The organism is Mesorhizobium sp. B2-3-7, from assembly GCF_006442695.1.
Taxonomy (GTDB): domain Bacteria; phylum Pseudomonadota; class Alphaproteobacteria; order Rhizobiales; family Rhizobiaceae; genus Mesorhizobium.
The window spans coordinates 333,419-387,789 of sequence record NZ_VFVV01000001.1; the positions used below are offsets into that span (position 1 = coordinate 333,419).

Annotated in this window: 58 protein-coding genes (1 of these 58 cut by a window edge); 26 read left to right on the top strand and 32 right to left on the bottom strand. The window is 64.3% G+C overall.

Features of this window, described 5'->3' with window-relative positions; all coding sequences use genetic code 11:
• Positions 1–79 precede the first annotated feature (79 nt).
• Positions 80–688 (bottom strand): heme ABC exporter ATP-binding protein CcmA, encoded by a 609-nt coding sequence (gene ccmA / locus FJ940_RS01715; protein WP_140492258.1) that lies wholly within the window; start codon positions 686–688, stop codon positions 80–82.
• A gap of 284 nt (positions 689–972) precedes the next feature.
• Here ccmA and acnA point away from each other — a divergent pair, with 284 nt between their 5' ends.
• Entirely contained in the window at positions 973–3,663 is a 2,691-nt protein-coding gene (gene acnA / locus FJ940_RS01720; protein ID WP_140524606.1) for an aconitate hydratase AcnA, read from the top strand.
• Positions 3,664–3,701: 38 nt separating this feature from the next.
• Here acnA and FJ940_RS01725 read toward each other — a convergent pair whose 3' ends face one another.
• The gene (locus tag FJ940_RS01725; RefSeq protein ID WP_140559230.1) at positions 3,702–4,379 is read right to left on the bottom strand and encodes a ceramidase domain-containing protein; all 678 of its coding nucleotides are present in this window, start codon (positions 4,377–4,379) and stop codon (positions 3,702–3,704) included.
• A 179-nt stretch (positions 4,380–4,558) separates the two neighbouring features.
• On the opposite strand from FJ940_RS01725, the gene FJ940_RS01730 reads away from it, so the two are divergent.
• The gene (locus FJ940_RS01730) at positions 4,559–5,374 is read left to right on the top strand and encodes a thioredoxin family protein (protein WP_140524602.1); all 816 of its coding nucleotides are present in this window, start codon (positions 4,559–4,561) and stop codon (positions 5,372–5,374) included.
• A gap of 91 nt (positions 5,375–5,465) precedes the next feature.
• On the opposite strand, the gene FJ940_RS01735 is transcribed toward FJ940_RS01730, so the two are convergent.
• From FJ940_RS01735 to FJ940_RS01760, 6 genes are all read right to left on the bottom strand, one after another.
• Complete coding sequence (locus FJ940_RS01735) at positions 5,466–6,851, bottom strand: FAD-binding oxidoreductase (RefSeq protein WP_140524601.1); 1,386 nt, start codon at positions 6,849–6,851, stop codon at positions 5,466–5,468.
• A gap of 124 nt (positions 6,852–6,975) precedes the next feature.
• A complete protein-coding gene (locus tag FJ940_RS01740; protein ID WP_140492243.1) occupies positions 6,976–8,088 on the bottom strand; it encodes an ABC transporter ATP-binding protein in 1,113 nt (370 codons plus the stop codon).
• Entirely contained in the window at positions 8,085–8,882 is a 798-nt protein-coding gene (locus FJ940_RS01745) for an ABC transporter permease (RefSeq protein ID WP_140492241.1), read from the bottom strand. The genes FJ940_RS01740 and FJ940_RS01745 overlap by 4 nt, the downstream gene beginning before the upstream one ends.
• On the bottom strand, positions 8,882–9,745 hold the full coding sequence (locus tag FJ940_RS01750) for an ABC transporter permease (RefSeq protein WP_140492238.1): 864 nt from the start codon (positions 9,743–9,745) through the stop codon (positions 8,882–8,884). Before FJ940_RS01750 ends, FJ940_RS01745 begins: the two co-directional genes overlap by 1 nt.
• 23 nt (positions 9,746–9,768) lie before the next feature.
• Complete coding sequence (locus FJ940_RS01755; protein ID WP_181165196.1) at positions 9,769–10,839, bottom strand: extracellular solute-binding protein; 1,071 nt, start codon at positions 10,837–10,839, stop codon at positions 9,769–9,771.
• Positions 10,840–10,874: 35 nt separating this feature from the next.
• Positions 10,875–11,537: an XRE family transcriptional regulator gene (locus FJ940_RS01760; RefSeq protein WP_140492232.1), complete on the bottom strand. Its 663-nt coding sequence runs from the start codon at positions 11,535–11,537 to the stop codon at positions 10,875–10,877.
• A 535-nt stretch (positions 11,538–12,072) separates the two neighbouring features.
• Between FJ940_RS01760 and FJ940_RS01765 the strand changes: the two genes are divergently transcribed.
• Positions 12,073–12,459, top strand: coding sequence for a DUF2794 domain-containing protein (locus tag FJ940_RS01765; protein ID WP_140655002.1), 387 nt, complete (start codon positions 12,073–12,075; stop codon positions 12,457–12,459).
• A gap of 51 nt (positions 12,460–12,510) precedes the next feature.
• Here the strand turns inward: FJ940_RS01765 and FJ940_RS01770 are convergent, their stop codons facing one another.
• The 4 genes from FJ940_RS01770 to FJ940_RS01785 all read right to left on the bottom strand — a co-directional run bounded on the left by FJ940_RS01770 (position 12,511) and on the right by FJ940_RS01785 (position 17,462).
• Positions 12,511–13,080, bottom strand: coding sequence for a GNAT family N-acetyltransferase (locus tag FJ940_RS01770; RefSeq protein WP_140524595.1), 570 nt, complete (start codon positions 13,078–13,080; stop codon positions 12,511–12,513).
• A 123-nt stretch (positions 13,081–13,203) separates the two neighbouring features.
• Positions 13,204–13,977 carry a Bax inhibitor-1/YccA family protein gene (locus tag FJ940_RS01775; protein WP_140492223.1) on the bottom strand — a complete coding sequence of 258 codons (774 nt, stop codon included), beginning with the start codon at positions 13,975–13,977 and terminating at the stop codon, positions 13,204–13,206.
• A gap of 240 nt (positions 13,978–14,217) precedes the next feature.
• Complete coding sequence (locus FJ940_RS01780) at positions 14,218–16,767, bottom strand: ABC transporter permease (protein WP_140655005.1); 2,550 nt, start codon at positions 16,765–16,767, stop codon at positions 14,218–14,220.
• Positions 16,767–17,462, bottom strand: a complete 696-nt coding sequence (locus FJ940_RS01785) for an ABC transporter ATP-binding protein (RefSeq protein WP_140655007.1) — start codon at positions 17,460–17,462, stop codon at positions 16,767–16,769. The genes FJ940_RS01780 and FJ940_RS01785 overlap by 1 nt, the downstream gene beginning before the upstream one ends.
• 83 nt (positions 17,463–17,545) lie before the next feature.
• On the opposite strand from FJ940_RS01785, the gene FJ940_RS01790 reads away from it, so the two are divergent.
• Both FJ940_RS01790 and thpR read left to right on the top strand, forming a co-directional pair.
• A complete protein-coding gene (locus FJ940_RS01790; RefSeq protein ID WP_140655010.1) occupies positions 17,546–18,190 on the top strand; it encodes an arylesterase in 645 nt (214 codons plus the stop codon).
• 127 nt (positions 18,191–18,317) lie between these two features.
• Positions 18,318–18,914 carry an RNA 2',3'-cyclic phosphodiesterase gene (gene thpR / locus FJ940_RS01795; RefSeq protein WP_140559221.1) on the top strand — a complete coding sequence of 199 codons (597 nt, stop codon included), beginning with the start codon at positions 18,318–18,320 and terminating at the stop codon, positions 18,912–18,914.
• Here the strand turns inward: thpR and FJ940_RS01800 are convergent.
• Entirely contained in the window at positions 18,818–19,336 is a 519-nt protein-coding gene (locus FJ940_RS01800; protein ID WP_140492208.1) for a low molecular weight protein-tyrosine-phosphatase, read from the bottom strand. The genes thpR and FJ940_RS01800 overlap by 97 nt on opposite strands.
• Before the next feature lie 51 nt (positions 19,337–19,387).
• On the opposite strand from FJ940_RS01800, the gene FJ940_RS01805 reads away from it, so the two are divergent.
• The 3 genes from FJ940_RS01805 to FJ940_RS01815 all read left to right on the top strand — a co-directional run bounded on the left by FJ940_RS01805 (position 19,388) and on the right by FJ940_RS01815 (position 21,249).
• Entirely contained in the window at positions 19,388–19,681 is a 294-nt protein-coding gene (locus tag FJ940_RS01805) for a 4a-hydroxytetrahydrobiopterin dehydratase (protein WP_140554789.1), read from the top strand.
• A 426-nt stretch (positions 19,682–20,107) separates the two neighbouring features.
• On the top strand, positions 20,108–20,470 hold the full coding sequence (locus tag FJ940_RS01810) for a YkvA family protein (protein ID WP_140492202.1): 363 nt from the start codon (positions 20,108–20,110) through the stop codon (positions 20,468–20,470).
• 275 nt (positions 20,471–20,745) lie between these two features.
• On the top strand, positions 20,746–21,249 hold the full coding sequence (locus FJ940_RS01815; RefSeq protein WP_140492199.1) for an invasion associated locus B family protein: 504 nt from the start codon (positions 20,746–20,748) through the stop codon (positions 21,247–21,249).
• A 54-nt stretch (positions 21,250–21,303) separates the two neighbouring features.
• On the opposite strand, the gene FJ940_RS01820 is transcribed toward FJ940_RS01815, so the two are convergent.
• Positions 21,304–22,659, bottom strand: coding sequence for a chloride channel protein (locus tag FJ940_RS01820; protein WP_140492196.1), 1,356 nt, complete (start codon positions 22,657–22,659; stop codon positions 21,304–21,306).
• Positions 22,660–22,966: 307 nt separating this feature from the next.
• Positions 22,967–23,266 (bottom strand): hypothetical protein, encoded by a 300-nt coding sequence (locus FJ940_RS01825; RefSeq protein ID WP_140492193.1) that lies wholly within the window; start codon positions 23,264–23,266, stop codon positions 22,967–22,969.
• A gap of 266 nt (positions 23,267–23,532) precedes the next feature.
• On the opposite strand from FJ940_RS01825, the gene rlmN reads away from it, so the two are divergent.
• From rlmN to FJ940_RS01840, 3 genes are read left to right on the top strand one after another with little or no spacing between them, the layout of a single operon-like run.
• A complete protein-coding gene (gene rlmN, locus FJ940_RS01830) occupies positions 23,533–24,768 on the top strand; it encodes a 23S rRNA (adenine(2503)-C(2))-methyltransferase RlmN (RefSeq protein ID WP_140492190.1) in 1,236 nt (411 codons plus the stop codon).
• The gene (locus FJ940_RS01835) at positions 24,765–25,214 is read left to right on the top strand and encodes a hypothetical protein (protein WP_140580216.1); all 450 of its coding nucleotides are present in this window, start codon (positions 24,765–24,767) and stop codon (positions 25,212–25,214) included. The genes rlmN and FJ940_RS01835 overlap by 4 nt, the downstream gene beginning before the upstream one ends.
• Complete coding sequence (locus FJ940_RS01840) at positions 25,211–25,663, top strand: hypothetical protein (RefSeq protein ID WP_140580217.1); 453 nt, start codon at positions 25,211–25,213, stop codon at positions 25,661–25,663. The genes FJ940_RS01835 and FJ940_RS01840 overlap by 4 nt, the downstream gene beginning before the upstream one ends.
• 79 nt (positions 25,664–25,742) lie before the next feature.
• Here FJ940_RS01840 and FJ940_RS01845 read toward each other — a convergent pair whose 3' ends face one another.
• Positions 25,743–26,384 carry a LysE family translocator gene (locus FJ940_RS01845; RefSeq protein ID WP_140550602.1) on the bottom strand — a complete coding sequence of 214 codons (642 nt, stop codon included), beginning with the start codon at positions 26,382–26,384 and terminating at the stop codon, positions 25,743–25,745.
• A 192-nt stretch (positions 26,385–26,576) separates the two neighbouring features.
• Here FJ940_RS01845 and FJ940_RS01850 point away from each other — a divergent pair, with 192 nt between their 5' ends.
• Entirely contained in the window at positions 26,577–27,800 is a 1,224-nt protein-coding gene (locus FJ940_RS01850; protein WP_140492178.1) for an argininosuccinate synthase, read from the top strand.
• A gap of 185 nt (positions 27,801–27,985) precedes the next feature.
• Here the strand turns inward: FJ940_RS01850 and FJ940_RS01855 are convergent, their stop codons facing one another.
• Positions 27,986–28,786: a lytic transglycosylase domain-containing protein gene (locus tag FJ940_RS01855; protein WP_140559214.1), complete on the bottom strand. Its 801-nt coding sequence runs from the start codon at positions 28,784–28,786 to the stop codon at positions 27,986–27,988.
• 255 nt (positions 28,787–29,041) lie between these two features.
• Here FJ940_RS01855 and FJ940_RS01860 point away from each other — a divergent pair, with 255 nt between their 5' ends.
• The 6 genes from FJ940_RS01860 (at position 29,042) to rpsP (ending at position 34,602) form a co-directional block, all read left to right on the top strand.
• Positions 29,042–30,139 (top strand): putative zinc-binding metallopeptidase, encoded by a 1,098-nt coding sequence (locus tag FJ940_RS01860; protein WP_140524572.1) that lies wholly within the window; start codon positions 29,042–29,044, stop codon positions 30,137–30,139.
• A 62-nt stretch (positions 30,140–30,201) separates the two neighbouring features.
• Positions 30,202–30,798 carry a DUF1236 domain-containing protein gene (locus tag FJ940_RS01865; protein WP_140559212.1) on the top strand — a complete coding sequence of 199 codons (597 nt, stop codon included), beginning with the start codon at positions 30,202–30,204 and terminating at the stop codon, positions 30,796–30,798.
• A gap of 172 nt (positions 30,799–30,970) precedes the next feature.
• Positions 30,971–31,936 carry a type II CAAX endopeptidase family protein gene (locus FJ940_RS01870; protein WP_140655013.1) on the top strand — a complete coding sequence of 322 codons (966 nt, stop codon included), beginning with the start codon at positions 30,971–30,973 and terminating at the stop codon, positions 31,934–31,936.
• Between the two features lie 289 nt (positions 31,937–32,225).
• Positions 32,226–33,809, top strand: a complete 1,584-nt coding sequence (gene ffh, locus FJ940_RS01875) for a signal recognition particle protein (RefSeq protein WP_140655015.1) — start codon at positions 32,226–32,228, stop codon at positions 33,807–33,809.
• Between the two features lie 7 nt (positions 33,810–33,816).
• Positions 33,817–34,143, top strand: coding sequence for a chorismate mutase (locus FJ940_RS01880; protein ID WP_140492160.1), 327 nt, complete (start codon positions 33,817–33,819; stop codon positions 34,141–34,143).
• A gap of 57 nt (positions 34,144–34,200) precedes the next feature.
• Complete coding sequence (rpsP, locus tag FJ940_RS01885) at positions 34,201–34,602, top strand: 30S ribosomal protein S16 (protein ID WP_140628282.1); 402 nt, start codon at positions 34,201–34,203, stop codon at positions 34,600–34,602.
• An 84-nt stretch (positions 34,603–34,686) separates the two neighbouring features.
• Here rpsP and FJ940_RS01890 read toward each other — a convergent pair whose 3' ends face one another.
• Positions 34,687–34,950 carry a glycine zipper domain-containing protein gene (locus tag FJ940_RS01890; protein WP_140492153.1) on the bottom strand — a complete coding sequence of 88 codons (264 nt, stop codon included), beginning with the start codon at positions 34,948–34,950 and terminating at the stop codon, positions 34,687–34,689.
• 276 nt (positions 34,951–35,226) lie between these two features.
• On the opposite strand from FJ940_RS01890, the gene FJ940_RS01895 reads away from it, so the two are divergent.
• The gene (locus FJ940_RS01895) at positions 35,227–35,634 is read left to right on the top strand and encodes an ACT domain-containing protein (protein WP_140524566.1); all 408 of its coding nucleotides are present in this window, start codon (positions 35,227–35,229) and stop codon (positions 35,632–35,634) included.
• 176 nt (positions 35,635–35,810) lie between these two features.
• Here the strand turns inward: FJ940_RS01895 and FJ940_RS01900 are convergent, their stop codons facing one another.
• Positions 35,811–36,845: an aspartate-semialdehyde dehydrogenase gene (locus FJ940_RS01900; protein ID WP_140655018.1), complete on the bottom strand. Its 1,035-nt coding sequence runs from the start codon at positions 36,843–36,845 to the stop codon at positions 35,811–35,813.
• Between the two features lie 463 nt (positions 36,846–37,308).
• On the opposite strand from FJ940_RS01900, the gene FJ940_RS01910 reads away from it, so the two are divergent.
• The 3 genes from FJ940_RS01910 (at position 37,309) to FJ940_RS01920 (ending at position 40,745) form a co-directional block, all read left to right on the top strand.
• On the top strand, positions 37,309–39,171 hold the full coding sequence (locus FJ940_RS01910) for a DEAD/DEAH box helicase (RefSeq protein WP_140514040.1): 1,863 nt from the start codon (positions 37,309–37,311) through the stop codon (positions 39,169–39,171).
• A 116-nt stretch (positions 39,172–39,287) separates the two neighbouring features.
• Positions 39,288–40,001, top strand: a complete 714-nt coding sequence (locus FJ940_RS01915; RefSeq protein ID WP_140492138.1) for a DUF805 domain-containing protein — start codon at positions 39,288–39,290, stop codon at positions 39,999–40,001.
• 72 nt (positions 40,002–40,073) lie between these two features.
• The gene (locus FJ940_RS01920) at positions 40,074–40,745 is read left to right on the top strand and encodes a DUF805 domain-containing protein (protein ID WP_140514041.1); all 672 of its coding nucleotides are present in this window, start codon (positions 40,074–40,076) and stop codon (positions 40,743–40,745) included.
• On the opposite strand, the gene FJ940_RS01925 is transcribed toward FJ940_RS01920, so the two are convergent.
• The 5 genes from FJ940_RS01925 to FJ940_RS01945 form a co-directional block, all read right to left on the bottom strand.
• Complete coding sequence (locus FJ940_RS01925; protein ID WP_140514042.1) at positions 40,735–41,217, bottom strand: GNAT family N-acetyltransferase; 483 nt, start codon at positions 41,215–41,217, stop codon at positions 40,735–40,737. The genes FJ940_RS01920 and FJ940_RS01925 overlap by 11 nt on opposite strands.
• 4 nt (positions 41,218–41,221) lie before the next feature.
• On the bottom strand, positions 41,222–42,325 hold the full coding sequence (leuB, locus tag FJ940_RS01930) for a 3-isopropylmalate dehydrogenase (protein WP_140655021.1): 1,104 nt from the start codon (positions 42,323–42,325) through the stop codon (positions 41,222–41,224).
• A gap of 250 nt (positions 42,326–42,575) precedes the next feature.
• Complete coding sequence (locus FJ940_RS01935; RefSeq protein ID WP_140559208.1) at positions 42,576–42,926, bottom strand: VOC family protein; 351 nt, start codon at positions 42,924–42,926, stop codon at positions 42,576–42,578.
• A gap of 13 nt (positions 42,927–42,939) precedes the next feature.
• Complete coding sequence (locus FJ940_RS01940; protein WP_140524557.1) at positions 42,940–43,323, bottom strand: RidA family protein; 384 nt, start codon at positions 43,321–43,323, stop codon at positions 42,940–42,942.
• Positions 43,324–43,436: 113 nt separating this feature from the next.
• Positions 43,437–44,540 carry a saccharopine dehydrogenase family protein gene (locus tag FJ940_RS01945; protein ID WP_140524555.1) on the bottom strand — a complete coding sequence of 368 codons (1,104 nt, stop codon included), beginning with the start codon at positions 44,538–44,540 and terminating at the stop codon, positions 43,437–43,439.
• A gap of 126 nt (positions 44,541–44,666) precedes the next feature.
• On the opposite strand from FJ940_RS01945, the gene FJ940_RS01950 reads away from it, so the two are divergent.
• Entirely contained in the window at positions 44,667–45,095 is a 429-nt protein-coding gene (locus tag FJ940_RS01950; RefSeq protein WP_140492118.1) for an Lrp/AsnC family transcriptional regulator, read from the top strand.
• 45 nt (positions 45,096–45,140) lie between these two features.
• Here FJ940_RS01950 and FJ940_RS01955 read toward each other — a convergent pair whose 3' ends face one another.
• From FJ940_RS01955 to FJ940_RS01975, 5 genes are all read right to left on the bottom strand, one after another.
• Complete coding sequence (locus tag FJ940_RS01955; protein WP_140655024.1) at positions 45,141–45,440, bottom strand: DUF1344 domain-containing protein; 300 nt, start codon at positions 45,438–45,440, stop codon at positions 45,141–45,143.
• Positions 45,441–45,594: 154 nt separating this feature from the next.
• Positions 45,595–46,965, bottom strand: coding sequence for a HAMP domain-containing sensor histidine kinase (locus tag FJ940_RS01960; protein ID WP_140492112.1), 1,371 nt, complete (start codon positions 46,963–46,965; stop codon positions 45,595–45,597).
• The gene (locus FJ940_RS01965) at positions 46,962–47,645 is read right to left on the bottom strand and encodes a winged helix-turn-helix domain-containing protein (protein ID WP_140492109.1); all 684 of its coding nucleotides are present in this window, start codon (positions 47,643–47,645) and stop codon (positions 46,962–46,964) included. Before FJ940_RS01965 ends, FJ940_RS01960 begins: the two co-directional genes overlap by 4 nt.
• Before the next feature lie 103 nt (positions 47,646–47,748).
• Positions 47,749–48,546 carry a hypothetical protein gene (locus FJ940_RS01970; RefSeq protein ID WP_140492106.1) on the bottom strand — a complete coding sequence of 266 codons (798 nt, stop codon included), beginning with the start codon at positions 48,544–48,546 and terminating at the stop codon, positions 47,749–47,751.
• Between the two features lie 32 nt (positions 48,547–48,578).
• Positions 48,579–48,836 (bottom strand): hypothetical protein, encoded by a 258-nt coding sequence (locus FJ940_RS01975; RefSeq protein ID WP_140554773.1) that lies wholly within the window; start codon positions 48,834–48,836, stop codon positions 48,579–48,581.
• A 261-nt stretch (positions 48,837–49,097) separates the two neighbouring features.
• On the opposite strand from FJ940_RS01975, the gene FJ940_RS01980 reads away from it, so the two are divergent.
• Positions 49,098–49,733, top strand: a complete 636-nt coding sequence (locus tag FJ940_RS01980) for an isoprenylcysteine carboxylmethyltransferase family protein (protein WP_140492100.1) — start codon at positions 49,098–49,100, stop codon at positions 49,731–49,733.
• A 47-nt stretch (positions 49,734–49,780) separates the two neighbouring features.
• On the opposite strand, the gene FJ940_RS01985 is transcribed toward FJ940_RS01980, so the two are convergent.
• Positions 49,781–50,266, bottom strand: a complete 486-nt coding sequence (locus tag FJ940_RS01985; RefSeq protein WP_140492097.1) for a hypothetical protein — start codon at positions 50,264–50,266, stop codon at positions 49,781–49,783.
• Between the two features lie 212 nt (positions 50,267–50,478).
• On the opposite strand from FJ940_RS01985, the gene FJ940_RS01990 reads away from it, so the two are divergent.
• Positions 50,479–50,844 carry a RidA family protein gene (locus tag FJ940_RS01990; RefSeq protein WP_140524551.1) on the top strand — a complete coding sequence of 122 codons (366 nt, stop codon included), beginning with the start codon at positions 50,479–50,481 and terminating at the stop codon, positions 50,842–50,844.
• Positions 50,845–50,886: 42 nt separating this feature from the next.
• Positions 50,887–52,122 carry an amidohydrolase/deacetylase family metallohydrolase gene (locus tag FJ940_RS01995; protein ID WP_140655027.1) on the top strand — a complete coding sequence of 412 codons (1,236 nt, stop codon included), beginning with the start codon at positions 50,887–50,889 and terminating at the stop codon, positions 52,120–52,122.
• Between the two features lie 231 nt (positions 52,123–52,353).
• Here FJ940_RS01995 and FJ940_RS02005 read toward each other — a convergent pair whose 3' ends face one another.
• Positions 52,354–54,144, bottom strand: coding sequence for an NAD(P)/FAD-dependent oxidoreductase (locus tag FJ940_RS02005; protein ID WP_140563896.1), 1,791 nt, complete (start codon positions 54,142–54,144; stop codon positions 52,354–52,356).
• Between the two features lie 195 nt (positions 54,145–54,339).
• A protein-coding gene (locus FJ940_RS02010; protein ID WP_140563895.1) for a MurR/RpiR family transcriptional regulator crosses the window boundary here: on the bottom strand, positions 54,340–54,371 show its 3' end. Its footprint extends 913 nt past the window's final position; the window shows 32 of its 945 coding nt (coding positions 914–945); the start codon falls outside the window, past its right edge; its stop codon occupies positions 54,340–54,342.

Below are 54,371 nucleotides of genomic sequence, written 5' to 3' on the forward strand. Positions count from 1 at the left end.
AGGCGCCGAAGCTGCCAATCTCCCCCCTCGAGGGGGAGATGTCCGGCAGGACAGAGGGGGGCGCCGTAGAGTGCCGTCATCAAAAGGCCTGCCCCATCCTCAACGTCTGCGCTCCCTCGATCCCGAGCGGCAGATGCGTTGCCGCGACGACAATCCCACCATCCGCACAATGCCCCCTCATCAATCCCGCGAATCGCGCCTCCGAATCCTTGTCCAGACCCGCCGTCGGCTCGTCGAGCAGCCAGATCGGCCGTTGGCTGACCAGCAGTTTCGCGATCCCCGCGCGTCGTCTTTGCCCGGTCGAGAGATAGCCGAACGGCAGATGGCCGATGCCGCCCAGTCCGACCGTCTCCAGCGCCTCCTCGACGCCGACGGATCCACCGCCGTTGAAGTCGCGCCAGAAGCGCAGGTTTTCCGTCACGCTGAGCGCCGTTTTCATTGCGTTCTGATGGCCGAGATAGTGGCAGGCCGAAGCGATCGACGGAAATTCATCGCCGCCGCCCTCGATCAGCAAATTGCCTTCAGCCTTCGGCAGCAGTCCGGCGACGATCCTGAGCAAGGTCGATTTGCCTGATCCGTTCGGCCCGGTGACGACAAGCGCCTGGCCTTGATCGAGGTCAAAGCCAATGCCCGAAAACACCGTCTCGCCGCCGCGTTCGCCGCCCAGATTTTCGGCGATAAGCCGCATCCCTCGCCCGCCCTGAAACAATCCGCCTCGGCCCCTGCCGCATCGCACAAATTTGCTTTTTAACTGTCTAGAACTATTCCAGAAAATTCTCTATATGCGGTGCATCCGTGCCAGCGGTCGGCGCGGGAACAGAACTAGCGCCGAACCAGCGCACGCGCCGCCTTGAACGGCTCGGGTTGCTTGGGAGCGGACAGCGGAAATGGCCGTACCCGCACCTTTGCGCGTGATTGCATGCCATCGGCGTCCGTTCCCTTTCAGGCTGAACAGACAAGGACGGATCGCACGTGTCAAAATCCCTCGACAGTTTCAATTGCCGCCGCACGCTGAAAGCGGGCGACGCCGAATATACCTATTTCGACCTCGTCGAGGCCGAGAAGAACGGCCTCACCGGCATCGCCCAATTGCCTTATTCGATGAAGGTTCTGCTGGAGAACCTTCTGCGCAACGAGGACGGCCGCTCCGTCACCAAGGACTCGATCAAGGCCGTCGCCGGCTGGCTGACCGACAAGGGGACGGCCGGCGTCGAGATTGCCTATCGCCCTGCCCGCGTCCTCATGCAGGATTTCACCGGCGTTCCGGCGGTGGTCGACCTGGCGGCGATGCGCGACGCCATGGCCTCGCTCGGCGGCGACCCGCAAAAGATCAACCCGCTGGTGCCGGTCGACCTCGTCATCGACCATTCCGTCATTGTCGACGAGTTCGGCTCGCCGATGGCCTTCGCGCGCAATGTCGAGCTCGAATATGAGCGCAACGAGGAACGCTACAAGTTCCTGAAATGGGGCCAGCAGGCGTTCCGCAATTTCCGCGTCGTGCCGCCCGGCACCGGCATCTGCCATCAGGTCAACCTCGAATATCTCGGCCAGGTGGTGTGGACCAACACCGAGGACGGCGAAACATCAGCCTATCCCGACACCTGCGTCGGTACCGATTCGCACACCACCATGATCAACGGCCTCGGCGTGCTCGGCTGGGGCGTCGGCGGCATCGAAGCCGAGGCGGCCATGCTCGGCCAGCCCGTCTCCATGCTTTTGCCCGAGGTCATCGGCTTCCGCCTCACCGGCAAGCTGAAGGAGGGCGTCACCGCCACCGACCTCGTGCTCACCGTCACCCAGATGCTGCGCAAGAAGGGCGTCGTCGGCAAGTTCGTCGAATTCTTCGGCCCCGGTCTCTCCAATATGACGCTGGCCGACCGCGCCACCATCGGCAACATGGCGCCTGAATATGGCGCCACCTGCGGCTTCTTCCCGGTCGATTCGGAGACCATCCGCTACCTCACAATGTCGGGCCGCGAGGAAAGCCGCATCGCGCTGGTCGAAGCCTACTCCAAGGCGCAAGGCATGTGGCGTGACGCAGGCTCCGCCGACCCGGTCTTCACCGATTTGCTGGAGCTCGACCTCGGCGACGTCGTGCCGTCGATGGCTGGCCCCAAGCGCCCCGAGGGCCGCGTCGCGCTGGAAGGCATCCCGGCCGGCTTCGTCAAGGCGATGGACACCGAATACAAGAAGGCGGCGGAAATCTCGAAGCGCTATGCCGTCGAAGGCACCGGCCATGATCTCGGCCATGGCGATGTCGTCATCGCCGCCATCACCTCCTGCACCAACACCTCGAACCCGAGCGTGCTGATCGGCGCCGGCCTGCTCGCCCGCAACGCCAATCGCCTCGGCCTCAAGCAGAAGCCCTGGGTGAAGACCTCGCTGGCGCCAGGCAGCCAGGTGGTCGCCGAATACCTCGAGAAATCCGGCCTGCAGAAGGAGCTCGACCAGATCGGCTTCAACCTGGTCGGCTTCGGCTGCACCACCTGCATCGGCAATTCCGGCCCGCTGCCGGCGCCGATCTCCAAGACCATCAACGATAAGGGTTTGATTGCCGCCGCGGTGCTTTCCGGCAACCGCAACTTCGAGGGCCGCGTCTCGCCCGACGTGCAGGCCAACTATCTCGCCTCGCCGCCGCTGGTCGTGGCGCACGCGCTGGCCGGCACGGTGACGAAAGACTTGACCACCGAACCGCTCGGCGAGGACAGGAACGGCAAGCCGGTCTACCTCAAGGATATCTGGCCGAGCTCGGCGGAAATCCAGGAATTCATCGAGAAGAACGTGACGCGCGAGCTGTTCGCCCGCAAATATGCCGACGTCTTCAAGGGCGATGAGAACTGGCAGAACGTCAAGGCGCCGGAAGGCCAGACCTATGCCTGGGACGACAATTCCACCTATGTGCAGAACCCGCCCTATTTCGCCGGCATGACCACGGGCTTCGGCAAGATCGGCGACATCAAGGGCGCCCGCGTGCTGGGCTTGTTCGGCGACAAGATCACCACCGACCACATTTCGCCAGCGGGCTCGATCAAGGCCGCCTCGCCGGCCGGCAAATACCTTACCGAGCATGGCGTCGGCGTTGCCGACTTCAACCAGTACGGCACGCGCCGCGGCAACCATGAGGTGATGATGCGCGGCACCTTCGCCAACATCCGCATCCGCAACCACATGCTGGGCGAGAACGGCAGGGAAGGCGGCTACACCATCCATTACCCGTCGAAGGAAGAGGAATCGATCTACGACGCGGCGATGCAATACAAGAAGGAAGGCGTGCCGCTGGTCATCTTCGCCGGCGTCGAATACGGCAACGGCTCGTCGCGCGACTGGGCGGCCAAGGGAACGAACCTCCTTGGTGTCCGCGCGGTCATCGCCCAGTCCTTCGAGCGCATCCACCGCTCCAACCTGGTCGGCATGGGCGTCATCCCCTTCGTCTTCGAGGAAGGCACCTCATGGGCTTCGCTCAACCTGAAAGGGGATGAGCTGGTCGAGATCGACGGCCTGGACGCCCTCAAGCCGCGCCAGAAGATGGAAGCCAGGATCACCTATGGCGACGGCACGGTGAAGAAGGTGCCGATCATTTGCCGCATCGATACGCTTGACGAACTCGACTACTTCAAGAACGGCGGCATTTTGCAGTACGTGTTGCGCGATCTTGCCGCGTAGCGGCAAGGGAGTAGGGCTTAGGCAGTAGGAAATAGGACCTACTGCCTACTGCCTCGCTGTGGCGCGCCGTAGCGCGCCGCGGCGGCCAGCAGCACGCCCAGCATCAGCCCGTTGAGCAGGTGCCAGAGGAAGTGCGTGCCGAGCGGGAAGCTGGTGCAGACCAGCGGATCGACCATGCGGCAGATGACCGACAGCACGAAGATCGCCGATCCGGCCAGATTATACCAGCCGGCGCGATTGCCGCTGGCCGTCACCCAGACACCGAAGAAGGCGAGCGCCAGGAACGGCGGCAGGTAGCCTGTGGTGCCGTTCGACGCCTGGCGCAGCCAATCCGGCACGGCCAGAGTTATCGCTCCGACAACGGCATAGAAAACGACGAAGATCGCGATCGCCTTGCCCCATTCCAGGCGCAGGAAGCGGCGCAGGTTGAACAGCGTGTAGGCCAGCGTGAAGCCGGCGATCGGCACCACGTCGGCCCAGACCGTTCCCTTGGTGGCGAAGATGTGAAAAATCGTCGAGCCGACGCCGATCGCCACCACCCACCAGGCCAGGACCTCGGCGAAAATGCCGGTCCTGCATCGCCGCACTTCGCGGACGCCCCATAGTCCCGCGGCAATGAAAGCCAGGTTGGTCAAAGCATTCACCGGCTCGGCCCAAAGTTCAGGACCCGTTCGCTCGCAATAAAGATCGACTGGAGCCAGGAAACTTTGCCACATGATGATGATCCCGCCCCCGAATCGAACCGCCGGTTGAAATGCAGTGGCTTCTCCTATTGCCGCCCTACCCAGGCTTGCAATGGCAAAATTTCACCGCAACGTGACTTCCCGTTGACTTCCGGTTCTGCCACATATTTCAGCCAATCAAAACAAAGCCGGCATCACCGGCGGGAATTGGAATGGTCATGGCCTCGCGTAGATCATTGTGGCTGGCAGCGTTCGCGCTGGCCTTCTCGGCGTTTGCCGGTGCCGGGCACGCCGGCGAGTCCGGCAGGCTCCCGGCCGACAAGCCCCAGGGCGACAGGCCCGTGGGCGTGGTCGAGCTGTTCACCAGTCAAGGCTGCAGTTCCTGCCCGCCTGCCGACGCCTTCTTCTCCGAACTTGCCGCCAGGCAGGATCTTGTCGCGCTCTCCTATCACGTCGGCTACTGGGATTATCTCGGCTGGCGGGACACGCTGAGCAGCAAGGAAAACACCGAGCGGCAATATGAGTATATGCGGGCCTTCGGCAACCGCTCAGTCTATACGCCGCAGGCGGTCATCAACGGCCGGGTCCATGTCAACGGCGCCAATCGCGGCGAGGTCGATGGCCAACTCGCCCGCATGGCAAGGATCGGCGAAGACATGCGGGTCGCCATCAAGGTCAGCCGGACCAGCGACCGCGTCATGATCGATACCGGCGATGGCGGGACCGGTCCCAGCGATGCCCATGTCGTCATCGTCTATTTCGAGCCGCCGCAGACGGTCACGATCGGCCAGGGCGAGAACACGGGCCGCAAGATGACCTATTGGAACGCGGTGACCGGCATCCAGACAGCGGGCATCTGGCACGGCAAGGCGCAGCGCTACGAATTGCCGATGAGTGAGATTTCCAAGAAGGGCGGCTGCGCCGTGCTTTTGCAGTCCGTCGGCAAGGACGGCCTGCCAGGGCCCATCCTGGGCGCCGCCTTCATTCACCGCCCCGGTTCCGATGCGCCGTTCGATCGAAGGCTCTGAAGCGCGCCGCCGAAAACGGAAATGATGCGACGCGCTGTCGGTCTCCATTCATGCCTGTCGACCAAACGGAATCGCGTTTGAGTGACCTGCCTCAATGGCCGGTCAGGCGATCAGCGAAAGCGGCGAGGCGCGACGTCCGCCCCAGGCCGTTTGCCTCCCGCCGGTCGGCGATGCGGTAGAGCTGGTACATGGCGTGGACGCCGAGCCAGCGCAGCGGCTCCGGCTCCCATTTCTTCACCGTGCGGTTGACCCAAGGCAACCGGGTCAGCTCCGTGTCATGTCCGAGCACCAGGTCGCGCAAGGTGCGGCCGGACAGGTTCGAACTGGAAACGCCGAGCCCGACATAGCCGCCGGCCCAGCCGATGCCGCTTTCGCGATCGAAGCCGCATGTCGTGCACCAGTCGCGCGGCACGCCGAGCGTGCCGCACCAGGCATGGTCGAGCCGCACGCCTTTGGTCTGCGGCAGCAGCCTGGTCAGGATCTCGTGCAGCTGGTCGATGGTCGCCTGTTGTGTCTTGCCGCGCGTGTCGGTGCGCGATCCGAAGCGGTAGGGCACGCCCCGGCCGCCCATGGCGATCCGGCCTTCCCGCGTGCGCTGCGCATAGCAGTAGGTGTGCGCTGCATCGCCCAGCACCTCGTAGCCGCTCCAGCCGATTTCGTCCCAGAGCTTCTGCGGCAGCTTCTCGGTCACCACGATGGCGCTGTTCAGCGGCAGCCAGAGACGCTCGTAGCCGGCAATGCCGGCGGTGAAGCCCTCGGTGGCGCGCACGATCTTTTCGGCGCGCACGACGCCGCGGTCGGTGGTGACCTTGCCCTTCTCGAGCGCCAGCACCTGCGTCTGTTCGTAGATGGCGACGCCGAGCCGCGCGACCGCCGCCGCCAGACCCTGCACCAGCTTGGCCGGCTGCACGCGCGCGACGTCGCGCACGACGAAGGCGCCCAATACATTGTCGATGGCGATGCGCTCGCGCGCTTCCTGCGCACCGAGGAAGGCCAGCCGCTCGGGCGGCATTTCCCAGTGCCGGGCCTCTTCGTACTCGGCTTTGGCGCGCTCAAGCTGCGCGGCGTTTGTGGCGACGGTGATGTTGTCGACGCGGCGGATATCGGCGTCGATCCCTTCGGCAGCGGCAATCGCGATCACCTCGTCGACCGTGCCGGACATGGCGCGCTGCATGTCGATCACCGCCCCGCGCGAGGAGGTTTTTGCATATTTCTCGCGCGACCAGCTGAAGCCGCCGGACAGCCATCCGCCATTGCGGCCCGAGGCACCGAAGCCGGCGAACTCCTTTTCGACGATGGCGATGCGCAGCGCGGGCTCCGCCTTCTTCAGATAGTAGGCCGTCCACAGTCCGGTATAGCCGGCGCCGACGATGCAGACATCGGCCTCGATGTCGCCGGGCAAGGGTGGGCGGCTGGCCGGCGGGCCACCTATGTCGGCATACCAGAACGACACGTCGCCATTGCGCTGGGCTTGCATCTTGTGATCCGTTCTCCGTGCGATTCCAGGAAAGTGTGGAGCGGTTTCCCGTCCGGAACTGCGTTAAAAACCAAGAGAGGAGGCGGCCTCGTCGTTTTCCATGGAAAGGCGAGGCCGCTCTGTTTCAGGTAAGCGTCAGGTCGGCCTTGTCGTCATCGGCGAGCAGCTTCACGTCGCCGCCGGCGAAGAGCACGTCGACCTCGTCTCCAATGGCAAAAGTGTCCGCCTCGAGCGTCGAGCGCACGATGGCTTTCGAGCCGTCGGCGAGCTCCACCTCGTATTTGGAGCCGGAGCCGAGATAGATGGCCTCGCCGATACGCCCGGCGAGCCGGTTGCGGCCATCCCCGCCGCCGCCGCGACGAGCAAGCGCCAGCTTTTCGGGACGCAGCAGCATCACCGGCTTGCCGCCATTGGCGAGACGCTTGGCGGTCGCCACTCTCTGGCCTGATATCTCGATCGCCGTCTCCTTGCCGGAAGTGGCGGCGGGGCCGCGCAGCACGGTGGAATCGCCAATGAACTTGCCGACGAAAAGCGTCGCCGGCTCGTCGTAGAGTTCGCGGCCGGTGCCGATCTGCTCGATACCGCCGCGGTTGAACACGGCGATGCGGTCGGAGAGCACCAGCGCCTCCTCCTGGTCGTGCGTCACATAGACGAAGGTGGTGCCGAGTTCGCGGTGGATGCGCTTGATCTCGAGCTGCAGCCATTCGCGCAGTTTCTTGTCCAGCGCGCCGAGCGGCTCATCCATCAGCAGCAGCGGCGGATCGAAGACGATGGCGCGGGCCAGCGCCACGCGCTGCTGCTGGCCGCCCGAAAGCTCGCTTGGAAAGCGATGGCCGAAATCGGCCATCTTGACCATGTCGAGCGCGTGGCGGACGCGGCGTTCGCGTTCTGCCCCGGTGACGCCGCGCAGCTTCAGCGGATAGGCGACATTGCGGCCGACCGTCATGTGCGGGAACAGTGCATAATGCTGGAAGACCACGCCGATGTTGCGCTTGTGCGCCGGCACGCCGACCACGCTCTTTTCCCCGACCAGCAGCTTGCCGCTGGTCAGGTCGGTAAAGCCGGCGATCACGTTCAGCGTCGTCGTCTTGCCTGAGCCGCTCGGGCCCAACAGCGTCATGAATTCACCCGGCTCGATTCGCAGCGACACGCCGTCGAGCGCCTTGAAGGAACCATAGGCCTTGCTTACCGACTCCAGGTCGATCGCCGCACCGCGATTTTCCGCTTTCTGATTCATAAGCCTCCCTTCCGCTCACGGCCAAGAAGCAGCATGCCGCCGCCGATCAGCAGTGTCGTTGCGCATAAGAGGATCGTGCCGACGGCCGCGACCGTCGGGTCGGCGTCGCGCGTGATGGAAGCGAAGATCTGCACCGGCAACGTCTTGAGATAGGGATTGGTGATGAACAGCGACACGACGATCTCGTCGAAGGAGGTGGCGAAGGCGAACAGCAGGCCTGACAGTACCCCGGGGGCAATCAGCGGCAGCGTCACCGTGCGGAACGTGGTGAGCGAACCTGCGCCCAGGCTCGCCGCGGCTGTCTCCAGCCGCTTGTCGAACACTTCGAGATTGGCCGAAACGGCGATCAACACGAAAGGCAGCGCAAGGATGGTGTGGGCCAGAACGAAGCCGAGCAGCGTGCCGACAAGCCGCGTGTCGAGATAGACGGCGTAGATGCCGATGGCCAGGACCACGCCCGGCACCACCATCGGCGTCAGCATCAGCATGCGCAGGAGGTTTGCCGGCCGCGCCTGCATGCGGTCGAGGCCGAAGGCGGCAAGGGTGCCGAGCACCGTTGCCAGAACCGCAACGATCGATGCGACCTTCAGTGAGTTGAGGAAGCTGGTCGACCAATCCGGATTGGTGACAAAATTTTCGTACCATTGCCAGGAGAAGCCCTGGGGTGGAAATGCCAGCGATTTGTTCTCGTTGAATGACATCGGCACCACGACAAGCGTCGGTGCCACCAGCCATATGGCTACCAGCAGGCAGACAAGGCCCAGCATGACGCGGGTGAGCGGCTTCATCTCCATCAGGGCCGCCCCGCTTGCCGATGGCTGGACCGCATCACGGGCGCGGCAAGCGCCAGCAGCACGAAGGTCGTGACCAGCAGCACCACGCCCATGGCCCCGCCCCTGCCCCATTGCAGGAGGCTGAGCACCTGTGTCTGAACCAGCGTGGACAGCATCGTCGAGCGCGGTCCGCCGAGCAGGGCCGGCGTGATGTAGAAGCCGAGCGCCAGGATGAAGACGATGATCGCGCCGGCATAGACGCCAGGCAGAGACAGCGGCAGATACACCGTGAGGAACGCGCGCGAGGGTCTCGCCCCGAGGCTCCGCGCGGCTTGCATCAGCCTGAGATCGATGCCTTTCATGACCGAATAGAGCGGCAGGATCATGAAAGGCAAAAGCACCTGCGCCATGCCGATGACCACGCCCGTCTGGGTGCGGATCAGCCTGATGCCACCGAACCCGAGCGCCCGCAGGATCGAGTTGATGACCCCCGAATCCTGCAGCAGTATCACCCAGGACAAAGTGCGTACCACGCCGCTCACCCAAAACGGGATCAGCACACAGAGCAGCAGCACCAAGCGCACGCGTGGTCGGACCGCGGTCATCAGATAGGCATAGGGGTAGGCGCAAACCACGCAGACCAGCGTGACCCATGCTGAAATGAGGAAGGTGCGCTGGAGCACGGCCAGGTTGATGGGCGCGCCGAAGAACCAGATATAGTTCTGCAGGCCCCACTGCGGCTCCGACAGGCTGCGCACGACGATGGTGAGCAGCGGATAGCCAATCACCCCGAAGAGCAGGACCAGCGCCGGCAGCGCGAGCGCGAACGGCCGCCATGCCCGGCGCCTTTCGGCGGCCGGAATGGTTGGCTGGGACGCGCTCACGGCTTTTGGTCTCCCTCAGCCGGTCAGTTGCCGGACATCAGCGCGGACCACTTCTCCTGCGCGACCGCGAAATTCGGGACCCAGAACTTGAAGTTCTGCTTATAACCCTGCTTCTGGCGTTCGGGCGTGTTGGTCAGGAAAGCGGAGACGGAAGCGTCGACCTTGGGCTGCGCTTCACTGTTGATCGGCGTGTAAGACGTTTGCTCCGTCAACACCTCCTGCGCGTGCTTGCCGAGATAGGCGTTGAGCAGCGCGTAGGATGCCTCCGTGTCCTTGGCGCCGACAGGGATCGTCATCTGATCCATCACCACCAGCCAGTCCTGCCAGGCCGGTGCGTATTTGGCGCCGTTCTTGACCGCGGTCATGGCGCGGCCTGTCCACATCATCAGCATGTCGGCCTCGCCGGATTCGGCGAGTTGCTGCGATTCTGCACCCGTCTTCCAGAAGATGGTATCGGGGCCGAGCTTGCGAACCACATCGATGGCCTTGTCGATATCGGCCACCGTCATCGCCTTGGGGTCCCCGCCGGCAACCTTGAACGCCTGTTCCAGCAAGCCACCGGTCGGGCTGCCGGAGCCGTCGATTCCGCGCACGCCGGGGAATTTCTGCGTGTCGAAGAAGTCGGCCCAGCTCTTGGGCGGATTGTCCTTGTACTTTTCGGTGTTGTACATCAGCACGACGCCGTAGTTCATCGCCGGCACCGAGCACTCGCCGACCTGGCCCTCGGGAATTTTCGAGACGTCGAGTTTGGTGAAGTCCAGCTTCTGGAACAGTTTGCCGCAATAGACATAAGGCGGCAGATCGTCGGTATCGACAACGTCCCATGTCACATTGCCGGACTCGACCTGCGCCTGCAGCTTGGCGATCTCGGTCGGGCCGTCATTGAGCAGCTTGACGCCCGACTTGTCCACGAACTCCTTGAGCGCTGCCGCCTGGCCGTCCTGGTAGATGCCGCCATAGGACACGAAAGTCAGGGTCTTGCCCTTCAGCGAGCCTTCGGCCACCTCTCCGGCAACCGGCTTCGATTGCGCGAGCGCGGCCGTCGCCGCCAGAAGCACGCCCAGGCACGCCGCATGTGCAAATTTCACTCTCATGTTCAACTCTCCCATTCCAGAGCTCGCATTTGTTCTCATTCACCCGGATGCGAGCGGTTTCCGGGCCTGTACTGATCGAGTTCCAGCGCGCCGGCGGTCGGCGGCGCGATGATCCAGAGCACCTCCGCCGGTGTGTCGCCGACATTGACCGTGCGGTGCGGCACCGAAGTCGCGTATTCGACGCTGTCGCCTTCGCGCATCAGATGGCGCTCGTCGGCAAGCGTCAGTTCGACGGTTCCCTTGAGCACCATGAACATCTCATGCTCGCCGCCATGCACATAGGCGTCGTCGCCGGTCGAGCCGCCGACCTCGAAATGCCCCGCATAAACCTCGAACTGATGGATCGGCCGCCGCGACAAAAGCATCTTGCGGCCTCGCACGCCGACGGGAACGACAGGCCGTTCCTCGCGCCTCAGCACCTTGTGCAACGGACGGCTGCTGCCCTCGAACAGGTCGTTGATGCCGAGATCGAGAGCGGCGGCGATCCTGAGCAGCGTGCCTGTGTTGGCGCCGCACAGATTGCGCTCGAGCTGGCTGATGAAGCTCGCCGTCGTGCCGGTCATATCGGCCAACCGGCGCAGCGAGACGCGCCTTGCCATGCGCAGCGCCTTGATGCGGGGACCGACGCCGCCGGCCTCAGGGGTGGCCGCGACCGTGCCATTCACCTCTTTCGCCGTGGAGTCCGATACGCGTGGCATTGCCGCTCCCGTTTCACTTAACACCTTATTAAGTGGCGATGGCGTTGGCAAGCGCGGACGGCATGCCAAGACTTCGGCCGCATCGATCCTGCCGGTCGCACCGGATCGGGCTGAAACCGTCCATATGGCGGGAAATCCACCTTAGCGGCGATCCAGGCATGAAAAAACCGACGTCAGCTTGCTTCTGACGTCGGTCATTTAGGTTTTGGGATCGTCGCACCCGGTCTTTCCGAGGAAAAACCGAGGTTGGTTCGATCCGACGCAGACCCGTGGGCGGGGGGCTTGGGGTTTACGAGCCGGTGCCGGACCGAACCGTCTCAGGCAACGCCGGTAAATTCGTCGGACATTGGGGCATGAGCGCGGATAAAAAATGGCCAGAATGTGGCGGAGCATCACCAATTCCAACATGTCGTTTGCAAACGTGACTGGACGCGACGGAAATGGCGCGGGTCCGCACCGCTTCGCCGGCACTTGCAATTCGATAGCGAAAGCGCCAACTTTGGTTGGCAAAGATTCATTTTTGAAGGATCGAGGCATGACCGATCACGGCGGCGGGACGGAGGATGGCGACGCATCCGCGATACTGATCCCGCTCCACGAGGCACGCGGCGCGCGCCTCGACCAGCCGGTGCGCTTCGAGCGGCGCGAACTGGACCAGATCCTGAAACTCTACGGGCGCATGGTCGCCGCCAATGAATGGCGCGACTACGCTATCGATCATCTCACCGACAGGGCCGTGTTTTCGGTGTTCCGCCGGGCCAGCGAGGTGCCGCTGTTCCAGATCGTCAAGGACCCGAAACTGGCACGCAAACAAGGCGCCTTCGCCGTCATCGCCGCGGGCGGCCGTATCCTCAAGCGCGGGCAGGAGCTTGGCCGTGTGCTCGGCGTCTTCGACAACAAGCTGAAGCTGGTCGAGGCCTGAACCGCGGCGCAATTGCTCGGTTGACCTCAGTCTTGGCGCTCATCTAAGCCCTTATTTTTCTTGACGGAATTTCCGTTCCGGCAATGATTCCGGATCCGGCGGAGCCGAGGCCCCGCCGTTCAGCGCCAGTTGCATGAACACGGTGTCCAGCCAGCGTCCGTGCTTGTAGCCGGAGCCTTCAAGGCGGCCGGAATGACGAAAGCCGAGCTTTTCGTGCAGCTTGACGGAAGCGCTGTCGGGATGGCCATCGCCGATCACAGCGACGATCTGGCGAAAGCCCGCCGCCTCGGCGGCCGCGATCAGGCTTTGCATCAGTTTGAGGCCGACACCCTGGCCCTTGGCATCAGGCGCGACATAGACGGAGTCCTCGACGACAAAGCGATAGGCCGGGCGCGGCCGGAAGGGACCGGCATAGGCATAGCCGAGCACGGCGCCATCCTTTTCCGCCACAAGGTAGGGGAAGCCGCCGGCCTGGAGCGTGTCGAATCGCATGCCCATTTCGGCGCGCCCCGGCGGCTCCAGCTCGTAGCTCGCCGTGCCGCGGGTCACAGCGTCGGCATAGATTTGCGTAATGGTGTCGAGGTCGGCCGCGCGCGCGGCCCGTATAACGATAGTGCTCATTCTTTATGCAGGCCTCTTTGTCTGCCTGCAATAACAGCAAAGGTCGGCGCAAAAGAAAAGGGCGGCCGTTGGGCCGCCCCTCCAAACCCGATGGTCCAGTCAGACCATGACGCGGACCAGCCCTTAGCGGCGGTCGCCCATGAACTGGAGCAGGAACATGAACAGGTTGATGAAGTCGAGATAGAGCGTCAGCGCTCCCATGATGGCCTTGCGGCCGGCAACGTCGGAAGCGTCGCCCTCGAAATACATCTCCTTGATCTTCTGCGTGTCGTAGGCGGTGAGGCCGGCGAAGACCAGCACGCCGATCGCCGAGACGGCGAAGGACAGCGCCGACGACTGCAGGAAGATGTTGATCACCATCGCGATGATGATGCCGAACACGCCCATGATCAGGAACGAGCCCATCGCCGTCAGGTCGCGCTTGGTCGTGTAGCCGAACAGCGACAGCGCGCCGAAGGCCGCGGCGGTGGCGAAGAAGGTCTGCGAGATGCTGGCGGTGGTGTAGACCAGGAAGATCGACGACAGCGACAGGCCGACTAGGCCCGCATAGACCCAGAACGTCGTCTGCGCCGCCGACACGCTCATCGACTGGACGCGGAACGACAGGAACAGAACGGCGGCCAGCGGGGCCAGCATCACCAGCCAGCGCAGCGGCGAGCCGAAGATCGCGTAGCCGAACGAGGTCAGCATCTCGCCGCTCGGCAGCGTCGCGACAGCCGAGGCCGGATCGGTGGTTGTGGCCAGCATGATCGTGCCGACGGCGGCAAGACCAGTGATGAGGAGACCAAGCCCCATCAAATTGTAGACCTTGATCATATAGGCGCGCAGGCCCTGATCGATGTCGACGGCGGCGCCGGGCACGGCGCGCGTCTGATAGTTGCGAATGGGTTCAGCCATTGTGGTCCTCTATTGCTTCTGCCCCGTCCGGTGTCGGGTCCACCCGGACCCAGGCGCCGCTGGCGGGACTCCAGCATGCCTGCGGCGAAATATGATGGTTATTCGCGTCAAGAACAAGACCGTAACCGGGTGTAATGCTTCGTGAGGCACGCATGGCGCGGTTTTCCAGCCCTTTGGCCGCGAAACATTACGCCGATTTAACCAAATGACGGCCGTCGGCGGGGTGGAACCAATACGGACTCAGAGGTTTCGCAGCACGGGCGCTGCCTTGTGGCCGAGCACCCGCCAGGTGCCGGCGAGACCGATGCCGACGGTGATGACCAGCGCAAAGAGAATGGTCGCCACCGCCACTTCCGGCATGAAATGCGACGGCAATGTCATGATGCGGGCGACGACGAACCATGCGGCGGCACTGCCGGCGGCGAGCGCGAAGACCGCCGTGGCGAGGCCGATCAGCATGTATTCGAGCGAGAAGGCCGATATCAGCGTCAGCCGCGTCGCACCGAGCGTCTTCAGCACCACCGCGTCATGGATGCGCGCCCGGTTGCCGGCGGCGAGCGCGCCGGCCAGCACCAGCACCGACGCGATCAGTGCCACGCCGGCCGCCGCCCTGATCGCCGCGCCGAGCTGTCCGACCAGCCGGTTGACGATGTCGAGCGCGTCCTTGACGCGCACCGTGGTGACTGCCGGGAAGGCGCGGGTGACGGCATTGAGGATGCGGGCGTCATCAGCCGCGGTGGCGCTCTTTTCGGTCAGCGTCGCCACCCAGCCATGCGGCGCGCCGGCAAATGTGTTGGGCGAGAACACCATGACGAAGTTGATGCCCATCGTCTCCCATTCGACCTGGCGGAAATTGGCAATCCTGGCCGTGACATTGCGGCCGAGCACGTTGACGGTGACGGTATCGCCGAGCTTCAGCCCGATTTCCTTGCCTTCCTTGTCGGAAAACGAGACGAGCGGCTCGCCGGTATAATCGGCCGGCCACCAGTTCCCCTCGGTCAGCGTCGCGTTGTCCGGCTGCTTGGCCTCATAAGTCAGGCCGCGATCGCCGCGCAGCACCCAGGCGCCCTCCGCCGGCACCTTGACCTTGTCGACGGCGACGCCGTTGAGCGCCATCACCCGGCCGCGCAGCATCGGCACCTTGGCCAGCGTCCCCTGCGGGGCCTCCTTGCTGATCAGACTGGAGAAGCCGTCGACATCGCTGCTCTGGATATCGACGAAGAAGAAGTTCGGCGCCCGCTCCGGCAGGCTGCCGGAGATCTGCCGCCGCAGATTGCCGTCGATCAGCGCCAGCGTCACCAGCAGCGTCAGGCCAAGCCCCAGCGACAGCACCACCGACGGCGTCAGCGCGCCTGGCCGATGGATGTTGCCGACGGCGAGCCTGAGCGCCACGAAGCGCACGCGCGGGCTCTTCCTTGCCGCCCATTGCACCAGCGCACCGACCAGGCGCAGCACCAGGAAGGCGAAGATGGTGGCCCCGACGAAGATCGAAGCGATGCGCTGGTCGCCCGAAAACAGGATGGCGAGCGCTGCAAGAAGCACTGCGATGCCGAGCGCCGAAACGACATAGATAGCGCGTGGAAAACCGCGGCCTTCCAGTCCCATCTCGCGGAACAGCGCGGTCGCCGGCACATCGCGGGCGCGACCGAGTGGCAGCAGCGCGAAGGCCAGCGTCACCAGCAGCCCGAACAGTGCTGCCATGCCGAGAGCGCCGGGATAAAAGCCGCCTTGCGCCGGCACCGGAACGACCGACTGAAGCGCGGCGCTCGCGGCAAAGGGCATCAGTGCGCCGAGCACCAGACCTGCGGCGATGCCGAGGGCCGCGATCATCAGGATCTGCACGAGGTAAACGGCAAAGACGAAGCCGCCCGATGCGCCCAGGCTCTTGAAGGTGGCGATGACGCCGCGCTTGCCGTCGAGATAGGCGCGCACCGCGTTGGCGACGCCGACGCCGCCGACCACCAGCGCCGTCAGCCCGACCAAAGTCAGGAATTGCGAAAAGCGTTCGATGTTGGAAGAGAGCGCCGGGGCCGCATTGCTGCGCGTGCGGATCGACCAGCCGGACTCCGGGAAATCCTTGGCAGCCTCGTCCTGGATGGCCTTGAGCCGCGCCTCGTCGGCGTCGGCGGCCAGCCGGATCTTGTAGGAATTCTCGACGAGGCTGCCCGGCTGAACCAGCCCTGTCGCGACCAGGCCCTCGGTCGAGATCATTAGGCGCGGCGCGAAACCGAAACCTTCGGACACGGCATCGGGCTCGGTGACCAGCCTGGCGCGCAGTTCGAAGGTGGCGGTTCCGAGCTTCAGCCGATCGCCGAGCTTCACATGCAGCCGCTCGAACAGCAAGTCGGGCGCGGCCGCGCCGAAAACACCGAACTGCTCGCCGAACAGTTCCTGCTTCGTCAGCGCCGGCTCGGTTTCCAGCGCACCGTAAAGCGGATAGGCCTCGTCGACGGCCTTGGCCTCGACCAGCGCCTGATCGGAGCCGTCGGCAAGCCGCGCCATCGAGCGCATGCTGGCGGTTCTCGACACCGTGCCCAGCCCATCGAGGAAGCCGCGTTCGGCTTCGCTTGCGTCGCGCTGGTTAAGCTGGAAGCGCAGATCGCCGCCAAGCAGCGTCTGGCCCTGGTTGGCAACGCCGCCACTGATCGAGCGGGCCACGGAATTCACGCCGCCGATCGCCGCGACGCCGAGCGCGATGCAGGCAAGAAAAATCAGAAAACCGGACAGGCCGCCGCGCATCTCGCGCAAGGAGAAGCGGACGGCGAGCTTCAACGTCCGCGTCGGTGACATCAGGCGATGGCCTTGGTCGGCGCCGGTGCCTCGATCCTGCCGGAGCGCATGGAGACCTGGCGCGAACAGCGCGCCGCGAGCGCCTGATCATGCGTGACCAGCACCAGCGTCATGCCGCGCTCGGCCGCCTTGGCGAACAAAAGGTCGGCGACCTGCTTGCCGGTCGCCTGGTCGAGATTGCCGGTCGGCTCGTCGGCGATGAGGATGCGCGGCGACGGCGCCAGCGCCCGGGCCATCGCGACGCGCTGCTGCTCGCCGCCCGAAAGTTCGCCGGGATAGTGCGTGACGCGGTCGCTCAAACCCACGGCCGCCAGCTCGCGTTCCGCCACCGAGAACGGATCGGCATGGCCGGCCAGCTCCAGCGGCACGGCGACATTTTCGAGCGCCGTCATATTGGGGATGAGATGGAAGGACTGGAACACGATGCCGATGTTTCGCCCCCGAAACGATGCGATCTGATCCTCGCTCTTGCCGTTGAGCAGCTCGCCGGCGATTCGTACCGTGCCCGAATCGACCCTTTCCAGACCGGCGAGAACCATGAGCAGCGTCGACTTGCCCGACCCCGACGGCCCGACGATGCCGGTCGCCTCGCCGCGCGCCACATCGAGGCTGACGCCCTTCAGCACATGGACGGACGAGGCGCCTTCGCCCAATGTCAGCGATACGTCTTTCAGCTCGATGACGGCTTCTGTCAAAATGAAAGCGTCCTATATGGAGATGAGGGCTTCGCCTGCCGGGCCGTCGCCGGAAGAATTCTCTGTCATATGGGACCTGCCGCATGTCTTTCCAACGCAGAATTGCCGCAGGCCTGATCGTTTTCCTCGCCATTTGCGGCGCCATTTCGTCGGCACGCGCCGAGCCTTTCAAGATCGTCGGTTTCGGCGACAGCCTGATGGCCGGCTTCGGCCTCGGACCCGACGAAGGTTTTACCGACAGGCTGCAGGCGGCGCTGCGCGCCAGGGGCAGGGATGTGACCGTCGCCAATGCCGGCGTTTCCGGCGACACCTCCAGCGGCGGGCTGGCGCGGCTCGACTGGTCGGTGCCGGACGGCACGCAGCTTGTCATCCTCGAACTCGGCGCCAACGACATGCTGCGCGGCGTTTCGCCCGACATCACCCGCAAGAACCTGGATACGATGCTGGCCAAGTTGAAAGAGCGCAAGATCGCCGTTCTGCTGGCCGGCATGCGCGCAGCGCCCAATCTCGGCGCCGACTATCAGAACGCCTTCGACGTCATCTTCCCGGAACTGGCCGCAAAATACGGCGTTACCTTGTACCCGTTCTTTCTCGACGGCGTAGCCGGCCAGTCCGCCCTGCAGCTTGAGGATGGCTTGCATCCGAACGCCAAGGGGGTCGCCCAGATGGTCGAGCGCATCCTGCCTGCGGTCGAGAAGGCCATCGCGGCGGCGCCGGGAGGATCGTAAGACGGGATAGGCCCTTTCCGTTGGGGAAATCTTTTTGACGAGACCTGTGACCAACAAACCTCTTGCCCCGCTTGATTATCGATGATTCGCTGGGGGCACAGTTCGATTCGAGGAAGGGAGGCTCTTCATGCCGCGTCTTTTCACCGCCCTCGAAATTCCGCGTGACGCCGCCCTTTCGCTGTCCCTGCTCAGGGGCGGCCTGCCCGGGGCCCGCTGGATCGACGTCGAGAACTATCATCTGACGCTGCGCTTCATCGGCGATGTCGAAGGCCATGTCGCCGACGAGATCGCCAACGCGCTCGACCGCGTCCACCGCCCCTCCTTCCCGCTGACGCTGGCGGGCGTCGGCGCTTTCGGCCAGAGGAAACCCCATGCCGTATGGGCCGGGGTCTCTGCCTCGCCGGATCTCTCGGCGCTTCAGGCTGAAATCGAGCGCATCTGCCAGCGGCTCGGCATTCCGGCCGATCCGCGCAAGTTCATGCCGCATGTCACACTGGCCCGCCTGCGCAATTCGAGCCCGCTGGACGTCGCCCAATATCTTTCGGCGCGCGGCAATTTTTCGACATTGCCGTTCCGCATCAGCCGGTTCGTCTTGATGTCGTCGCGCGATTCGGTCGGCGGCGGCCCCTACATCGTCGAGGAAGCCTGGCCGCTGTCGGGCGCCGATACGCGCGCGGCAAGCCGCGTCGCCAGCGCCTCCGACGCTTCGCGGATCATGCGGTAGACCTCGGCGAAGGCTTCCTCGCCGTCGTGATAGGGATCCGGCACGTCTCGCGCCTTTCCCTGCGCAAATTCCAGGAACAGGTGGATGCGGTCGCGCACGCCGGCGGGCGCCAGCGTCTTCAGGTCGGCGACGTTCGACCTGTCCATGCCGAAGATCAGGTCGAAACGCGAGAAATCCTCGGGCGCGATCTTGCGTGCCCGCAGTTCCGATATGTCGATGCCGTGGCGCGACGCGATGGCGATCGAACGCCGATCGGGGGCGGAGCCCGCCTCCCAGTCGCTGGTTGCGGCTGAATCGAGCACTATGTCCCGGCCCAGTCCACGTTCCGTCAGCACGGAACGAAGCACGCCTTCCGCCAGCGGCGAACGGCAGATGTTGCCCAGGCAGACGAACAGAATGGATTTTATGGGCTTCGTGCTCATCGATCCGGCGCTATGGTGAAAGTCATCTTCGAAATAGCACAGGAACCGGACATGACGAGAGAGAAACTTGGCAAGGAAGCCATCGTCGCGGCGCTGACAGACCTCGAAGGCTGGTCGCTGGCTGCGGATGGCGCTTCCATCAAACGGACGTTCACCTTCAGGAATTTCTCCGAAGCCTTCGCCTTCATGACCCGCGTCGCGCTTGCGGCCGAGAAGATGGACCATCATCCCGACTGGTCGAATGTCTACAAAACCGTCGACGTGACGCTGAACACGCACGATGCCGGCGGAGTCACGGCGCTTGACATCGAGTTGGCGAAGAAAATGGACCGCTTTGCTGGCTAGGGTAATTCATAGGTGCGGCAACCCCGGCTTCGTCAGCCACGGGCGGAGCGGGAGCGAAGCGGACGCGCAGACCCGAGGATCCATGCCGCGACGTTGACTAAGGGGTGCAGTCGAGCAGAATTCAGCACCGCTGCGTCGCTCTTGAGTCGCGGCATGGATTCTAGGGTCTGCGCCGCGTCGCTTCGCTCCTTGCTTCGCCCTAGAATGACGACGGGAGGTGCGTTTGCCGCCGAACTCCAAGGGAGGACGACTGCCAGTGGAGTGTCCGCTAGGCCGACATCACCTGATCCGCAGGACAGCACGGTAAAGATTGATCCGATTTTCAGGCCAGCGATCTCCCAAGCTCTTGCAGCAAGCGTCGGGTTTCACCACATTTTGCCCCGCGGCCATGCGCAGGCAAGCGCATGAGCCCGCAAGGAGAAATTGATGGCGCAAAAATCCGGTTTTGATTTCTTCGGCTTTGGCGACAGGCTGGGCGGTGAGGGCGAGGTGCGCGAGAAATTCTGGCGCACGGCCAAGAAGGCCGCGCGGCAGATCCCGTTCATGGAAGATGTCGTCGCGGCCTATTACTGCGCCATGGACAAGAACACGCCGCTGCGCGCAAAAGGCATCCTGGTGGCGGCACTCGGTTATTTCGTCCTGCCGGTGGATATGGTCCCCGACTTCATCCTCGGCCTCGGCTTCACCGACGATATCGCCGTGCTCACCGCCGCGATCACCGCCGTCAGCGCCCATATCACGCCGGCGCACCGGCAGGCCGCCAAGGACGCCATATCGGACAAGGGCTGAGCCCTGGAACCGGCCTTCGCGCGCGCTGGACACCAGCGTTCAGGGGGCTTGTGGAAAAGTCAAACTCTTGCCGCTTTCATGCCCTCCAAGTCGCCGAAGGGACATCGCGCCAGCCGCTTGAAAGGCGGCGGCGCGAAGACGGCGGCGGTTTCCTGGGGTGAGCGTCCTTTTCTCAGAGGTAATTCACCGTTTGGTAACCCAGATTAAATCAAAATGAAGCGACGGCAGGACGCCACGCGGCCCGCCTCCGCACCATTTGGAATACGGGAAAAACGATGCGCGGATTGATTGCTACAGTTTCGAGCCTGGTCCTGGTGGCCTTCGCAGCGCCGGCGATGGCGCAGCAGGCGACCAAGATCGGCCAGCACAATGCCTGGGGCACCTACAGCTACCAGGCATCGGGCGGCAAGGTCTGCTATGTCCTCACCGTGCCGACCGACAAGCAGCCGCCGACGCTCGACCATGGCGACATGTTCTTCTTCGTCAGCCAGCGGCCCGGCCAGCAGGTATCCTACGAGCCGCAATTCATCGCCGGCTACACTTTCCAGGAAAACTCCAAGGCCACCGTCACAATCGACAAGAAGACGTTTTCGATGTTCACGCGCGGCAAGTCGGCCTGGGTCGAGAACGCCGCCGAGGAGCCGGTGCTGATCGCCGCCATGAAATCCGGCACCGACATGAAGGTGCAGGCCAAGTCCGGCCGCGGCAACACCACCTCCTACGTCTTCTCGCTGAAAGGCATCTCGGCGGCGCTGTCGTCGATCGCCAACTGCAAATAGTCGAAATTTCGCTTTGAACAGAGAGGCCGGACCGCTGGGTCCGGCCTTTGTTTTTCACGCCGGACCTGGTTCCGGCGCCGCCTCCGCCCTGCGCCGGCGGATCGCTTCCGCGATGAAGACGCGCGACAGCGCATGATAGAGCGGCTCGCGCGAGATCATGCGCGCCGTGCCGTAGCCCAGCATCGAGGCCAGCATCAGCGCGATGACATTGTCGTGATTGCCGGTCATCTCCAGGATGATGACGAAGGCCGTCATCGGCGCCTGCACGACGCCGGCGAAATAACCGGCCATGCCGAGCAACGCGGCCGCACCCGTGCTGGCGCCGAAGACGAGGCCGAGCGAGCTGCCGATGCCGGCGCCGACCGAAAGCGAAGGCGCAAAGATGCCGCCCGGAATGCCCGAGACCATCGACAGCAGCCCGGCAAGGAACTTCTCGGCGAAGAAGAACCAGGGCAGCGGCGTGCCTTCAACGGCGCCGCGCGCCTGCGCGTAGCCGGTGCCGAAGGTCAGGCCGCCCGAGGCGATGCCGATCGCCGCGACGCCGAGCCCACAGATGGCGGCGACCAGCAGGACGCGCCGCAAGGGCTGCCCCGTGTTCCAGCGCCGGATCCGGCGCGTCGCCTTCAGCGCCAGGAGCGAGAACAGCGCGCCGAGGCCGCCGCCGATGACGCCGCAGGCAATCACAAGCGGCCACTCGGCGGCAAACGAGATCGTCTCCTTCGAGACACCGAAATAGGTGTAGTTGCCAAGCAGGCCGAGCGAGGCGATGCCGGCCAGGATCACCGCCGTCAGCACCAGCCCGTTGGTCCGCGCTTCGTAGGTGCGGCCCATTTCCTCGATGGCGAAGACGATGCCGGCCAGCGGCGTGTTGAAGGCGGCCGCGATGCCGGCGGCCGAGCCGGCCAGGATCAGGCCGCGCGCCTGCGCCATGCCGCCCCAGCGTGCCGCCTGCAGCATCAACGACGCGCCGACCTGCACGGTCGGTCCCTCACGGCCGATCGAAGCGCCGCAGAACAGGCCGACCAGGGTGAGCGCGATCTTGCCCGCGACCAGCTTCAGCGACAGGATGTGGCCACGGTCGTCGTCGTCGCGCAGATGCCGCGCCGCGATCGCCTGCGGAATGCCGCTGCCTTGCGAGCCCGGGAAGAAGGCTTGCGCCAGCCAGGCACACAGCACGAAGCCGAGCGGCGTGATCGCCAGCGGCAGATAGAAACGCCAGCCGCCGTCATCGCCGGTCATGGCATGGAACAGCGCCTGCGCCTTGTCGGCGAGCACCGCGAACAGCACGCTGATCACGCCGATGCAGATCGCGCCGGCCCAGAACACCAGCCGCGGCTGCCACACCCGGCGAGAGCCCCACATCGCGCGCGAACGCCGCAGCAAGGGGTATTTTCGCACTGTACCGTTCATGTGTGTCCTCTCGACGGAGCCCCAGCCCTAACACAGGCATGGCCTCGATCAAGCGTTCGCATCAAACGTGAAATGGAAGACGGACGTGGAGCAAAAGTCCATGGCTGCGGTTTGGCACCATGAACAAGGAACCATGAGTTATGCCGGTTCGGCGCAATGATCGTCGTCTCCGCATTGATCATGAGACACCCTCAACATCGACAGGTGGATATCTCGACCTGCGTGTGCTGAGTGGTCTGCGGGAACAAGGCTCGGATGGGCTCCCGCCGACCTTCGAGCCGGCGGGAATATCGATCGACGGCAGGCCTCACATGGCCATTTTTTCGCATTCCGCCTGAGCCTTCTTGGTCGACGTGTCGATCATGAAGGCTTTGCCCTTGGCGTCGGTCATCATCATCATGCAGTGCTTGATCGGCTTTGCCATCTTCATCATCTCGGCACTCATTTTCGCGTCCGGCGTCATGGTGCCCATATGCCCGTCCGGCATGATTGCCGTGACTTGCCCTGCCTTCATCATGGTCATTGTGCCCATCGCGTCTTCGGCAAATGCCTGCGAGGCTGAAAGGCCGACGAAGCCGGCAATGACGGCGAGCTTGATAGAGTTCATCGTGCGTACTCCCATTTGTCAGGGCATGGTTGCCCCATTCAGGGTTCGAACACGCGGTGAGAACCGTTACTTCAACACGATCAAGTGATCCGTTTTCGGGCGAAAAGCACGGACCGCAGGTCTGACCGGCCGGCGCATCTGTCAATCGGTCGGCACACGGATCGCCTCGCCATCGCATGACTCCGCCGCCAAGCTGTGCTATGGGCCGCGCTTCATATCCGGCCGATGGATGAAATCGGCAGCAAACCGCTTATATCAGTGCAACCATGACCCTTTCATTCGACCTCACCGCCGAAGGCGCCCGCGACGCGTTGCGCGCCCGCGCGATACAGCCGGAAAAGCCGTCGCTGATCGGCCTGACGCGCGCCGAACTGGGCGAGGCGCTCGTCGCGTCCGGCATCGTGCCGGAGCGCCAGGCAAAAATGCGTGCACAGCAGCTCTGGCACTGGATGTATGTGCGCGGCGTCTCCGATTTCGCCGGCATGTTCAACATCTCCAAGGATCTTCGCGCCGAACTCGACAAGCATTTCACCGTGGCGCGGCCCGAGATCGTCGAGGAGCAGGTCTCCGCCGACGGCACGCGCAAATGGCTGTTCCGCTTCCCGCCGCGCGGCGCCGGCCGCCCGGTCGAGATCGAGACCGTCTACATCCCCGAGGAAGGCCGCGGCACGCTCTGCATCTCCTCGCAGGTCGGCTGCACGCTGACCTGCTCCTTCTGCCACACGGGCACGCAGAAGCTGGTGCGCAACCTGACTGCCGAGGAAATCCTCGCCCAGTTGCTCACCGCGCGCGACCGGCTCGGCGATTTCCCCGACCGCGACACGCCCGACGGCGCCATCGTGCCGGCCGAGGGCCGCAAAGTGTCCAACATCGTCATGATGGGTATGGGCGAGCCGCTCTACAATTTCGAGGCGGTCAAGAAGGCGCTGCTGATTGCTTCCGACGGCGACGGCCTTTCGCTGTCGAAGCGCCGCATTACCCTGTCGACCTCAGGCGTGGTGCCGGAGATTTTCCGCACCGGCGAGGAGATCGGCGTCATGCTCGCCATCTCGCTGCACGCCACCAATGACGATCTGCGCGACCTTCTGGTGCCGATCAACAAGAAATATCCGCTCAAGGAGCTGATCGCCGCCTGCCGCGCCTATCCCGGCCTGTCGAACGCCAGGCGCATCACCTTCGAATATGTGATGCTGAAGGACGTCAACGATTCCCTCGACGACGCCAAGGCGCTGGTCAAGCTGCTCAGGGGCATTCCGGCCAAGATCAACCTGATCCCGTTCAACCCCTGGCCCGGCACCAACTACCAGTGCTCGGACTGGGAGACGATCGAGAAATTCGCCGACTACATAAATAACGCCGGCTATGCCTCGCCGATCCGCACGCCGCGCGGCCGCGACATCCTCGCCGCCTGCGGCCAGCTCAAATCGGAATCGGAGCGCATGCGCAAAGTCGACCGGCTGGCGCTGGAAGCCATGATGATCGCGGGGCACGGCGAGGCGTGAGGCGTCTCGTCGCCGGGCTCAAGCGCTTCGTCTTCATAGCAGTCGGCTATATCGCCGCCGTGCTGACCTCGATCCTGGTGCCTGTGCTGCTGATCGCTCTTCTGGAAGGGCTCGAATATGGCAACTGGTCCATCGTTTTCGCATTCGACTGGCTGGTTTCCTTCCCGCTCGCGGTAGCGACGGTGGCGGTCTGCGCGCTGTTGATCGTCGGCCCCGCGATCTTCATGGCCGAACGCTTGTCGCTTCGGGGCTGGTTCTACTTCGCGGCCACGGGCGCGATCACGTCCATCGCATTCGGGGTTCTTGTCCCGGGCTCGGCCGGAGGGTTTGTTTTCAACCCGGGCTTTCTCGGGTTCCTGGCCACCGCCGGCATTGCCGCCGGTTCGGTCTACTGGTTTCTGGCCGGGCGCAAGTCCGGCCATCCCTTACGCCGGGATTCGCAATGACCCGTCTCGTCGCCTATATCGTGCGCCTTGCCGTCATCCTGTTCGGCTATGCCGTCGCCGCGCTGGCGGCCAGCGCGTTCCTCAATGTCCTGTTCCTGGCCTCCCTCGGCTACACGCCGGCGCATGCGGAGCCGGCGGCGACCGCCTCGCTCTATTTCTCGATCCCCTTCGTCGCGCTGTTTGCCGCCTATTTCGCCTTCATGCCGGCGGCCCTCGTGATTCTGATCGCCGAGATTCTCGGCCGGCGCGATTGGCTGTTCTATGCGCTGGCCGGTGCGATCGTCGCCGCCGTCTTCGTCGGCTTCGCCGACCAGATGGGCGACACGCCATTCGCCGTCACCGAGCCGCGCGCCATGGCCGCCGTCATCGGCGGCGGCATGGTCGGGGGCATCTTCTATTGGCTCAGCGCCGGGCGCTGGGCCGGAACCTGGTGGAAAGCCGAACCCTGACCTCGAACCGAGCGCCCACGTAAGCAGGGAGCTTTGCTGACCTCCGGTTCGGAAGAGATCAGCAGCGAACAGCAAAATCCTACTTCGCCTGGGCAGTCAGGATTTTGAGCGCGAACGCGGAAAACACGCCGGCGAAGAGATAGTCGACCACCCGCGTCACGCGCGGGCTGGCCTTCATCGCCGCCGAGAATTTCTCCGCCGCCAGCACCATCGGGGTCGTCACCGGGGTCGAGAGCACGACGAACATGGCGCCGAGGAAGAACAGCTTTCCCGGCGCGTGCGGATCATGCGCGGAGACGAATTGCGGCAGGAAGGTCATGAAGAACAGGATGATCTTCGGGTTGAGCAGGTTGACGCCCAGCCCCACCATCCAGCTCCGGAACAGCGAGATTTGCGGGCCCGTCTTCTTCTCCGGCGAGAAGGCCGAACCCTTGGTGATCGCCTGCCAGGCCAGGAAGACGAGATAGCCGGCGCCGAAGATCTTCAGCACGAAGAAGGCCATCGGCGAGGCGACGATCAGCGCCGAGACACCGACCACCACCAAGGTGGTGTGGATCAGCGTGCCGCACAGCGCCCCCGCCATCGAGGCGAAGCCGGCGGCGCGGCCCTGGCTCAGTGTGCGCGAGACGAACAGCGTCATGTCCGGTCCGGGCGTGATCGCCAGGATGAACGTGGCGATGGCGAACTGGATCAGCGTTGCGGTGTCGGGAATGAAGGACATGGTAGGCCCGTTGACTTTCGATACGCAGCTATAATGAACGGGGCCTGCCGTTGCCAGCGGCTGTGCGACGGAAAGGATGATCCAGCTGTCCCGTATGCCTGTTTCTCCGCGCCTTGCCCCGTTCATCCCTTGCGGTGACCGGAAACGGCGTGATACCTCGCCGGCCGAGAACTCTTGTCGCGGAAACAGCAAATGTCGAAAACAAAAGACGTCAAGAAGGTCGTGCTCGCCTATTCCGGCGGCCTCGACACATCAATCATCCTGAAATGGCTGCAGACCGAGCTCGGCGCCGAGGTCGTCACCTTCACCGCCGACCTCGGCCAAGGCGGCGAATTGGAGCCGGCGCGCCGCAAGGCCGAGATGATGGGCATCAAGGACATCCGCATCGTCGACGTGCGCGAGGAATTCGTTGCCGACTTCGTCTTCCCGATGTTCCGCGCCAACGCCGTCTACGAAGGGACCTATCTGCTCGGCACCTCGATCGCCCGGCCGCTGATCTCGAAACACCTCGTCGAGATCGCAAAGGAGACCGGCGCCGACGCGATCGCCCACGGCGCCACCGGCAAGGGCAATGACCAGGTGCGCTTCGAGCTTTCGGCCTATGCGCTCAATCCCGATATCAAGGTCATCGCGCCCTGGCGCGACTGGTCGTTCAAGTCGCGCACCGACCTCATCAACTTCGCCGAGCAGCACCAGATTCCGGTGCCGAAGGACAAGAAGGGTGACGCGCCGTTCTCGGTCGACGCCAATCTCCTGCATTCCTCTTCCGAGGGCAAGGTGCTTGAGGACCCGTGGAGCGAGCCGCCGGAATTCGTCCATCAGCGCACCGTCTCGCCCATGGACGCGCCGGACAAGGTCACCGAGATCGAGATCGAGTTCCTGAAGGGCGATCCGGTCGCGCTCGACGGCAAGAAGCTGTCGCCGGCAACCATGCTCGCCGCCCTCAACGATCTCGGCCGCGACAACGGCATCGGCCGGCTCGACCTCGTCGAGAACCGCTTCGTCGGCATGAAGTCGCGCGGCGTCTACGAGACCCCCGGCGGCACCATCCTTATCGCTGCCCACCGAGCCATCGAATCGATCACGCTCGACAGGGGAGCTGCCCACCTCAAGGACGAGTTCATGCCGCGCTACGCCGAACTCATCTACAACGGCTTCTGGTTCGCGCCCGAGCGGCTGATGCTGCAGACGATGATCGACAAGAGCCAGGAGGATGTCGAAGGTACGGTGCGTCTGAAGCTCTACAAGGGCAATGTCATCGTTACCGGCCGCAAGTCGAAGAAGACGCTCTATTCCGACGCGCTGGTGACCTTCGAGGACGACCGCGGCGCCTATGACCAGAAGGACGCCGCCGGCTTCATCCGCCTCAATGCGCTGAGGCTGCGGACCTTGGCGGCGCGCAACCGCCGGGACTGACCGCTTTACCGGTCAGCGAACAGGAAACCCGGCAACGCGGCCGGGCTTTCTGCTGAAAAGCAATTCCAGGAAAAGTGTGTCCGTTTTCCCGGGAAAAGCGCGTAGCGCTTTCCCTTGGGAATTGCGCAAAAACAAAGACATAGAGCGGTTCGCCGTCTCCGTGAAACGGTGAACTGCCCTAACGATTACTCGCCATCGATCGCCGTGGCGATACGGGCGATGGCCTGTTGATAGACACTCGCGGAGTTCCAGCCGGCAATTGCACCCATATTCGACTGAGCGCTCGCGCCGGCCTGCCAACCATGCGCCTTGAGGAAGTTGGCCGTGGAAGCCAGCGCGGTGCTCTTGTCGCGCAGGTTTCCGCTGCCCACTCCATATTTCAGGACATTTCCGGGCAGGAACTGCGTGTGGCCGATCTCGCCATGCATGGCCCCGACCGACGAGGCGGTCAACGTTCCGCGATCGACCAGCTTCAGCGCCGCAATGGCATGCGGCTGAAAGTAATCCGGACGGCGGCAGTCATAGGCAAGCGTCAAAATGGCGGACACCGTGTTCTGGTTGCCCATAGAGGCGCCGAAGCCCGTCTCCATGCCCCAGATGGCAAGCAGCACGCCCGGCGAGACGCCGTAGGTCCGTTCGATCTTGTCGAACAGCGCCGCATTCGATTTCTTCAGCGCCCGGCCCTTGGAAATGATCGCCGCCCCGCCGCGGCGCTTCATGAAGGCTTCCACCGAGCCGCTGAAAGCCTTGTGGATGGCGCGGTCCGCGGAAATGGTCCTGGTCGCGTAGGTCGCGCCCGCCAGGGCCGCCAGTCCTCTCGAACCCACGCCCTCGGCCCTGGCCTCCGCTGCGAAGTCCTGCTTCCAGGCATCGAAGCCGGCTCCGGTCTTGCCACAGCTGGCCGCCGCCTGTGCGCCCGTCGCCAGCGCAAGCATCGCCACCACAGTGGCCGCTGCAAACATCTTACCTTTGGCAAGAAATGCCATGTTGTTCTCTCCTGGTTGCCTGAATCACGTCCCGGCCGGAATTTGCCAGTGAAACGCGCACTTGTCACTGTCGCGCGCGCAAGCTGGCCAATGGAAGGGAATTTGCCTACGATCAAGCAAATATTGTGGCAAGAACCACCCATGGCCTGACGATCCTTGCGCCATGTTGCTCAATGACGTCACAGTCGGGAACGACGTCTGTCGGCCGGCGTTTTGCACGACGCGCCTTCCCCTGTTCCCTGGTCCGAGACCGAGATGAAACTCTTCGACTGTCCTCATTGCGGCCATCGTCTCTATTTCGAGAACGCCCGGTGCCTGAACTGCTCCAGTGCCGTGCTCTATGATCCGCAGCGCGCCTGCTTTGCCCTGTCCGGTGCCGACGGCGGCTCCCCATGCGCCAACGCCGACGAATGCGCCTGCAACTGGATGGCCGAGCCGGGACAGCCCTTCTGCCGCGCCTGCGCGCTCAACCAGCTGATCCCGGACCTCTCCGTCGACGGCAACCGCCGCCGCTGGATACGGGTCGAGGCCGCGAAGAAGCGCGCGGTCTATTCGCTGCTGGCTTTCGGACTGCCGGTGACGCCCAAGCAGAACCCCGCCGACGAGGCCGGCCTTGCCTTCGACTTCCTTGCCGATCCGATCGGCGGCGGCCCGGGCGGCGAGCGCATCCTGACCGGCCACGACAATGGCCTGATCACCCTCAACGTCGCCGAAGCCGACTCCGCCGAGCGCGAAAGGCGGCGCGTTGAGATGGGCGAGAACTATCGCACCTTGCTCGGCCATTTCCGCCACGAGCTCGGCCACTACTACTGGGACCGGCTGATCCGCGACAATCCGCAAAGGCTTGACGCCTTCCGCGCGCTGTTCGGCGACGAGCGCACCGGCTACGAGCAGGCATTGAAGAACCACTATGCCAATGGTGCCCCACCCGACTGGCAGCAACGCCACATCTCGTCCTACGCCACCTCCCATCCCTGGGAGGACTGGGCCGAAAGCTGGGCCCACCACCTGCATATCACCGACACGCTGGAAATGGTCCATGCGCTGAACTTCCCGCTCGGCCGGCTGGAGACGGTGGAAGCCAACGAATTGCCCCAAGGCGATACCGGGGGCATGCTACAACCAGCGCCGTCCGAACCGACACCCGCTCCCGAACCGTTCGAAAAGATCCTGTCGCGCTGGCTGGTGCTGTCGGAAGCCTCCAATTCCATCAATCGCTGCATGGGTCTGCCCGACCTCTACCCCTTCGTCATCTCGGATGTCGCGGCGCGCAAACTGGCCTTCGTTCACGACCTTCTGACCGGCCTGCCGCAAGAAACGGGAACAAATCGTGAGTTGGCTTCAACATTTTAGCTGGAACGCATGCGCCGCTCTCCCGTTTTCGCTGCCGAGGGACCATGAAACGGAGAGAAACCATGAAATCCGTATTGTTTCCCGCGGTCGCCGGAATGCTCACGCTCTTCTCGGGCGCCGCCATGGCCGACACCCCCGTCTCCGCAATCACCGATCTCAATGTCCGCGCTGGCCCGGGCCCGCAATATCCTGTCATCGGCGTGCTCGCCGCCGGCCAGTCGGCGACGCTCAATGGCTGTATCGAAAACAGCAAATGGTGCACCATCGCCGAAGCCGGTGGCCAGGGCTGGGTCTATTCGGACTATGTGACGGCTGATTTCGGCGGCAACCGGGTCGTGTTGACGCGACGTCCGCTCGGCTCCAGCGTCGCCGTCGTGTCGCCGCCCGAGGGCTATTCCACCGACTACACCGGCTCGATCATCGCCGGCGAGCCGGTCGAGGACGCCATCCCGCAGCCTCCCGCCGAAGTCAGGACCTATGTCGACACGCATCGCGTCGACCCTGTCTATCTTGAGGGCGAGGTGGTCACCGGGGCCGTTTTGCCCGAGAGTGTCGAACTGCGCGAGATCCCCGATTACGACTACCGCTACGTCTATGTGAACGGCCAGCCGGCGCTGATCGACCCGCAGACGCGGCGCATCGTGTATGTGGTGCGTTGAGGCGGATAGGACACGGGGGTAATCATCGGAGCATGCCTTTCGCCTGCCGGCAGGCAGGCGAGGGCGGCGCAAATGCGCCGAAGGCTGGCGGGGCGTACCGAACAGGAATGATTGCGCAGAACCGCCCGATCCCATAGATCATGCGACGCGAAGCACCAGCTTGCGAGAGAGCGTGATATCGGACCCTGCCGTCTTCGAGCACTATCGAAACACAGCCAACGAAAAGACGACTCTGCCGCGCCTGCTTCTCGGGACCGGGATCGTCGTCCTGTTCTGGGCCGCGTCGACGGCGGTCGTGCTGCTGGGCGGCACCTATGCCTTTTTCGCCTGGCGGACAGCGCAAGGCGCGGCTGCGCCCGCCGGCGGCATGCAGGGTTTCCTTGCGTCGCCAATCGGCATTCTCACCGCGCTCGCGTCTTTCGCCGGCATCTGGATCGGCTTGTGGATCGCCATGCGCTGGGTGCATGGCGAGAAGCTGTCGGCGCTCCTCGGCAACAGCCGTCGCATTTCGCGCTCGGGTTTCGTCAAGGGACTGGTCGCGGTGTTGGTCACTTCGCTCGTGTCCGAGGTCCTGCTCTACCTGATGCAGCCCGAGATCGCGCGCGGCTCGATCGCCCTGTCGTCCTGGCTGCTGTTCCTGATCCCGATCCTCGCGCTCACTTTTCTGCAGACATCATCGGAAGAGGTACTGTTCCGAGGCTACCTGCTGCGCGGTCTTGCCTACCGGTTCAGGAGCCCGTTCGTCTGGGCACTGCTGCCGGGCCTGCTGTTCACCTCACTGCACTGGAGCGCGAGCGCCTCGGCCGCCATCAATGCCTGCGTGCTGGTCTCGATCGCCGCTTTTGCACTGCTTCTGACGCTTGTCGTCTATGCCACCGGCAACCTCGGCGCGGCCCTTGGCGCCCATCTCGGCAACAATCTGACCGGCTTCCTGCTGATCTCGCATCAGGAGAGCTACAATTCCTTCGCCTTGTTTACCGCCAGACCACTCGAAGGGCCGGGCTGGGCGACGTCGGACGCGGTCCTCATCGCCATGATTGGCATCGCCTGCAGCCTGCTGACGGCCCTGCTGCTTTTGCATCCGCGCTCGCCGCTGAGCGTCTCGGCCGAACCTGCAGACGGAACGAAGGCGACCTGATTGCTGCGCGGGGAGACCGGCGGAACGGTCCTTGTCTTGACTCCGCGGCCGTTTTCCTGTCTACAGCCCCGAATTCCGCGACGAGTATCCCTCCGAGCAAGCCGACCAGGACGCCGAAGCCTCTTTGAGGCCAAGTGCTGTAAACAGATCCTGGAGGCCAACACCCGGCAGCGCTGTGCGCCCCCGGGTGCTTTTTGGTTTTGGCTTTTGCTTGCCACGAGACTTGGACACTTGGCGCGAACGCATTACCTCTCGGGCACCATCCGGTTGCCAGGGAAAAGGAAACAGAATGTTTGAATCACTTCAGGAGCGCCTTGGCTCCATCCTGAACGGCCTGACCGGCCGCGGCGCGCTGTCGGAGGCGGATGTCTCGGCGGCGCTCCGCGAGGTGCGCCGTGCGCTGCTCGAGGCCGACGTGGCGCTGGAAGTGGTGCGCTCCTTCACCGACAAGGTGCGCGAGAAGGCGGTCGGCGCGGCGGTGCTGAAGTCGATCAAGCCCGGCCAGATGGTCGTCAAGATCGTGCATGACGAGCTGGTCGACATGCTCGGCGCCGAAGGCGTCGCCGTCGACCTCAACGCACTGGCGCCTGTCGTCGTCATGATGGTCGGCCTGCAGGGTTCCGGCAAGACGACGACCTCGGCCAAGATCGCCAAGCGGCTCACCGAGCGTCAGAACAAGAAGGTCCTGATGGCCTCGCTCGACACGCGGCGCCCCGCCGCGCAGGAGCAGTTGCGCCAGCTCGGCGAGCAGGTCAAGGTGGCGACGCTGCCTGTCGTCGCCGGCCAGAACCCGGTCGATATCGCCAAGCGCGCCGTGCAGGCGGCCAGGCTCGGCGGTCACGATGTGGTCATCCTCGACACTGCCGGCCGCACCCATATCGACGAGCCGCTGATGGTCGAGATGGCCGACATCAAGAAGGTGTCGGGCCCGCACGAGATCCTGCTGGTCGCCGACTCCTTGACCGGCCAGGACGCCGTCAACCTCGCCAAGAGCTTCGACGAGCGCGTCGGCATCACCGGGCTGGTACTGACCCGCATGGACGGCGACGGCCGTGGCGGCGCCGCGCTCTCGATGCGCGCCGTCACCGGCAAGCCGATCAAGCTGATCGGCACCGGCGAGAAGATGGACGGGCTGGAGGAATTTCATCCCAAGCGCATCGCCGACCGCATTCTCGGCATGGGCGACATCGTTTCGCTTGTCGAAAAAGCCGCCGAGAACATCGACGCCGAGCAGGCGGCGGCGATGGCCAAAAAGATGCAGTCGGGCAAGTTCGACCTGAACGACCTCGCCCAGCAGCTTCAGCAGATGTCGAAAATGGGCGGCATGGGCGGCATCATGGGCATGATGCCCGGCATGGGCAAGATGAAGGACCAGATGGCCGCCGCCGGTCTCGACGACAAGATGTTCGGCCGCCAGCTCGCCATCATCTCTTCGATGACCAAGGCCGAGCGCGCCAACCCCGACATTCTCAAGCACTCGCGCAAGAAGCGCATCGCCGCCGGCTCCGGCACCGACGCGGCCGAGATCAACAAGCTCTTGAAGATGCATCGCGGCATGGCCGACATGATGAAGGCGATGGGCGGCAAGGGCAAAGGCGGCGGCCTGATGCGCGGCATGATGGGCGGGCTCGCCTCCAAGATGGGCCTCGGCGGCATGATGCCCGGTGGCATGGGCGGCATGCCTGACCTCTCCAAGATGGATCCCAAGCAGCTCGAAGCCTTGCAGAAGCAGGCGCAGGCCGCCGGCATGAAGGGCCTGCCCAGCGGCCTTCCCGGCGGCGGTGGCCTGCCCGGCTTGCCCGGCGGCATGAAGCTTCCCGGACTTCCCGGTCTCGGCGGCGGTGGTCTGCCTGGCCTCGGCAAGAAGAAGTGAGGACGCGATGAACGAGGAAAAGGACATGGCGGACGCCCGCACCATCCTGGCCGGCTACCGTGCTTCGATCGACAACATTGATGCCGCCCTCATCCACATGCTGGCCGAGCGCTTCCGCTGCACCAAGGCGGTCGGCCTGCTCAAGGCCGAGCATGGCTTGCCGCCGGCTGACCCGGCGCGCGAACAGCAGCAGATCGCCCGTCTTCGCCAGCTGGCGGACGATGCGCATCTCGACCCGGATTTCGCGGAGAAATTCCTCAATTTCGTCGTCCGCGAAGTGATCCGCCACCACGAACAGATCGCCGCTGCCAACGGCGTGACGAAAACCGGCTGAAGACAAGGATTTAGCCGCAACCCTACCAACGAAATCAGAGCTTTTAGGAGATAAGAAATGGCACTGAAGATCAGACTGGCCCGCGCTGGCTCGAAGAAGCGTCCCTACTACCACGTCGTCGTCGCCGACGCGCGCTCGCCGCGCGACGGCCGTTTCATCGAGTCGCTCGGCTCGTGGAACCCGCTGCTGCCGAAGGACGGCGAGCGCGTCAAGGTTGACGCAGAGCGCGTCAAGCACTGGCTTTCGCACGGCGCCCAGCCGACCGACCGCGTGCTGCGCTTCCTCGATGAGGCCGGCCTCGCCAAGCGCGACGCCCGTTCCAATCCGAAGAAGGCCGAGCCCGGCAAGAAGGCGCAGGAGCGCGCCGCGCTTCTGAAGAAGGCGCAGGACGACGCCGCTGCCGCCGTCGCGGCGGCTGCGGCCGCGCCGGCCGACGCGGAGCCCGCCACGGCCGAGTAATCGATCACCGATCGGCTTTTTCGAAACGGCGGGCCCTTAGCCCGCCGTTTTCTATTTTCGAATTCATTGGGCGGATGCTGCCGCTCAATAGCCGCTCGGGCAACGATCGACATAGACATGGCCGCGGCTGTCGCGATAACGGCAGCGGCCCGGTTCGCTGGCCCGCCCGATCAGCGCGCCGGCCACGGCACCGACCGCGCCGCCGACCACGGCGCCCTGGACGGGATCGCCCGCCACCGCCGCGCCGACCGCTGCTCCGCCCAGGCCGCCGACGGCCGCGCCTTTTTCCGTCTGCGAACAGGCGCCAAGCGCTGCCGTCAGCACCAGAATGGTCATGATTTTCTTCATTGTCGTTCCTCTCTCACGGGGATCGCCGTCCTCGCCGCCATGTTCCTAACTCCCAGGCGGCCGATTTGATCCCTAGACATTGAAGGCCGGCGCTTCGCCGCGCCTGCCAAGGCCATGCCGATCTCCGGCAAGCATATGAAATCGTTGATGCTCTCACGCCGCAGCGCAGTTCTCTCGCCGGGTTGTCCGTGCAGCGCGCCGGCGTGGCTATCGGCCCGCTTCGGTCGCGTATATGAAAAGCTGGCGGGCGTGGCCCGTCAGACAAGAGCAGGCGAGATGGCCGGAGAGACAGATCTGAAGACATTGCTGGCGTCGATGATGCCGCAATTGATTGCCGGCATCCATGTCTTCGCCACGCTGCCGGCGGGTGTATCGGTTCCGGAAGGACTCGAAGCGGTCATGCTGTTTCGCGAATGCGAAGGCACGACATTGATCCTGCCCGAAGACGAGGCGCAGGCAGCCGGGCTGGAAGCCGTTTTCCGCTGCCGCATGATAACGCTGAACATCCATTCGTCGCTGGAAGCCGTCGGCTTCCTCGCCGCCATCACCGCACGCCTCGCCGCCGCCGGCATGGGCGTCAATCCCGTCTCCGCCTTCTATCATGACCATCTGTTCGTGCCGGTCGACCGGGCCGAGGAAGCGATGAGGTTGCTGCGGGAACTGGCGGCGGAAAATCGGACATAGGCCGGCGCCCCCCTCATCCGCCTGCCGGCACCTTCTCCCCATATAAGGACGGGGGGAAGGTGAGCTAACGGCCGAAGGCCGAGCCCGCGACTGCGGGCCGCCGGTCGTCCGGCGCCCTCGCGGAGGGCCAGCCGCGGCAGCGGCGGTGCGGCCCGCGAGCGAAAGCCAAACAGCCGTCAGGCTGCCTTCTTCTTCGGCTGGATCAGGCCGCGCTCGACCAGCAGTTCGGCGATCTGCACTGCGTTGAGGGCGGCGCCCTTGCGCAGATTGTCGGAAACGATCCACATCGACAGGCCGTTGTCGATGGTCGAATCCTCGCGGATGCGCGAGATGAAGGTGGCGTCCTCGCCGGCCGATTCCAGCGGCGTGATGTAGCCGCCGTCCTCGCGCTTGTCCAAGACCTGGCAGCCCGGCGCCTCGCGCAGGATGTCGCGCGCCTCGTCGGCGGTGATCGGGTTCTCGAACTCGATGTTGACCGCTTCCGAATGGCCGATGAACACCGGCACGCGCACGCAGGTCGCCGTCAGCTTGATCTTGGGATCGAGCATCTTCTTGGTCTCGGCGACCATCTTCCACTCTTCCTTGGTGAAGCCGTCATCGAGGAAAACGTCGATATGGGGGATCACGTTGAAGGCGATGCGCTTGGTGAACTTCTTGACGTCGACCTGGTCGGCGACGAACACGGCGCGGGTCTGCGTGAACAGCTCGTCCATGCCTTCCTTGCCGGCGCCCGACACCGACTGGTAGGTGGCCACGACGATGCGCTTGATGGTGGCCGCGTCATGCAGCGGCTTCAGCGCCACGACGAGCTGCGCCGTCGAGCAGTTCGGGTTGGCGATGATGTTCTTGCGGGTGAACAGCGAGATCGCATCCGGGTTCACTTCCGGGACGATCAGCGGCACGTCGGCGTCGTAGCGGAAGGCCGAGGAATTGTCGATGACGACGCAGCCCTGCTTGCCGATCTTGGGTGACCATTCCTTCGAGACATTGCCGCCGGCCGACATGATGCAGATGTCGGTGTCGGAAAAGTCGTGGGTGTCGAGTGCGCGGACCTTCAGCGTGCGGTCGCCGAACGACACTTCCGTGCCCTGGCTGCGGCGCGAGGCAAGCGCCACCACTTCGCTGACCGGAAAACCGCGCTCTTCCAGTATGTTGAGCATTTCGCGGCCCACATTGCCCGTGGCGCCAACTACCGCAACCTTGAAACTCATAAAGATCTCCTATCCCTCTCCGCTTGGTTGTTGGAGAAAACCCGCCGACCAGGTGCGGGTTCCGTCCCCCGGGCCGAACCCGGGAGAGGGTGGTCAGGCCAAGGGAATCACACCGTTTTGGTGGTGGTTTTGGCCGTTACTTTGCTGGAACGGGGGGACGCGCCGAAACGCCCGGCGCAATGATGCTCATTGCGGCTGGGGGCATCGAATGCAAGAAGAGCCATCAAAAGGCCGCGCATCGAAAAACGATCCCGTTCGAAGCGGGCTTTTACGCGGTTTGCGGCAGGAGTCAATCAGTGGTGTTTCTTCCTTCCCTCCTTGCGGGAGAAGGGAAGGCGGTGCCGCCTGCCCTGTACAAGAGCGGCGCCAGCAAGTACGAACGGGCGAGATCGTCTGGCTGGCGCTGCGCCAGCCCTGTATGTGCTCCATGATGAGCGCAAGCCCTGAATTCCGAAAGAGTGAGATGTCCAACTTCGAAGCACTTGTTCCTGCGCTGGCAAAGGCGCTGGAAAAACGCGGCTATGCCGAACTGACGCCGGTGCAGAAGGCGGTCCTGGAACTTGGCCAGGCCGACGCGCTGGTGTCGGCGCAGACCGGCTCCGGCAAGACGGTGGCCTTCGGCCTTGCCATGGCGCCGACGCTCCTCGGCGGCGCCGACCGCTTTGCCCATGCCGCGGCCCCGCTGGCGCTGGCGGTGGCGCCGACGCGCGAGCTGGCGCTGCAGGTGACGCGCGAACTGGAATGGCTCTACGAGCTGACCGGCGCCACGGTCGCCTCCTGCGTCGGCGGCATGGACATGCGCACCGAACGGCGCGCGCTGGAGCGCGGCGCCCATATCGTCGTCGGCACCCCCGGTCGGCTGCGCGACCACATCACGCGGAACTCGCTCGACATGTCGGCGCTGAAGGCGGTGGTGCTGGACGAAGCCGACGAGATGCTCGATCTCGGTTTTCGCGAGGACCTGGAATTCATCCTCGACGCCGCCCCCGCCGAGCGCCGCACGCTGATGTTTTCGGCCACCGTGCCGCGCTCCATCGCAACCCTCGCCCAGGGCTATCAACGTGACGCCGTGCGCATCTCGGCCGCCGGCGAGGAGAAGCAGCATCTCGACATCGAATACCGGGCGCTCAGCGTCGCCCAGGCCGATCGCGAGAACGCCATCATCAATGTGCTGCGTTTCTACGAGGCGAAAAACGCGCTGGTGTTCTGCAACACCCGTGCCGCCGTCAACCATCTCACCGCACGCTTCAACAACCGCAATTTTTCAGTCGTCGCGCTCTCGGGCGAGCTCAGCCAGAACGAACGCAGCCACGCGCTGCAGGCGATGCGCGATGGCCGCGCCAAGGTCTGCATCGCCACCGACGTCGCGGCGCGCGGCATCGACCTGCCCAATCTGGAGCTGGTCATCCATGCCGACCTGCCGACCAACCCGGAAACGCTGCTGCACCGAAGCGGCCGCACCGGACGCGCGGGTCGCAAGGGCGTCAGCGCGCTGATCGTGCCCAACAGCGCCCGCAGGCGAACCGAACGCCTGCTGGCGAGCGCAAAGCTGACCGCGACATGGGCAAGTCCGCCATCCGCCGACGACGTGATCCGCCGCGATGACGAGCGCATCCTTGCCGATCCCACCTTCGATGAACCGGTGAAGGACGACGAACGCGGCTTCATCGACGCGCTTCTCGCCAAGCACGGCGCCGAGCAGGTGACGGCCGCCTTCGTGCGGCTGTGCCGCTCGAGCCGCTCGGCGCCAGAGGATCTGATGGACGTCGCGCCGTTCACGCCGTCGCGTGAAAGACCGGCGGGCGAAAACTTCGCGCGCCGCGACGAGGCGCCCAGCCGCCGCGACGATTTCGGCGCCAGCGTCTGGTTTTCGCTGTCGGTCGGGCGCCGGCAGAATGCCGAGCCACGCTGGCTGATTCCGATGCTGTGCCGCACCGGCAGCATCACCAAGCGCGAGATCGGCGCCATCAAGATGCAGCCGGAAGAGACCTTCGTGCAGATCGCCGCCGACTGGGCCGACCGTTTCCTCGCCGCCGTTGGTCCCGACCGCAAATTGCAGGGTAACATCGTGGTGAAACGGCTGGACGGCATGCCGGACCTGTCGCGCGCCGGCTACCAGCCGCCAGGTCCGGACAAGAAACCGCATCGCGGCAAGGCGCCGTTCGACCCGAACGCGCCGAAGCGCAAATTCGAGAAGCGCGCGCCGGCTGGCGACCAGCGCCCCGCCGCATCTGACGCGAAGCCCTGGGCGAAAAAGCCGGGCAAGCCGAAATTCGACAACGCCGGACCGCCGAAACCCAAGAAGGCGAAGAAGCGGCCGAGCTGAGGTCTCCCGGCCATGCCGTCACGATGGCTGCCGCGCCAGCCGTCGCATTTTCATGCTGCCCCTTGCGATCCGCCGGAACTTTGAACAGTCTGGTCGGGCGTTCGGGGGATCGGGGCATGCGCGGCGAAGTTCTTCACTATGACGAGACCCAGGGCTTCGGCTTCATCACCGGGGCGGATGGTGAGCGCTATACTTTCGCGCGTGAGGATCTGCGCCGCGAAATCGCAATTGCCCGAGGCACGGCCGTTGAATTCCAGCCCGGCGGCGGCCAGGCGCGCGACATCTTCCCGGCCGGCGCCCAATCCGCGCCTCCAACCGGCGTGGCCGCCGGCGCCCATGCGCGAACCGGTGCGTCCGTCTCTTCCGCTGCTCAAATCGCACAGCCGCGGCATTTTGGCCGCGCCGCCAGCACCGGGCCGGCCGAGCCCGGCCTGTGGGGTTATTTCTGGCGCGGCATCACCGAGAATTATTTCAACTTCACCGGCCGCGCCCGCCGCAAGGAATACTGGGCCTATTGCCTGTTCTGGTTCGTCGCGCTGCTGGCAGTGACCGGCATCGGCATTTTCGCCGATGCCGCGATGGGCAATCTCGACGACGCTGAAATGCCGGCGGTGACGATTGGCCTGTTCGGCCTTTTCCTACTTGCGACCTTTCTGCCTGGCCTCGGCATGACCGTGCGTCGTCTGCACGATATCGGCCTGACCGGCTGGCTTTTCCTGGTGATCCTGATCCCCACCATCGGCAGCCTGATCATCCTGGTCTTCGCGCTCATCCCGACCCAGGCCCGGGAGAACCAGTGGGGACCGGTGCCGGCGGGCGCCAGAACGTAGCCCTGCGTGCGTATTGCAATTACGTGCAACTTTAAGTAGCGTCTCGCGACGCAATGTGAAATGGGGCAGAGCATGCGCGGGACGGTGTTCCACTATGACGAAGGCCAGGACTACGGTTACATCAACGGAACCGACGGCAAACGCTACATCTTTTCCCGTATCGATTTCAGCCTGGAACTGCCCCTCGGCAAGGGTACCCTTGTCGAGTTCCAGCCGGGCGACGGCACGGCGCACAACATTGTCGCCACGGCCTCGGCCGCATCGTCGTCAACCACCAGTCAGCCACGGCAGACCAGCCGTTCTGCCCGAAGCCGTCCCGCCTACTCCACAGGGCTGTGGGCTTATTTCTGGCGCGCGGTGATCGCGGATTATGGTAATTTCACCGGACGCTCCCGCCGCAAGGAATTCTGGGCCTTCTGGCTATTCTACACCCTCGGGGTGCTCGCGCTTTTCGGCTTCGGGATACTTGTTGAACTGGCGATCAACGGCTTCGAAACCAACGCGGACAGGACGCCGATGGGGTTCATAGGGTTCATACCCCTACTGGTTTTCTTTTCGGGATTGATCCTGCCTTGCATTGCGCTCCTCGTACGGCGTGCGCATGACGCCGGCCTGAGCGGCTGGTTTGCCCTGCTTTGCTTCGTCCCGCTCATTGGCGGCATCGCCGTGCTAGTCTTCGGGCTTATGCCGCCTCAGCTGGGCGAAAATCCTTGGGGACCGGTGCCGGCGGGCGTCAGGGTCTGACCGCCCCCAGCGCCTCGCCCGAAAGCCTGAGAAAGATCTTCTGGCCGTGGCGTTCGGCGCCAAGCCGGTCGTAGAAGCGCAGCGCGCCTTCGTTCCAGTCCTCGGTGGTCAGGTCGATGCGGCCGATGCCGTGGCGCCGGCAATGGTCGGCGAGAAAGCCGACCAGCGCCCGGCCGACCCCAGCGTTGCGAGCCTTGTCGCGCACGAACAGATCCTTGAGGAACAATAGCCGCTCGAGGTCGATGCCGGGATGCGCGATCGCTACCGACGCCAGGCCGCTGATCTCGGCCCCGATGAAGGCCAGCGCGAAATGCGGATAGGCCGGGCTTTCCTCATCCAGCCATTTGCGTGCCGCCGACAAGGCGCGCTCGTGGTCGAGCGGCGGCTGCCGGTAGTACACCGCCATTTCGCACAGCATCGTGGCGAGCGCCGTCGCGTCGCCGGTCGTCGCCCAGCGGACGGCGATCATCATGGGCTCAGCCCAGGAACTTGGCGATGATCGCGTCGCTCATCTCGACGGTGCCGACCTCGGTCATGCCGGCGGAGAGGATGTCCTTGGTGCGCAGCCCGTCGTCGAGCACGGCGGCGATTGCCGCTTCGAGCTTGTCGGCTTCATCGACCATGGCGAAGGAATAGCGCAGGCACATGGCGAAGGAAGCGATCATGGCGATCGGGTTGGCGATGCCCTTGCCGGCGATATCGGGCGCCGAACCGTGCACCGGCTCGTAAAGCGCCTTGCGCTTCTTGGTCTTGGCATCAGGCGCGCCGAGCGAGGCGGAAGGCAGCATGCCGATCGAGCCGGTCAGCATGGCGGCGATATCGGACAGCATGTCGCCGAACAGGTTATCGGTGACGATGACGTCGAACTGCTTGGGCCAGCGCACCAGTTGCATGCCGCCGGCATCGGCCAGCATGTGGTCGAGCTTGACGTCGGAATATCGGGCCTTGTGGGTCTGGGTGACGACCTCGTTCCACAACACGCCGGACTTCATGACGTTGCGCTTTTCCATCGAGGTGACATGGTTCTTGCGCGTGCGCGCCAATTCGAAGGCGACGCCCGAAATGCGCTCGATCTCGAATGTGTCGTAGACCTGGGTGTCGATGCCGCGCTTCTGGCCGTTGCCGAGATCGATGATCTGCTTGGGCTCGCCGAAATAGACGCCGCCGGTCAGTTCGCGCACGATCAATATGTCGAGGCCTTCGACCACCTCTTGCTTCAGCGAGGAGGACGCCGCCAGCGCCGGATAGCAGATCGCGGGCCTGAGATTGGCAAACAGCTCCATGTCCTTGCGCAGGCGCAGCAGGCCGGCCTCGGGGCGAACCTCGTAAGGCACGGCATCCCATTTCGGACCGCCGACGGCCCCGAACAGCACGGCGTCGGCGGCAACAGCCTTTTCCATGTCGGCATCGGAAATCGCGGCACCATGTGTATCGTAGGCGCAGCCGCCGACCAGCCCCTCGTCGGTGGCGAAGCCGCTGCCGAGCTTCTCGTTCATGGCCGCTATCAGCTTCTTGACCTCGGCCATGGCCTCGGGGCCGATGCCGTCGCCGGGAAGCAGGAAGAGATGTTTCGAAGCCATGGAGAGCCGTCCCAGAAAGAATGCGTTTCGATTTGCACAGCATCCTTCGCGCGCCAATGAGGCGCGCGGCGCTGTGCGACCGCGGCCTTGCTAACCGCCAAGCGGTTGCGACGCAAGGAAGAACAATTGGCGAAGGCGGCTAAGTGCGTAATCTCCCCCCCTTGAGGGGGAGATGGCCGCCAGGCCAGAGGGGGGCGCTGTCCCGCCAGCATGTCCAGGTCAGCAGTCGCCTCGGCGCTTTGCAGATGTTTCACCGATGCGAGAGAATGTTGACCAGCCGGTTGAAAGGGTCGCGCACATAGAAGCGCCGCACGCCCCAGGGCTCGTCGGCCGGCCCGTATTCGATGGCGAAGCCGGCTGCCTTCATGGCGTCGAGTGCGGCATCAACGTCGTCGACCTCGATCGACAGGTCCGGCACCGGCGTGCCCGACCCGCCTTGCGCCATGAAGCTGACCTGTACCTGCATCCTTTCCTCGGACCCGTAGGTGACGATCCAGCCTTGATCCATGAGCACATCGAGGCCGAGCACGTCATGGTAGAAGCGCCTCGCCGATGCCGCGTCCTTTGTTTCGATATTGGCTACGATACGCCGCACTGCCATGGCATTGGCCTCCTCAGTCTGTGCGCCGAAGCGCCGTCACCTCGATTTCGATCTTCATCTCCGGTCTGTTGAGCTGGCACACGATCATCGTTGCCGCCGGCCTGATCTCGCCGAACGCTTCGCCGAGAATGGGGAACACCACGTCGACGAAGGCCTGGTCGGTGATATAGTAATGCGCGCGCACCACATCTTCCATGTCGAAGCCGCCGTCCCGCAAGGCACTGGCGATGGTTGCCAGGCAATTGCGCGTCTGCGCCTCGACGGTTTCCGGCATCGTCATCGAGGCATAGTCATAGCCGGTCGTTCCGGACACGAAACACCAGTCGCCCTGCACCACGGCGCGCGAATAGCCGGCGGTCTTCTCGAAGGGCGAACCGGTGGAGATCAGCTTTCGCATGGCATCCTCGCAAGGGGTGTTCGCAACCACTTTGCGGGCAAAGGCCTCGCACGGCCATAGGCCAGACGGAGCTGGCCGTTGTCCCGAGGGCCTTGGCCGTCCGCTGGGGCGCGTCAGCTCGCCAGCCGGCTGACCATCTCGTGCTGGGCGTAGGCACGGCCGAAGCGGTTGGCGAGGAAGGCGTCGAGCGCGATGTCCTCCTGCTTGACGAAGCCGGTCGCCGGCAAGGTGCCGTCGGCCAGCATGTCGAGCACGGCGCAGATTCCCGATGCCGTGGTGATCTGGATGGCGCTGCGCACCGTCTGGCCGACCCGCTTCGAATAGATCTTGTTGGCGTAGGTCTCCTGCAGCAGGCGGCCGTTCTTGCGCCCCGAGACGGTGACGAAGACGATGACCACGTCCTGCAGCGTCGCTGGCAGCGCGCTTTCGAAAATGTCCTTCAGCACCTCGCGGCGGTGGCGCAGGCCGAGGTCGTTGAGCAGCGCCTTCATGATGGCGGCGTGGCCGGGATAGCGGATGGTGCGATAGTTGAGCGTGCGCACCTTGCCCTTCAGCGTCTCGGCCAGCGTGCCGAGCCCGCCGGAGGTGTTGAAGGCCTCGTAGGTCACCCCGTCGAGCGAGAATTCCTCACGCTCCTCCAGCGGCGGCACCTCGACCAGCTCGCCCTCGACGATCGCCTCGCAGGGCTCGCAATATTCGTTGATGACGCCGTCGGTGCTCCAGGTCAGATTGTAGTTCAGCGCGTTCGAAGGATATTGCGGCAGCGCGCCGACCCGCATGCGCACGCTCTCCAGCGTATCGAAACGGCTGGCGAGGTCGTTGGCGACGATCGAGATGAAGCCCGGCGCCAGCCCGCATTGCGGGATGAAGGCGTTGTTGGCCGAACGCGCCAGTTCCTTCACGCGCCGGGTCGAGACGACGTCCTCGGTGAGGTCGAGATAATGCACGTCGGCGCTTGCGGCGGCTTCGGCGATGCGCGTGGTCAGATGGAAGGGAGCGGCGCTGAGCACCGCGAATTTTCCGGCGAGCGCAGCTTCCAGCGTGCCCGCGGCCGCGATGTCGAGTTCCAGCGTCTCGACCCCGTCAGGCAGTTCGGCCGCGGCAAGCTGCGCGGCCGAGCGGTCGACGAGAGTGACGTGATAGTCCCCGGTTGAAAACAGCATCTCGGCAATGGTCGAGCCGATCTTGCCGGCGCCGACGACAACAATTTTCTTCATGACCCGGTTCCCTCGCCCGACAGTTGATTTGTCCCGCTACAATCGCGGCTTGCCGGACGAAAGGAAGCGTGGAATTGTACGAAATGAAGTACCCTTTTTGCCGATATGCCGACCAGGTTCGTTGAAATGCTGAGTGATGCCGACCAGGCCCTGCTTGCCCTGTTGCGCGAGAACGCCCGCGCCTCGACCGCCGCTCTGGCGCGCCGGCTCGGCGTGTCGCGCACCACGGTGCAGAGCCGCATCGAACGGCTGGAGCAGCGCGGCATCATAGCCGGCTACGGCGTCAAGCTTGCGCCCGATTATGAACAGGGACTGGTGCGGGCGCATGTGCTGCTCACCGTAACGCCCAAGCTCGCCGACAAGGTGGTGCGCAGCCTGCGAGCCCTGGCGCCGGTCAGGACGCTGCATTCGGTGAGCGGCAATTTCGACATGATCGTCATCGCCGACGCGCCGTCGATCAAGGACCTGGACACGCTGCTCGACCAGATCGGCGCCCTCGAAGGCGTCGAACGGACGTCGTCATCGATCATCCTGTCGACGCGGATCGATCGGTGATCACCGGTGAAAAACCGGGCCGCAGGCGGCCCGGTCGTGCCGCCTTTACTTGGCAGGCTGGATGTTCGAGACCAGCGATTTGCCGGATTTCGTCGAATAGGTGACGATCACCTTCTTGCCGGGCTTCAGCGTCTCGACCTCTATGCCCTCCGGCAGGTTCAGCGTCTTGCCGTCGGCCAGCGTGATGGCGTCGCCCTTTGCATCGACATTGACGATGGTGCTGGTAACCGTCTTGCAAGGGCTGCCGTCGAGGATGCGGCCGCCAGCACTGTCGCGGCGGCGATGACGAATTTCCTCATGGTCTTTTCTCCTAACGCTTGTTGTGGTGCCGAAGTGGTTCGGCATCGAGGGGTCGGAACGATTACAGTTGCCGCCCCGCTTCCCCCGGATCGAGAGAAGATCGGTCGATCCTAGCGAGGCGAGTTGTCGGGCAGCTGGCCGGCGCCTTACGGATCCGTAAGACCGGGATGACGGACAGAGGATCCAGGTCTATCGCCGGCTAACCCGACGCCAGCGGGAAACTCACCATCACGGCGAGACCCGGCCGGCAGTCCTCAAGCGTGATCGATGCGCCGTGCAGGTCGGCGATGGCCCTAACGAGGCTGAGGCCGAGGCCGCTGCCTGGCGTCGAGCGGCTGTGGTCCAGCCGGTAGAGCCGCTGGAACACTTTTTCACGCTCGTACGCCGGGATGCCAGGACCGTTGTCGGCGACTCTGGCCAGGATATGCTCGTCCCGGCGTTCGGCCGACAATTTGATCGCGGTGCCGGGCGGGCAATGGCGCAGCGCATTCTCGACCAGGTTGGCGAACATCTGCATCAGCAGCTCGCGATCGCCATGGATCCGGTCCGTCGTCCCGTCCAGCCGCTGCGACGACAGCGACTTGCAGTCGTCCTCTGCCACCTCGGTGTAGATCTCGGCGATGGTTTGCAGAATCTCGCCGAGATCGACATCGGTAAAGCGCGCCTTGCGCGCGCCAGCCTCGATCTGTGCAATTCTAAGCAGCGCGTCAAAGGTCTCGTTGATCTGGTGACCCTCCGCGCGCGCGTCGGCCAGGTCGCCGGAGACATCCTGATCCTGCGCCGCCTTGTCGGCCGCGCCCTCCAGAATCATCTGCAGCCGATTGAGCGGCGTCTTCAGATCGTGCGCAATGTCGGCGCTGACCTGCTTCATGCCTTCGACCAGCGCCGACAGACGATCAAGAGCCGCATTGACCTGATTGGACACGACGTCGATGTCGTCGCCATTGCCGGTCAGTGGAATGCGGGTATCCAGCCGGCCATGCGAGACATCCACCATAGTGGCGGCAATGCCGTCGAGCCGGCGCTGAACGCGCGAGGCGAGCAAGGCGCCGCCGGCCACCGCCAGCCCGGCGATGATCAGCGTCGCCCAGCCGAAGCTCATCAGTATGATAGTTTCCAGTTCCTCCGTCTCGGACAGGCTGAAGGCGATCGTCAGATTGTTGCCGCCAATCGAGCCGGAATAGGCACGGTATTGGGCACCGGCCGGCACACCGGGCATTTTTGCGTCGAGCATCGAGAACCCGTCGGGAACTCCAGCCGCGGTGAAGTTGCCGGCCAGACGGTTGCCGGCCGCGTCGGTCAGCGAAAAGAGCTGTTCCTTCTTGGAGCTGAGCTGCGAATGACTCTCGACCGTGGCGATCAGGTCCTCGAGGTCGCTCTCGGTATACGTTGCGGCGACGACCGAGTAGGTTTCCCTGATGGTTTCGTCGAGCCGTCCCGCAAGATCGGCGCTCATCATCCGGTAGACGATGGCGCCGGACAGCACGAAAGCCAGCATGAACAGGAAGGCGAACGTCAAGGCGAGCCGGAACGGCGTGCTGCGCGGCAGCCGGGACCATGTCGCGGTCATGGTGAAAGCGGTGCGTGCAGGCTGTAGCCGGTATTGCGGACCGTATGGATGAGCTGGGTTTCGAAAGGCCTGTCGATCTTGGCCCGCAAGCGGCTGATATGGGTCTCGACGACGCTGGTCCTGGGATCGAAATGGAAATCCCAGACGCGCTCCAGGAGCATGGTGCGGGTGATCACCCGGCCCTCGCCGCGCATCAGCACTTCCAACAGGCTGAACTCACGCGGTTGCAGGTCGATCGGCTGGCCCTGCCTGGCAACGCGGCGCATGATCAGGTCCATTTCGAGGTCGGCTACCCGCAGAACGGTCTTCTGCTCCAGTGCGGCCGGCCTGCGGCCGAGCGCATTGATGCGGGCAAGCAATTCGGAAAAGGCGAAAGGCTTGACCAGATAGTCGTCGCCGCCAGCCTCGAGGCCCTCGACACGGTCGTCGATGCCGCCGACGGACGTGAGAAAGATCGCCGGCGTGCGCACGCCCGCCGCACGGACCGCCTTAACCATCGACAGGCCGTCGAGGCCTGGGATCATCCGGTCGGCCACGATCACGTCATAGCCGCCGCTGGTCGCGGCGAAGAGCGCGTCGTGCCCGTTGCGCAATAGGTCGCAGACATGGCCGGCCTCGGTCAGGCCCCTGACGATGTAGTCAGCCGTCCTGTGGTCATCCTCGACAAGAAGAAGTCGCATCGCTGTTCCGGTTGATTGCCGATGTTGGGAACAGGCTAGCACCGGCGTGGGTCCGTTCCTAGGATGGCACGTGGCCGGTAAGCTCGGCTGCGCTTGTCCGGCGTCAGTCCGATTCCAGCAAGATCTCGTCGGCATCGTCTGCGGTCTTCTTCAGCGTCATGTAGAGAACCAGGGCAATGATGCAGCCGAGGAAGATCAGGCTGGTGAAGGTGGTGCCGAAACCGAGGCCGCCATATTCGACTGGCTGCGACAGCAGATCGCCGAAGGAGGCGCCAAGTGGCCGCGTCAGGATATAGGCGAGCCAGAAGGCGAGAATGCCGTCCAGATGAAGCAGGTAATAGGCACCCGCGATGACCGCGATTACGCCGCCGAACAGCAGGCCGGTCGTCAGGTAGCCCATGTCGAAGCTCTCGGCGACGAGATCGCCGGCGGCGGTGCCGAGCGAGAAGGTGAACAGGATCGCCAGCCAGTAGAAGATCTCGCGCCGGGTGGTGAAGATGGTGTGGATCGACAGCGTCCGCTCGCTTGCATACCAAACAGCGAATGTGGCGGCGAGCATGACGGTGAAGGCGATCGTGGTCGTTTCGAGACGCACGCCGAAATTGTCGACCAGATTGTCTGATATCAGCGTGCCGACGACGCTGATCAGCACCACCGCCAGCCAGTAAGCCCAGGGCACGTAGCGTTTCTGGGCGAACTGGAGGGCAAGGGCAACGACTAGGACGCCGGTCATGATCAACGACGTGGCGGTCAGCCCAAGGCCAAGGTTGACGGCGAGATAGTCAGCCGCCGTCTCGCCCATGGTCACCGCCATCAGCTTGATCAGCCAGAAATCGGCGGTGACGTCCGGGACCCTGTTGTGGGTCGATCCGGCGGGCTTTTGCGCGTTGGAAGTGAGCATGGCGGATGTCCTGCGGTTTGTGATTCGCGGACTTACTTGCCTATGACCTTCATGGCCTGGGCGAAGAAGTCGTCGGCGCGCTTATCATCGTCGGCATTGCAGCGTTGGATGCCCTGGGTCTCCAGTTCCGAGACCTTCGCCTTGTCGGAGGCGCCGAGCTTAACCGTAGCCTCCGCCGCGCGAAGAGCCTTCAGTGTGTCCTCGCAAGGTGCGGTGGCGGCGAAAACGGGCGAGATCGAAGCCGAGACAGCGAGGCTGCCCACCGCAATGGCAAGTGCAAATCTTCTCATGAAACCAGTCCCTGTCCGATGCCGGTGGTCCGGCGGCCATAGTTGATGTCGGCCCATGGCGGACCGGCATCGCAATGATATGGAAGCGACTTCACTCCAGCCTGTCCGCCGGCATACAAATTCGTAAGGTTGGACCTGGTTGGCGCAAAAAGGCTTTACGAACGTCGTGCGCTGCTTTGATAGAAAGCGATTGCCTTGTATCCGCCATCAATGGCGTGCCCGAGTGCACGCGGGCCTCGCCAGCGCCCCAGGAAAACACGAATGACCTACGCTTCCCTCAAGCCGGTCTCAGAGGCCTTCGTCCAGCGCAAACGGCTGATTTTCGTGCGAGTGGCGGCGGTGTTCGCGGTCCTGCTTCTGTTCCTCACCAAGCCTGGGCTCAACGAGGGCTCGCAAGGCCACGAGACGCTCGAATTCCTCGGCTTCTGTCTGGTGCTCGCCTGCGTCGCCGGCCGGCTCTGGAGCATCCTCTATGTCGGCGGCAAGAAAAACGAGGAACTGGTCTCGATCGGACCGTTCTCGATAAGTCAGAACCCGCTCTATTTCTTCTCGACGGTGGGCGCTGTCGGTATCGGACTGCTCTACGGCTCGGTTCTCGCGGCCGTGGCGCTGGGCGCTGCCAGCTTCCTCATCTTCCGCGTCACGGCGCGCAAGGAAGCCGAATACCTCCTGGGCAAATTCGGCCCGGCCTATCTCGCCTACACCAAGGCCACGCCGCGCTTCTGGCCGAACCCGCTGCTCTACCGCGACAATGACGAGTTGCAATTCTCGACGCGCGCGCTGAAGCGCACCTTCTATGACGGGCTCTATTTCCTGGCCATTTTCCCGGCCATCGAGCTGATCGAATATCTCCGGGAGAGCGGGCTGCTGTTCCCGGCCTTCGTGACGCTCTACTGATCGTCGGATCGGTTGCAAAAACCGACCGCCCTCGACAACAGGCGCTATCAGCCTCCCAGCGGATAGGGCATGTAGCCGACGAAGCCCGCGATCTTCCAGCTGCCGCCGACCTTCCTGCAGAAATACAGCGTCTGCCATTTCAGCCGATCGACGCCGCCATCCGCCTTGGCGACGGTGCCGTCGAATTTCTTGTGCAGCACGGCGCGGTCGCCGTCGACATCGATGTCGCGCAGGTTGGTGACGCGGAACAGCGCCTCGCGCAGCGGCTCGGCGAATTTGGTCGCCGCCGTTTCCTTGGCCTGGCGGAGCCACTCGTCGCGATAGATCTCCAGCCGCGGGAACTGCAGCCGCCAGGCGTCGGCGTTGGCAAGAAAATGCGCGTGCATGCCGAAGAAGCTTTCGGCGACAAAATCGTCCTCGACCATGGACCAGTCCTGACCGATGAAGGCATCGATGTCGCGCCGCACCAGCATCTCCCAGAGGGCGTGGCGGTCGGCATCACCTGATGGAAACGGGTTCTTGTCGAAGGTCATTCTCGGTTCTCCGCTCTGGAAATGCGCCCGTCCGTTTCAAGCCCGGCCGGCGAGCGCGCACGATGCAAGCGCTTCTGTAATAAAGCAACATGGATTTCCAGGAATGTTGCTTTCCAACAAGACCTCTATCGGGATCGCCTCGATCGGGGTAAATCTCGGCCGAAGCGGGCGCTCCCACCGTGTCCCGTCATAGCATCAGAGGAGGTCCGCTCTTGCCCAAGCAATGTTTTGGAACGTCGCATGTCCCGCTGTCACCCGCGGTGCGGGCCGGCGACTTCGTCTATATCTCGGGCCAGGTGCCGGTCGGCGGCGACGGCATCGTGGTCAGGGGCGGCATATCCGAACAGACGGAGCAGGTGCTTTCCAACGTCAAGGCGGCGCTGGCGCTGGCCGGCTGCACCATGGACGATGTGGTCAAGACCACCGTCTGGCTGGAGGACGCGCGCGACTTCGGCGCCTTCAACGCCGTCTATGCCAGGCATTTCCCGAAGAACCCGCCGGCCCGCACCACGGTCGAATCGCGGCTGATGATCGACATCAAGATCGAAGTGGAAGCCGTCGCCTACCGGCCGCTCTGACGGCCGTCGGCGAGGATGGAACGAAGCGGAGAGGCGCGCCCGATGCAATTTGATCTTCTGTTCAAGGGCGGGCGGCTGATCGATCCGGCGGCCGGGCTCGACGCGCCGCGCGATCTTGCCATCGCCAATGGCCGCATCGCCGCCGTCGACGCCGACATTCCCGCCGACCGCGCGGCCAGCGTCATCGATGCCAAGGGCTGCATCGTGGCGCCCGGCCTCGTCGACCTGCACAGCCACGTCTATTGGGGCGGCACCTCGCTCGGCGTCGATGCCGACCGGCTGGCGGCCAAGAGCGGCACCACCACCTTCATTGATGCCGGCAGTGCCGGCGCCGGCAATTTCCTCGGCTTCCGCCGCCATGTCATGGAGCGCTCGAAGGTGCGCATCCTGGCTTATGTCAACATCTCCTTCGCCGGCATTTTCGGCTTCTCGCAGACCGTCTCGGTCGGCGAGTGCAGCGATCTCAGGCTCTGCGAACCGCGTGAGGTGGTGGCGGCGGTGCGCGAGCACGCGGACGTCGTCGTCGGCGTCAAGGTCCGCTCCGGCAAGCATGCCGGCGGCACCAGCGGCATCGCGCCGGTCGATCTGGCGCTGGAGGCGGCCGACAAATCCGGTCTGCCGCTGATGGCGCACATAGACGAACCGCCGCCCGGGCGCTCGGAAGTGCTGCCGCGCCTGCGCAGGGGCGACATTCTCACCCACTGCTTCCGACCGTTTCCGAACGCGCCGGTCTTCGCCTCCGGCGCGGTGCGGCCCGACATGCGGCTGGCGCGCGAGCGTGGCGTCATCTTCGATCTCGGCCACGGCATGGGCTCGTTCGACTTCGAGGTCGCTCGCGCCATGCTGGCCGAAGGGCTGGCGCCCGACGTCATCTCGAGCGACGTGCATCTCTACTGCGTCGACGGTCCTGCCTTCGACATACTGGTGTGCATGTCGAAGCTGCTGGCGCTCGGCATGCCGCTGGTCGAGGTGTTGCGCGCCGCCACCCAAGCGCCGGCGCAGGCGATCGCGCGGCCTGATCTGGGCACGCTCAAGGTCGGAACCGCCGGCGACGTCGCGCTGCTGCGGCAGCACTCCGGCCGCTTCACCTTTGTCGACGCGGTCGGCGCCTCGCTGGTCGCCGACCAGCGGCTGGTCTGCGAAGGCATCGCCATCGGCGGCGCCTGGTGGCCGAACGAGACGATGAACGATGTCGGCGACACCGAGCGTTTCGAGGCGCATATGGGGCATACGCATGTCGAGGTCGCGGCCAGGCATTTTGGGCACCGGCATGATTGATTGATCTCGGTAGCACTGCGCCGCCTGTCTTGCCGCGGCTGCGAGTTTGGCGAATGGCTTCCCCCACTCCGTCGCTGCTCCGCAGCGCCACCTCTCCCCCCTCCGGAGGGAGAGGAAGGGAGCCTCCCGGCATAAGCTCGCGCCCTTCCTCTCCCCCGTCGATCGGGGGAGAGGTGTCGAGCGAAGCTCGACGGAGTGGGGGCGACCTTCCCTTGAAGCAACGCTTCCGCTTCACCGTCGCGCGTTGCTGACCGCCCCATAAACCGGCGTATCAATCCCCTCCATCCGCGCCTTGATCTGCAGCGCCACATATTTCGAATAGAAGCGCGAGAGCGCCAGATTGCCGCCGTGGAACCACAGCGCTTCCTGTGCCGTCGGTTTCCACATGTTGCGCAGTTCGCCCTGCCATGGCCCGGGGTCGCCCTTGACGCCGGAGCCGAGGCCCCAGCACGGGCCGACCCTGTCGGCGACCTCGCGCGAGACGATTTGCGCCACGGTTTCGTTCATCGACTGATAGCCGGTGCAGGCGATGATGGCGTCGGCTTCAAGCTCGCTGCCGTCCTCGAAGAGAATGCCTTTCGCGGTCAGCGACTTGATCGCCACGCCGCTGCGGATGCCGATCTTGCCGTCGATGATCAGGTCCGAGGCGCCGACATCGATGTAGTAGCCGGAGCCGGTGCGGTAGGCCTTCATCAGCAGGCCGGTCTCGTCGTCGCCGAAGTCGAGGGCGAACCCGGCGGCGCGAAGCCGCTCGTAAAAAGCCGCGTCGCGTGCGCGGATGACGTCGTAGAGCGCTCGCTGGCCCTTGGGCACCAGCGCGAAGGGCGTCGAGGCGACGATCATGTCGGCCTTTTCGGTGGTGATGCCGCGCGCCAGCGCGTTCTCCGAAAAGATCTCGAAACCGACTTCCATCAGCGTGTCCGATTTGACCACGGTCGTCGGCGAACGCTGGATCATGGTGACCTCGGCGCCGCTTTCCCAGAGATCGACGCAGACGTCATGCCCGGAGCTCGCCGCGCCGATGACCGCGGTCTTTTTGCCGCGGAGCTTCTCGCCGCTGGAATACTGGCTGGAATGCAGCAGCTCGCCCTTAAAGTCACCGGCGCCCGGCAGGTCGATCGGCCGCGCCGGACCGTAGGCGCCGGTGGCGAAGACGATGTGCTTGGGCTTCAGCGTGATGTGCTGGCCGACGCGGTCCACGACCACGGTCCAGACCTTCTCGGCCTCGTCATAGCTGGCGCTGACGCATCTGGTGGCGACCCAATAGTTGAGCTCCATGACGCGCGTGTACATTTCCAGCCAGTCGCCCATCTTGTCCTTGGGCGTGAAGACCGGCCAATTGTCGGGAAACGGAATGTAAGGCAGATGGTCGTACCAGACCGGATCGTGCAGCACGAGCGTGCGGTAGCGCTTGCGCCAGGAATCGCCCGGCCGGGCATTCTTCTCGATGACGATCGAGGGCACGCCGAGCTGCCTGAGCCGCGCGCCCAGCATGATGCCGCCCTGGCCGCCGCCGATGACCAGGCAATAGGGCTGCTCGGAAGCGCCAAGCTCGCGGGTCTCGCGCGCGCGCGCCTCCGACCAGGTCTCGCGCTCCGGGTCGGCCTTGTGGCGCACGCCCAGCGGCCGCGTCGCGCCCTTGCGCTCCTCGAATCCTTTCAGGTCGGTCATTGCCGTGAACAATGTCCGGCAGCGGCCGTCGCGCAGGCGCATGATGCCCTGGCCCGAGGCCACGGCGGTCTCGAAGGTGAACCAGGCCTCGATTATCTCCTCGTCCGAGGTGGCTTCGCCGGTGAGCTGCCATCTTGCCGGCCGCGTCGCTGCCAGCGTCGCCTTCAGCATGTCGGCGATCGCCTCGCGCCCTTCCATCGTGGTGACGTTCCAGGTGAAGGTCAGGAGGTCACGCCAGTAGCAATCGTCGACGAACAGGTTGGCCGCGGCCGCTATGTCACCGGCTTCGAGCGCCTTGTCGAAAGCGCCGAGCCATGCGGCTGCCTGTTGCGATGGTGCTATTTCGAGCATTTGTTTCCCTCTTTTTCGCGTTGGCGCTGTCCGGTGTTCCCTTCTCCCCTTGTGGGAGAAGGTGGCCTCGCGGAGCGAGGTCGGATGAGGGGTGCTCCAGCTCGGCACGGCCGGCACTCCGTCACCCACCCCTCAACCGTCTCGGCGCTGCGCGCCGATCCACCTTCTCCCACAAGGGGAGAAGGAAAAAACGTCCTAATCCCCGAGCGGCTCCATCTCGTTGCCGG

Bases quoted from the DNA above. Each gene is read 5' to 3' on its own strand.
- FJ940_RS01960 (WP_140492112.1), bottom strand. From the start codon at position 46,965: ATGACCGCGACATGGTCCCGGCTGCCGCGCAGCACGCCGTTCCGGCTC.
- FJ940_RS01910 (WP_140514040.1), top strand. From the start codon at position 37,309: ATGTCCAACTTCGAAGCACTTGTTCCTGCGCTGGCAAAGGCGCTGGAA.
- FJ940_RS01745 (WP_140492241.1), bottom strand. From the start codon at position 8,882: ATGGAGATGAAGCCGCTCACCCGCGTCATGCTGGGCCTTGTCTGCCTG.
- FJ940_RS01955 (WP_140655024.1), bottom strand. From the start codon at position 45,440: ATGCCGAACCACTTCGGCACCACAACAAGCGTTAGGAGAAAAGACCAT.
- FJ940_RS01980 (WP_140492100.1), top strand. From the start codon at position 49,098: ATGACCTACGCTTCCCTCAAGCCGGTCTCAGAGGCCTTCGTCCAGCGC.
- FJ940_RS01965 (WP_140492109.1), bottom strand. From the start codon at position 47,645: ATGCGACTTCTTCTTGTCGAGGATGACCACAGGACGGCTGACTACATC.
- ffh (WP_140655015.1), top strand. From the start codon at position 32,226: ATGTTTGAATCACTTCAGGAGCGCCTTGGCTCCATCCTGAACGGCCTG.
- FJ940_RS01950 (WP_140492118.1), top strand. From the start codon at position 44,667: ATGCTGAGTGATGCCGACCAGGCCCTGCTTGCCCTGTTGCGCGAGAAC.
- ccmA (WP_140492258.1), bottom strand. From the start codon at position 688: ATGCGGCTTATCGCCGAAAATCTGGGCGGCGAACGCGGCGGCGAGACG.
- FJ940_RS01975 (WP_140554773.1), bottom strand. From the start codon at position 48,836: ATGAGAAGATTTGCACTTGCCATTGCGGTGGGCAGCCTCGCTGTCTCG.
- FJ940_RS01815 (WP_140492199.1), top strand. From the start codon at position 20,746: ATGCGCGGATTGATTGCTACAGTTTCGAGCCTGGTCCTGGTGGCCTTC.
- FJ940_RS01880 (WP_140492160.1), top strand. From the start codon at position 33,817: ATGAACGAGGAAAAGGACATGGCGGACGCCCGCACCATCCTGGCCGGC.
- FJ940_RS01780 (WP_140655005.1), bottom strand. From the start codon at position 16,767: ATGTCACCGACGCGGACGTTGAAGCTCGCCGTCCGCTTCTCCTTGCGC.
- FJ940_RS01920 (WP_140514041.1), top strand. From the start codon at position 40,074: ATGCGCGGGACGGTGTTCCACTATGACGAAGGCCAGGACTACGGTTAC.
- FJ940_RS01840 (WP_140580217.1), top strand. From the start codon at position 25,211: ATGACCCGTCTCGTCGCCTATATCGTGCGCCTTGCCGTCATCCTGTTC.
- FJ940_RS01755 (WP_181165196.1), bottom strand. From the start codon at position 10,839: ATGAGAGTGAAATTTGCACATGCGGCGTGCCTGGGCGTGCTTCTGGCG.
- thpR (WP_140559221.1), top strand. From the start codon at position 18,318: ATGCCGCGTCTTTTCACCGCCCTCGAAATTCCGCGTGACGCCGCCCTT.
- FJ940_RS01895 (WP_140524566.1), top strand. From the start codon at position 35,227: ATGGCCGGAGAGACAGATCTGAAGACATTGCTGGCGTCGATGATGCCG.
- FJ940_RS01915 (WP_140492138.1), top strand. From the start codon at position 39,288: ATGCGCGGCGAAGTTCTTCACTATGACGAGACCCAGGGCTTCGGCTTC.
- FJ940_RS01725 (WP_140559230.1), bottom strand. From the start codon at position 4,379: ATGTGGCAAAGTTTCCTGGCTCCAGTCGATCTTTATTGCGAGCGAACG.
- FJ940_RS01940 (WP_140524557.1), bottom strand. From the start codon at position 43,323: ATGCGAAAGCTGATCTCCACCGGTTCGCCCTTCGAGAAGACCGCCGGC.
- FJ940_RS01735 (WP_140524601.1), bottom strand. From the start codon at position 6,851: ATGCAAGCCCAGCGCAATGGCGACGTGTCGTTCTGGTATGCCGACATA.
- FJ940_RS01850 (WP_140492178.1), top strand. From the start codon at position 26,577: ATGTCGAAAACAAAAGACGTCAAGAAGGTCGTGCTCGCCTATTCCGGC.
- FJ940_RS01765 (WP_140655002.1), top strand. From the start codon at position 12,073: ATGACCGATCACGGCGGCGGGACGGAGGATGGCGACGCATCCGCGATA.
- FJ940_RS01740 (WP_140492243.1), bottom strand. From the start codon at position 8,088: ATGAATCAGAAAGCGGAAAATCGCGGTGCGGCGATCGACCTGGAGTCG.
- FJ940_RS01855 (WP_140559214.1), bottom strand. From the start codon at position 28,786: ATGGCATTTCTTGCCAAAGGTAAGATGTTTGCAGCGGCCACTGTGGTG.
- FJ940_RS01860 (WP_140524572.1), top strand. From the start codon at position 29,042: ATGAAACTCTTCGACTGTCCTCATTGCGGCCATCGTCTCTATTTCGAG.
- leuB (WP_140655021.1), bottom strand. From the start codon at position 42,325: ATGGCTTCGAAACATCTCTTCCTGCTTCCCGGCGACGGCATCGGCCCC.
- FJ940_RS01995 (WP_140655027.1), top strand. From the start codon at position 50,887: ATGCAATTTGATCTTCTGTTCAAGGGCGGGCGGCTGATCGATCCGGCG.
- FJ940_RS01970 (WP_140492106.1), bottom strand. From the start codon at position 48,546: ATGCTCACTTCCAACGCGCAAAAGCCCGCCGGATCGACCCACAACAGG.
- FJ940_RS01805 (WP_140554789.1), top strand. From the start codon at position 19,388: ATGACGAGAGAGAAACTTGGCAAGGAAGCCATCGTCGCGGCGCTGACA.
- rpsP (WP_140628282.1), top strand. From the start codon at position 34,201: ATGGCACTGAAGATCAGACTGGCCCGCGCTGGCTCGAAGAAGCGTCCC.
- FJ940_RS01810 (WP_140492202.1), top strand. From the start codon at position 20,108: ATGGCGCAAAAATCCGGTTTTGATTTCTTCGGCTTTGGCGACAGGCTG.
- FJ940_RS01890 (WP_140492153.1), bottom strand. From the start codon at position 34,950: ATGAAGAAAATCATGACCATTCTGGTGCTGACGGCAGCGCTTGGCGCC.
- FJ940_RS01825 (WP_140492193.1), bottom strand. From the start codon at position 23,266: ATGAACTCTATCAAGCTCGCCGTCATTGCCGGCTTCGTCGGCCTTTCA.
- FJ940_RS01790 (WP_140655010.1), top strand. From the start codon at position 17,546: ATGTCTTTCCAACGCAGAATTGCCGCAGGCCTGATCGTTTTCCTCGCC.
- FJ940_RS01770 (WP_140524595.1), bottom strand. From the start codon at position 13,080: ATGAGCACTATCGTTATACGGGCCGCGCGCGCGGCCGACCTCGACACC.
- FJ940_RS01845 (WP_140550602.1), bottom strand. From the start codon at position 26,384: ATGTCCTTCATTCCCGACACCGCAACGCTGATCCAGTTCGCCATCGCC.
- FJ940_RS01985 (WP_140492097.1), bottom strand. From the start codon at position 50,266: ATGACCTTCGACAAGAACCCGTTTCCATCAGGTGATGCCGACCGCCAC.
- FJ940_RS01935 (WP_140559208.1), bottom strand. From the start codon at position 42,926: ATGGCAGTGCGGCGTATCGTAGCCAATATCGAAACAAAGGACGCGGCA.
- FJ940_RS01800 (WP_140492208.1), bottom strand. From the start codon at position 19,336: ATGAGCACGAAGCCCATAAAATCCATTCTGTTCGTCTGCCTGGGCAAC.
- rlmN (WP_140492190.1), top strand. From the start codon at position 23,533: ATGACCCTTTCATTCGACCTCACCGCCGAAGGCGCCCGCGACGCGTTG.
- FJ940_RS01730 (WP_140524602.1), top strand. From the start codon at position 4,559: ATGGTCATGGCCTCGCGTAGATCATTGTGGCTGGCAGCGTTCGCGCTG.
- FJ940_RS02005 (WP_140563896.1), bottom strand. From the start codon at position 54,144: ATGCTCGAAATAGCACCATCGCAACAGGCAGCCGCATGGCTCGGCGCT.
- FJ940_RS01945 (WP_140524555.1), bottom strand. From the start codon at position 44,540: ATGAAGAAAATTGTTGTCGTCGGCGCCGGCAAGATCGGCTCGACCATT.
- FJ940_RS01925 (WP_140514042.1), bottom strand. From the start codon at position 41,217: ATGATGATCGCCGTCCGCTGGGCGACGACCGGCGACGCGACGGCGCTC.
- FJ940_RS01820 (WP_140492196.1), bottom strand. From the start codon at position 22,659: ATGAACGGTACAGTGCGAAAATACCCCTTGCTGCGGCGTTCGCGCGCG.
- FJ940_RS01775 (WP_140492223.1), bottom strand. From the start codon at position 13,977: ATGGCTGAACCCATTCGCAACTATCAGACGCGCGCCGTGCCCGGCGCC.
- FJ940_RS01760 (WP_140492232.1), bottom strand. From the start codon at position 11,537: ATGCCACGCGTATCGGACTCCACGGCGAAAGAGGTGAATGGCACGGTC.
- FJ940_RS01865 (WP_140559212.1), top strand. From the start codon at position 30,202: ATGAAATCCGTATTGTTTCCCGCGGTCGCCGGAATGCTCACGCTCTTC.
- FJ940_RS01900 (WP_140655018.1), bottom strand. From the start codon at position 36,845: ATGAGTTTCAAGGTTGCGGTAGTTGGCGCCACGGGCAATGTGGGCCGC.